At 59.0% G+C, this 56,750-nt stretch carries 52 protein-coding genes and 2 riboswitches (2 of these 54 cut by a window edge); of the genes, 24 read left to right on the top strand and 28 right to left on the bottom strand.

Annotated elements, in window-relative coordinates:
• The 9 genes from KQI82_RS06665 to KQI82_RS06625 form a co-directional block, all read right to left on the bottom strand.
• Positions 1–2,808, bottom strand: partial view of a Cna B-type domain-containing protein gene (locus KQI82_RS06665; RefSeq protein ID WP_216632080.1) — the 5' end (the start) only. It extends 7,470 nt beyond the left edge of the window; the window shows 2,808 of its 10,278 coding nt (coding positions 1–2,808); its start codon is at positions 2,806–2,808; its stop codon lies off the left edge, out of view.
• A 39-nt stretch (positions 2,809–2,847) separates the two neighbouring features.
• A riboswitch (cyclic di-GMP riboswitch) is annotated at positions 2,848–2,939 on the bottom strand.
• A 54-nt stretch (positions 2,940–2,993) separates the two neighbouring features.
• The gene (locus KQI82_RS06660; protein ID WP_216632079.1) at positions 2,994–3,449 is read right to left on the bottom strand and encodes a hypothetical protein; all 456 of its coding nucleotides are present in this window, start codon (positions 3,447–3,449) and stop codon (positions 2,994–2,996) included.
• A gap of 267 nt (positions 3,450–3,716) precedes the next feature.
• Complete coding sequence (locus KQI82_RS06655; RefSeq protein ID WP_216632078.1) at positions 3,717–4,784, bottom strand: type IV pilus twitching motility protein PilT; 1,068 nt, start codon at positions 4,782–4,784, stop codon at positions 3,717–3,719.
• A gap of 16 nt (positions 4,785–4,800) precedes the next feature.
• Complete coding sequence (locus KQI82_RS06650; RefSeq protein ID WP_216632077.1) at positions 4,801–5,214, bottom strand: hypothetical protein; 414 nt, start codon at positions 5,212–5,214, stop codon at positions 4,801–4,803.
• Positions 5,207–5,656, bottom strand: a complete 450-nt coding sequence (locus KQI82_RS06645; protein WP_216632076.1) for a hypothetical protein — start codon at positions 5,654–5,656, stop codon at positions 5,207–5,209. Before KQI82_RS06645 ends, KQI82_RS06650 begins: the two co-directional genes overlap by 8 nt.
• Positions 5,653–6,141 carry a DUF4860 domain-containing protein gene (locus KQI82_RS06640; protein WP_216632075.1) on the bottom strand — a complete coding sequence of 163 codons (489 nt, stop codon included), beginning with the start codon at positions 6,139–6,141 and terminating at the stop codon, positions 5,653–5,655. Before KQI82_RS06640 ends, KQI82_RS06645 begins: the two co-directional genes overlap by 4 nt.
• Before the next feature lie 11 nt (positions 6,142–6,152).
• A complete protein-coding gene (locus KQI82_RS06635; protein WP_216632074.1) occupies positions 6,153–6,461 on the bottom strand; it encodes a hypothetical protein in 309 nt (102 codons plus the stop codon).
• A 4-nt stretch (positions 6,462–6,465) separates the two neighbouring features.
• Positions 6,466–7,506, bottom strand: coding sequence for a type II secretion system F family protein (locus KQI82_RS06630; RefSeq protein ID WP_216632073.1), 1,041 nt, complete (start codon positions 7,504–7,506; stop codon positions 6,466–6,468).
• Between the two features lie 93 nt (positions 7,507–7,599).
• Positions 7,600–8,604, bottom strand: a complete 1,005-nt coding sequence (locus tag KQI82_RS06625) for a transglutaminase-like domain-containing protein (protein WP_241426637.1) — start codon at positions 8,602–8,604, stop codon at positions 7,600–7,602.
• A gap of 217 nt (positions 8,605–8,821) precedes the next feature.
• On the opposite strand from KQI82_RS06625, the gene KQI82_RS06620 reads away from it, so the two are divergent.
• The 3 genes from KQI82_RS06620 to KQI82_RS06610 all read left to right on the top strand — a co-directional run bounded on the left by KQI82_RS06620 (position 8,822) and on the right by KQI82_RS06610 (position 13,821).
• On the top strand, positions 8,822–10,015 hold the full coding sequence (locus KQI82_RS06620; protein WP_216632072.1) for an AfsR/SARP family transcriptional regulator: 1,194 nt from the start codon (positions 8,822–8,824) through the stop codon (positions 10,013–10,015).
• A 281-nt stretch (positions 10,016–10,296) separates the two neighbouring features.
• The gene (locus tag KQI82_RS06615; RefSeq protein ID WP_216632071.1) at positions 10,297–11,637 is read left to right on the top strand and encodes a uracil-xanthine permease family protein; all 1,341 of its coding nucleotides are present in this window, start codon (positions 10,297–10,299) and stop codon (positions 11,635–11,637) included.
• Positions 11,638–11,770: 133 nt separating this feature from the next.
• A riboswitch (Lysine riboswitch) is annotated at positions 11,771–11,952 on the top strand.
• Positions 11,953–12,039: 87 nt separating this feature from the next.
• The gene (locus tag KQI82_RS06610) at positions 12,040–13,821 is read left to right on the top strand and encodes a Na+/H+ antiporter NhaC family protein (protein WP_241426636.1); all 1,782 of its coding nucleotides are present in this window, start codon (positions 12,040–12,042) and stop codon (positions 13,819–13,821) included.
• A 193-nt stretch (positions 13,822–14,014) separates the two neighbouring features.
• On the opposite strand, the gene KQI82_RS06605 is transcribed toward KQI82_RS06610, so the two are convergent.
• The 4 genes from KQI82_RS06605 to KQI82_RS06590 are packed head-to-tail and all read right to left on the bottom strand — an operon-like array spanning position 14,015 to position 17,287.
• A complete protein-coding gene (locus KQI82_RS06605; protein ID WP_216632070.1) occupies positions 14,015–15,343 on the bottom strand; it encodes a sodium-dependent transporter in 1,329 nt (442 codons plus the stop codon).
• A gap of 20 nt (positions 15,344–15,363) precedes the next feature.
• Positions 15,364–15,798, bottom strand: a complete 435-nt coding sequence (locus KQI82_RS06600; protein ID WP_216632069.1) for a 2-thiouracil desulfurase family protein — start codon at positions 15,796–15,798, stop codon at positions 15,364–15,366.
• Positions 15,795–16,274: an NUDIX hydrolase gene (locus KQI82_RS06595; protein ID WP_216632068.1), complete on the bottom strand. Its 480-nt coding sequence runs from the start codon at positions 16,272–16,274 to the stop codon at positions 15,795–15,797. The genes KQI82_RS06600 and KQI82_RS06595 overlap by 4 nt, the downstream gene beginning before the upstream one ends.
• 44 nt (positions 16,275–16,318) lie before the next feature.
• Positions 16,319–17,287: a hypothetical protein gene (locus KQI82_RS06590; RefSeq protein WP_216632067.1), complete on the bottom strand. Its 969-nt coding sequence runs from the start codon at positions 17,285–17,287 to the stop codon at positions 16,319–16,321.
• A gap of 293 nt (positions 17,288–17,580) precedes the next feature.
• On the opposite strand from KQI82_RS06590, the gene KQI82_RS06585 reads away from it, so the two are divergent.
• From KQI82_RS06585 to KQI82_RS06545, 9 genes are all read left to right on the top strand, one after another.
• Entirely contained in the window at positions 17,581–18,228 is a 648-nt protein-coding gene (locus tag KQI82_RS06585) for a class II aldolase/adducin family protein (RefSeq protein WP_216632066.1), read from the top strand.
• 14 nt (positions 18,229–18,242) lie between these two features.
• Entirely contained in the window at positions 18,243–19,058 is an 816-nt protein-coding gene (locus KQI82_RS06580) for a DeoR/GlpR family DNA-binding transcription regulator (RefSeq protein WP_216632065.1), read from the top strand.
• Positions 19,059–19,071: 13 nt separating this feature from the next.
• Positions 19,072–20,139: an S-methyl-5-thioribose-1-phosphate isomerase gene (gene mtnA / locus KQI82_RS06575; RefSeq protein ID WP_216632064.1), complete on the top strand. Its 1,068-nt coding sequence runs from the start codon at positions 19,072–19,074 to the stop codon at positions 20,137–20,139.
• Positions 20,140–20,208: 69 nt separating this feature from the next.
• On the top strand, positions 20,209–21,378 hold the full coding sequence (locus KQI82_RS06570; RefSeq protein ID WP_216632063.1) for a BMP family lipoprotein: 1,170 nt from the start codon (positions 20,209–20,211) through the stop codon (positions 21,376–21,378).
• Positions 21,379–21,391: 13 nt separating this feature from the next.
• Positions 21,392–22,120, top strand: coding sequence for a purine-nucleoside phosphorylase (gene deoD, locus KQI82_RS06565; protein ID WP_216632062.1), 729 nt, complete (start codon positions 21,392–21,394; stop codon positions 22,118–22,120).
• 79 nt (positions 22,121–22,199) lie between these two features.
• The gene (locus tag KQI82_RS06560) at positions 22,200–23,732 is read left to right on the top strand and encodes an ABC transporter ATP-binding protein (RefSeq protein WP_216632061.1); all 1,533 of its coding nucleotides are present in this window, start codon (positions 22,200–22,202) and stop codon (positions 23,730–23,732) included.
• On the top strand, positions 23,729–24,976 hold the full coding sequence (locus KQI82_RS06555; RefSeq protein WP_216632060.1) for an ABC transporter permease: 1,248 nt from the start codon (positions 23,729–23,731) through the stop codon (positions 24,974–24,976). Before KQI82_RS06560 ends, KQI82_RS06555 begins: the two co-directional genes overlap by 4 nt.
• Positions 24,969–25,931, top strand: coding sequence for an ABC transporter permease (locus KQI82_RS06550; protein ID WP_216632059.1), 963 nt, complete (start codon positions 24,969–24,971; stop codon positions 25,929–25,931). Before KQI82_RS06555 ends, KQI82_RS06550 begins: the two co-directional genes overlap by 8 nt.
• Positions 25,932–25,941: 10 nt before the next feature.
• The gene (locus KQI82_RS06545; protein WP_216632058.1) at positions 25,942–26,988 is read left to right on the top strand and encodes a Gfo/Idh/MocA family protein; all 1,047 of its coding nucleotides are present in this window, start codon (positions 25,942–25,944) and stop codon (positions 26,986–26,988) included.
• A 114-nt stretch (positions 26,989–27,102) separates the two neighbouring features.
• Here the strand turns inward: KQI82_RS06545 and KQI82_RS06540 are convergent, their stop codons facing one another.
• From KQI82_RS06540 to KQI82_RS06525, 4 genes are all read right to left on the bottom strand, one after another.
• On the bottom strand, positions 27,103–28,710 hold the full coding sequence (locus KQI82_RS06540) for a putative polysaccharide biosynthesis protein (RefSeq protein ID WP_216632057.1): 1,608 nt from the start codon (positions 28,708–28,710) through the stop codon (positions 27,103–27,105).
• 110 nt (positions 28,711–28,820) lie between these two features.
• Entirely contained in the window at positions 28,821–30,167 is a 1,347-nt protein-coding gene (locus KQI82_RS06535; RefSeq protein WP_216632056.1) for an APC family permease, read from the bottom strand.
• Positions 30,168–30,327: 160 nt separating this feature from the next.
• On the bottom strand, positions 30,328–32,250 hold the full coding sequence (locus tag KQI82_RS06530) for a M56 family metallopeptidase (RefSeq protein WP_216632055.1): 1,923 nt from the start codon (positions 32,248–32,250) through the stop codon (positions 30,328–30,330).
• Positions 32,247–32,609, bottom strand: a complete 363-nt coding sequence (locus KQI82_RS06525) for a BlaI/MecI/CopY family transcriptional regulator (protein ID WP_216632054.1) — start codon at positions 32,607–32,609, stop codon at positions 32,247–32,249. The genes KQI82_RS06530 and KQI82_RS06525 overlap by 4 nt, the downstream gene beginning before the upstream one ends.
• 130 nt (positions 32,610–32,739) lie before the next feature.
• Here KQI82_RS06525 and KQI82_RS06520 point away from each other — a divergent pair, with 130 nt between their 5' ends.
• Positions 32,740–33,558, top strand: a complete 819-nt coding sequence (locus KQI82_RS06520; protein WP_216632053.1) for a carbon-nitrogen hydrolase family protein — start codon at positions 32,740–32,742, stop codon at positions 33,556–33,558.
• A complete protein-coding gene (locus KQI82_RS06515) occupies positions 33,555–33,872 on the top strand; it encodes an MGMT family protein (protein ID WP_216632052.1) in 318 nt (105 codons plus the stop codon). The genes KQI82_RS06520 and KQI82_RS06515 overlap by 4 nt, the downstream gene beginning before the upstream one ends.
• A 61-nt stretch (positions 33,873–33,933) precedes the next feature.
• Here KQI82_RS06515 and KQI82_RS06510 read toward each other — a convergent pair whose 3' ends face one another.
• The 8 genes from KQI82_RS06510 to KQI82_RS15625 all read right to left on the bottom strand — a co-directional run bounded on the left by KQI82_RS06510 (position 33,934) and on the right by KQI82_RS15625 (position 42,516).
• Complete coding sequence (locus tag KQI82_RS06510; protein ID WP_216632051.1) at positions 33,934–34,215, bottom strand: Dabb family protein; 282 nt, start codon at positions 34,213–34,215, stop codon at positions 33,934–33,936.
• A 59-nt stretch (positions 34,216–34,274) separates the two neighbouring features.
• The gene (locus KQI82_RS06505) at positions 34,275–35,468 is read right to left on the bottom strand and encodes a pyridoxal phosphate-dependent aminotransferase (RefSeq protein ID WP_216632050.1); all 1,194 of its coding nucleotides are present in this window, start codon (positions 35,466–35,468) and stop codon (positions 34,275–34,277) included.
• Between the two features lie 174 nt (positions 35,469–35,642).
• On the bottom strand, positions 35,643–38,123 hold the full coding sequence (locus tag KQI82_RS06500; RefSeq protein ID WP_216632049.1) for an FtsK/SpoIIIE family DNA translocase: 2,481 nt from the start codon (positions 38,121–38,123) through the stop codon (positions 35,643–35,645).
• A 49-nt stretch (positions 38,124–38,172) separates the two neighbouring features.
• Complete coding sequence (locus tag KQI82_RS06495; protein WP_216632048.1) at positions 38,173–39,006, bottom strand: undecaprenyl-diphosphate phosphatase; 834 nt, start codon at positions 39,004–39,006, stop codon at positions 38,173–38,175.
• A 156-nt stretch (positions 39,007–39,162) separates the two neighbouring features.
• Entirely contained in the window at positions 39,163–40,053 is an 891-nt protein-coding gene (locus tag KQI82_RS06490; protein ID WP_216632047.1) for a DUF6282 family protein, read from the bottom strand.
• Complete coding sequence (locus KQI82_RS06485) at positions 40,053–41,543, bottom strand: sodium:solute symporter family protein (RefSeq protein WP_216632046.1); 1,491 nt, start codon at positions 41,541–41,543, stop codon at positions 40,053–40,055. Before KQI82_RS06485 ends, KQI82_RS06490 begins: the two co-directional genes overlap by 1 nt.
• A 12-nt stretch (positions 41,544–41,555) precedes the next feature.
• On the bottom strand, positions 41,556–41,765 hold the full coding sequence (locus tag KQI82_RS06480; protein WP_216632045.1) for a hypothetical protein: 210 nt from the start codon (positions 41,763–41,765) through the stop codon (positions 41,556–41,558).
• A 280-nt stretch (positions 41,766–42,045) separates the two neighbouring features.
• Positions 42,046–42,516, bottom strand: coding sequence for a PF20097 family protein (locus KQI82_RS15625; RefSeq protein ID WP_241426635.1), 471 nt, complete (start codon positions 42,514–42,516; stop codon positions 42,046–42,048).
• 137 nt (positions 42,517–42,653) lie between these two features.
• Here KQI82_RS15625 and KQI82_RS06470 point away from each other — a divergent pair, with 137 nt between their 5' ends.
• On the top strand, positions 42,654–44,030 hold the full coding sequence (locus tag KQI82_RS06470) for an MATE family efflux transporter (protein ID WP_216632044.1): 1,377 nt from the start codon (positions 42,654–42,656) through the stop codon (positions 44,028–44,030).
• Positions 44,031–44,079: 49 nt separating this feature from the next.
• Here the strand turns inward: KQI82_RS06470 and KQI82_RS06465 are convergent, their stop codons facing one another.
• Complete coding sequence (locus KQI82_RS06465; RefSeq protein ID WP_216632043.1) at positions 44,080–45,003, bottom strand: alpha/beta hydrolase; 924 nt, start codon at positions 45,001–45,003, stop codon at positions 44,080–44,082.
• A 224-nt stretch (positions 45,004–45,227) separates the two neighbouring features.
• Here KQI82_RS06465 and KQI82_RS06460 point away from each other — a divergent pair, with 224 nt between their 5' ends.
• The 3 genes from KQI82_RS06460 to KQI82_RS06450 are packed head-to-tail and all read left to right on the top strand — an operon-like array spanning position 45,228 to position 47,482.
• Positions 45,228–46,502 carry a condensation domain-containing protein gene (locus KQI82_RS06460; protein WP_216632042.1) on the top strand — a complete coding sequence of 425 codons (1,275 nt, stop codon included), beginning with the start codon at positions 45,228–45,230 and terminating at the stop codon, positions 46,500–46,502.
• A gap of 13 nt (positions 46,503–46,515) precedes the next feature.
• Positions 46,516–47,208, top strand: a complete 693-nt coding sequence (locus KQI82_RS06455; RefSeq protein WP_216632041.1) for a DUF6320 domain-containing protein — start codon at positions 46,516–46,518, stop codon at positions 47,206–47,208.
• A gap of 4 nt (positions 47,209–47,212) precedes the next feature.
• Entirely contained in the window at positions 47,213–47,482 is a 270-nt protein-coding gene (locus KQI82_RS06450; RefSeq protein WP_216632040.1) for a GIY-YIG nuclease family protein, read from the top strand.
• Positions 47,483–47,614: 132 nt separating this feature from the next.
• Here KQI82_RS06450 and KQI82_RS06445 read toward each other — a convergent pair whose 3' ends face one another.
• The gene (locus KQI82_RS06445) at positions 47,615–48,175 is read right to left on the bottom strand and encodes a zinc dependent phospholipase C family protein (RefSeq protein WP_216632039.1); all 561 of its coding nucleotides are present in this window, start codon (positions 48,173–48,175) and stop codon (positions 47,615–47,617) included.
• Positions 48,176–48,369: 194 nt separating this feature from the next.
• Here KQI82_RS06445 and KQI82_RS06440 point away from each other — a divergent pair, with 194 nt between their 5' ends.
• The gene (locus KQI82_RS06440; protein WP_216632038.1) at positions 48,370–49,239 is read left to right on the top strand and encodes a radical SAM protein; all 870 of its coding nucleotides are present in this window, start codon (positions 48,370–48,372) and stop codon (positions 49,237–49,239) included.
• Positions 49,240–49,322: 83 nt separating this feature from the next.
• Here the strand turns inward: KQI82_RS06440 and KQI82_RS06435 are convergent, their stop codons facing one another.
• Positions 49,323–54,215 carry an S-layer homology domain-containing protein gene (locus KQI82_RS06435; RefSeq protein WP_216632037.1) on the bottom strand — a complete coding sequence of 1,631 codons (4,893 nt, stop codon included), beginning with the start codon at positions 54,213–54,215 and terminating at the stop codon, positions 49,323–49,325.
• Positions 54,216–54,335: 120 nt separating this feature from the next.
• Between KQI82_RS06435 and KQI82_RS06430 the strand changes: the two genes are divergently transcribed.
• From KQI82_RS06430 to KQI82_RS06410, 5 genes are all read left to right on the top strand, one after another.
• A complete protein-coding gene (locus KQI82_RS06430) occupies positions 54,336–55,253 on the top strand; it encodes a rolling circle replication-associated protein (RefSeq protein WP_216632036.1) in 918 nt (305 codons plus the stop codon).
• A 106-nt stretch (positions 55,254–55,359) separates the two neighbouring features.
• On the top strand, positions 55,360–55,599 hold the full coding sequence (locus KQI82_RS06425; protein WP_216632035.1) for a hypothetical protein: 240 nt from the start codon (positions 55,360–55,362) through the stop codon (positions 55,597–55,599).
• Positions 55,596–55,841, top strand: coding sequence for a phage ORF5 protein (locus KQI82_RS06420; protein ID WP_216632034.1), 246 nt, complete (start codon positions 55,596–55,598; stop codon positions 55,839–55,841). The genes KQI82_RS06425 and KQI82_RS06420 overlap by 4 nt, the downstream gene beginning before the upstream one ends.
• A gap of 13 nt (positions 55,842–55,854) precedes the next feature.
• Complete coding sequence (locus KQI82_RS06415; RefSeq protein WP_216632033.1) at positions 55,855–56,325, top strand: hypothetical protein; 471 nt, start codon at positions 55,855–55,857, stop codon at positions 56,323–56,325.
• Positions 56,322–56,750 carry the 5' end (the start) of a major capsid protein gene (locus KQI82_RS06410; protein ID WP_216632032.1) on the top strand. Its footprint extends 1,254 nt past the window's final position, so the window shows 429 of its 1,683 coding nt (coding positions 1–429); its start codon is at positions 56,322–56,324; its stop codon lies off the right edge, out of view. Before KQI82_RS06415 ends, KQI82_RS06410 begins: the two co-directional genes overlap by 4 nt.

Here is a 56,750-nt window from a genome sequence, read left to right as displayed (position 1 = left end):
GCTCAGGTCCGTGGTATCATTGCCGTCCTTGTCCAGGAAGCTGTACTTGGGCAGATTGCCGAACTCGTGGCTCCAGCTCTCGCCCTTCAGCTCCACGGCGCTGCCGTAGGCCGCGCCGTCCCGGAGCAGCTGGACGCTGATGGCCGCGGGCCGCTTGGAATCGTCGCCCGCATCCTGCCAGGTCTTGCTGACCGTCACAGGCGCCGTCTCATTGGCCACGGTGTTGGTGATCACGAAAGGATCGGCCGCGCTGCCGCTGCCGGTGATCCCCACCAGCTGATAGGAGGAAGCGGTGATCTCGCTGACGGTATAGGTATAGTATTCGCCGTTGCTATCATAGAGATCCAGCTCAAGGGAGGCAGCCGTGTTGCCTGTGGCCTTGCTGCTGTCCACATCCAGGTAGGTGTGGCCGCCGTCGCCGAAGCTCTCGCCGTTGCGCAGCACTTCCACCTGGACCGTGCGGGGCAGGGTGAGCTCCACGCCCTCGGGCAGGATCCACTCCTTCTCCACATAGATCGAGGTCTTGCCGGTGGCGGTGTTGATCAGGGCCAAACCGCTGCCGCTCTGATCAAAGCCGTTCAGCGTAGGCTCAGAGATGGTGTAGGTATGGCTGCCGCCGTTTTCCGGATTGTTGTCGGGTACGGTGAGGGTGTACTCCCAGTATTTGGTTGTGGTGTTCTGGGTGGCCGCGACGCGGACATTGCTGTCGGCGCAGTTATTTACCGTAGCCGTGGAACCGTTCAGGTACAGCGTGGCAAACGCCTCGCTGCCGCCGTCCTGATACACGTTGACGTAGATGGGCTGGGTAGACTCGCCGCCCTGGGGATTGGCGGGCATATACCAGCTCTTGGTGAGGGTGAGGTCCTTGTAGGTCTGCGCCAGCTTGTTGACCACGCTGCCGCCCTCGCTCAGGTCGTCGCCCTTCACCGAGGTGATGGTGACCTCGCCGTAGTTGACGGTCACGGCCCACTCACTGTCGTTGGCCACATAACCCTCGGGAGCCGGGAACTCTTTCATGGTATAGGTATAGCCGGAGGGGATGGTCTCATCGAACAGCACCTCGCCCTTGTGGCCCTCCTCCGCGGAGGAGGATGCCTCACGGATGATGGAAGGGGCCGCGGTGGTGCTGGTCAGGGTGAACTTCGCGCCGGGCAGCTTCTGCTGTTCGCCGTTCACCGTGTGATGGGAGACCTTGTTGAAGACCAGGCTGCCCAAATAGCCCTTCACGATGGGGGCGGGGGAAGTCTTGGTGTACTCGTTACCGGTACTGGCGTCCTGATAGGTGAAGGAGGCCGCGCCGGTGGAGTAGGCCTGACCTTCCACAAACCCATCCTGGGTGTTGTCCAGGCGCACCTTGTAGGTCATGGTGTAGGAGGTGTAGCCCTCGGGCACGCCGGTGGTATCCTTGGCGGCTCCGGCCAGGTTCCAGACAATCTCACCATCGGCCTGCGTGGCGCCGTTGGCGCTGGTGAACTGGACAAAGCCGATGCACTTATCCTTGGTTTCCACGGCTCCGCCGGAGACGATATCGCCCGCCGCCTCACCGGTGGAACCGCTTTGCTCGATACTGTTGAGAATGGAGGAAAAGGCGCTGTTCAGAGCCGCCGAATTGCCGGCCAGGAACACGTCGCTCCGATTGGGGTTTGTGGGATCGTCGGCCGGACGCTTCCCCACATAACAGTCGTCCTGCAGCCAGCTGGTGATGGTCTTGGTCGTGCCGCTGCCATTGACAATGTTGCCGCTCAAACCATAAGAGATGGCGAACAGGTCCACGCCGGTGGAGTTCACCAGAGTTTTGCAGGTATTCTCTACCGCTCGGCTGTTGGAGCTGCTTGTTTCAGAGCCATTTCCGCCGTCTTTAGAAATTGAACCCACATCATTGCTGCTGGCGTCTCTGCGGTAAGTAGGCTGGCCGTCGGTCAGCAGCACGGCAAACTTGTTGTCAATGCCCGCGACCTGGCTGTTCACGCTTTTCTGGGTGAACAGGTTGTTGGCCAGCATCACGCCGCCGCTGGTGTTGGTGCCGCCACTGGCGCTCAGGCCGTTGATCACGTCCTTGGCCCGCTGCAGTGCGGTGGCGTCGGTAACGTCCACCCAATACTGTTTGCCGCTGGTCTGCGTGTCCAGATCCCGGGAATTTGCACTCTGTGCAAAGGTCACCAGAGACACATAGCGGTGGGTGCCCGCCTGTGCGCCGGAGGCATAGCTGTCCAGGAAGGCGCAGGCCGCCGCCTGGGCCGCCATGATCCGGGACTGGGTGCTGCCGCAGTCGCTGCATTCATAGGTGGTAACTAACTCCGAATTGTGATTGCGTTCTCTTTTGCCGCAGTTGGCACAGGCATAATAACCATTGTATTTGCTGGTAGAAACCCACTCTCCCCGGACATACTCCTTACCGCTGCCGTCGGGGCAGTATTGGTGCCACTTATAGCTCTCTTCCATGCTGTCGTTTCCGCACTCGGCGCAGTAGTCCATCGAGCCGGAGGTATCGATGATCAGCGTGGTCGCTGCGTCGGCGCTCTGGGTGGTGGTGGTTGCGTTCTTATAGGTGACGTTCACCTTCACGTTGAACTCATTTTCCACTCCGGTGGCCGTCAATTCCTTGGTGACGGACACATCGTAGTTGGATGCGCTGCCGTCGGAGCCGTTCGCCATGTAATAGGAGGTTCCTCCCTTGTTGACGATCTGCTCCGTAGTCTGTTTTTTGACATCGCTCTCATTTGCGGCCAGCACACTGATGGGCAGCAGGCTGAACGCCATAACCACTGCCATAACCAGCGACAAAAGCCTCTTCTTTGTTGTTGCCATAATTTCGTTCTCCCTTCGTTTCTTCTTGAGATCGAAATATGTGGCGGCCGGACAGGCATGGCCCCCGGTTGGCGGGCTTTAGCCTCCGAACTTTGCGTCCCGTCCTTTCAGGCGGTTTGCCGTTTCAGATATTTCTGTTTGCTGACTCGTTTGATGTTTGTGGTCTGTTCGTGCTCTGTGCGGGGTCAAATAGGCGGGGATGTCTTTCTCAATTCGTATTCATCGCTTTGTCCCGTATCAGTCAGGGCGCTGTTGAACAGCATTCCAAGCTCCAGTACGCTGCGGAAGCTCTCTTCCCGCCCTTCCTCCAGCCAGGCAACGGTCCCCTGCCAGCTGGCGTTCTGACGGAAAATCACTTTGATGGAGAACGTGGCCGCCTGGCCCTGCTGCTCCATGTTTTCCGTCCGTACCGGGGGAAGCGTTTTGTCCACCGGGCGGAAGGAGCGCTCTGCGGTAAATGGCTGCGGGAAGTTCATCTGGTCCAGGATCGTCTCCATGGCCAGCAGGAATTCGATGAACCCGGTGAAGGGAACCGCTCCATTCAGCATCAGGTTGTACAGCCTTCCCCGCAGGACCCTGTCCTGATAAGAGTCGATGCATACGACAGTGGTATGGTATTCGTTTCCCAGTACCCTGTGCATATGCCGCCTCCTTTCTGCTCTTGTGAACTCAGTTTACACGACACCGGTTACGTATCCGGATACATTTTGAAATTCTTTTTACATTTTTTCTTTCCAGAAGCAAGTTTTCCCGTCACCGGGCCGGGACGCATGTCCTTTTGCCCCACTTGCCGGTTTTCACGGTTCATTTTATTCTCCCGCCGTTACAGGAGTGGATACATTTTCCGCTTTTCCCCGCAAAACGCAACAAAAAGCAGAAAGCCAGGCTTTCTGCTTTTTGTTGACGGATTATTTTCCCTGTGACAGCCGGCGGCGCATCTGCTCCGGGTTCGCGGCGTAGTCCGCCGCGGTTTCCTCGCCGATGGCACCCTCCTGATACAGCTTCCAGATCGCCTGGTCCATGGAAATCATCCCCTCCGCGGAGGAGGTCTGTATCACGTTGTCGATCTGATAGTTCTTGCTGTCCCGGATCATATTGCGGATGGCGCCGTTGACCCGCATGACCTCCACCGCCGGTACCCGGCCGCCCTCTTTCCCCGGCAGAAGCTGCTGGGAGATCACCGAGTGCAGCACCATGGAAAGCTGCGTCCGGACCTGGGCCTGCTGGGCCGGGGGGAAGATATCGATGATCCGGTCGATGGTGCTCACCGCCCCCTGGGTGTGCAGCGTGGTGATGACCAGATGGCCGGTCTCCGCGGCGGTCATGGCCGTGCGGATGGTCTCATAATCCCGCATCTCGCCTAACAGAATTACATCCGGCGCCTGGCGCAGACAGGAGCGCAGCGCGGAGAGATAGTCCTCCGTGTCAATGGCGATCTCCCTCTGGCTGATGATGCTCTTTTCATCCCGATACAGGAACTCGATGGGGTCCTCAAGGGTGATGACATGGGCGCTGCGGGTCCGGTTGATCCGGTCGATAAGGCAGGCCTGCGTGGTGGATTTTCCGCTGCCCGCCGTGCCGGAGATCACCACCATGCCGTGGCTCACATCCGCCACCTCCATCACAGAGTCGGGGATGCCCAGGACCTTGTGGTCCGGAATCTCAAAGGACACCACGCGGATCACCGCCGCCATGGAGCCGCGCTGGCGGTAGGTGTTGACCCGGAAGCGGGCCAGACCGGGCTGGGCAAAGGAAAAGTCGTCGTCCCCTGTCTTCAGGTAGCGGTCCTGCTCCCGCCCCGCCATGCGGTAGATCTCCCCGATCAGCCGCTCCGTCTCCGGCGGAAACACTTTTGTGTCGCTGACAGGCAGAATCCGCCCGTCCCGCTTATAGCTCACCATGCCGCCGGCCACAATGAAGATATCGGACGCTCCGTCCTCCACCGCCCGGCGCAGATATTCGATCAAATCAGCCATTTCTCCGCTCCTCTTTTCAGCCTGTATAAACCGGAAGCTCCTCCTCCGACCGCCAATCGCCGGTGGAGACCGCCTGCCACTGTACTATATTATAATGTATCCGGTCTTTGTCAAAGTCCACCTGGACCCGCAGCTCCTCCGTATCGGATATCGCCACCGCATAGCGGCAGGAGACGGCGCCGTCCTCCGCCGGGGTTTCCTCCACCGACTCCACCGTCTGTCCCTGGCGCAGCAGCGCCAGAACGCGCTCTGCCTCCCGGTCCGCCGCATAGTACTCCGTCACCGCCTGGGCGCTGCGCTCCGACAATGACACGTCCGCCGTCATGGTGGAGAGGCTCAGCAGTGCGAAAATCACCAGACAGAGCACCGCGAACATCACCAGCAGCGAGCTTCCGCCCACAGTGGGCGGACTGGAACGGTTCTCATCCACGGCCGCTCACCTCCTGCCAGGCGATGGGCAGTGAGAAAATCTCCCCACCATTCTCATAAGATACCCGGACCACGGCCTGTGCCAGCCCCTGCTGCGGACTCAGGCCGCCAAGCGCCTCGGGAAACACCTCCAACCGGTAGGAGGCCCCCTCCGAGACCGCGTTCCAGTCATAATCATAGAGCACATACCACATTCCCTGGGAAATCTGGCCTCCCATGGCCTCCCGAGCCGCCTCCATGGCGTGGGCCGGGTCCTCTCCGGCCCGCTTCATCAGCTCCGCGGCGCTCTGGGCCTGGAGGACCGCCCGGTCCAGGGCCGCGCTCTCCCGGGACTTCTGATTGGAGAGCGCGAATGCCTGCACGCACAGGGCGGCGGCGATGGCGAACACAAGGATCATCACCACCTGCTCCATCAGCACAAGGGTCGAACGGTTCTGGTTCATGCCTCCGCCTCCCCGCTTCTGAGGGCCAGCGTCAAGGCGGTGACCTGCCCATTCGTGTCCGTGGCTTCCACCGTCAGCTCCCCGTCCCTCTCCCAAAAGTCAAGACCGCCCGCTTCCATGACCTCATTGCCGTCCTCCGGCTCAAACTCCTCCAGCGCCGAGGCAAACAGCTCCCGCACCGATCCATCATAGTAGTAAATCCGGGTATAATAGGGCTCCCCCTCCACTTCCCGGACAAGGTACAGCGTGGGGATATCCTCCTCATCCAAAGAGAAGCCGTCCACAAAAACGCCGCCCGAAACGTCATTATGCCGCACCTTTGACGCAATATATTGCACACATATCCGTTTTTCATAGCTCTTAGCGCCCCGCTCGCTCAGCTGGCGGTAGCTGTCCGCACCAAGCAGGAGCACCAGCAGAATCGCGGAAGCCAACACGCCGAAGGTCAGCAGGACGAATATGGTTCCAATGGAATGTCGCTTCATCTTCCCCCTCCTCAGCGCGCAAGAACTGTGATCTCCGGCATGATGTTGTCGGCAAAAATCTCATAAAACACCACGTAGCGGGCCTCGTCCACCTGGATGCCGTAGTCCTGCTCCAGCTCCTCTATCGTGGCGGGATAAACCCCCTCCGACGCGTAGCAGCTGACGGCTGCCCGGCGTATACTCTCCTCCAGCTGTCTGCGCCCCTCCTCGCCCTGGGACGCATCCACATGAGCCAGGGCCCCCATCAAAAGGGCCAGAGCCGCGGCGGCGATCACCGGCAGAAAAAGCCAGGCGGTCAATCGCGTTTTCCTCTTTTTCATACGCTCACCCGATGGCAGACATGATCCGCACCAGCGGCAGCATCACGGACAGCAAAATGCCGCCTACCAGAAGGGAAGAGACGATCACAATGCCCGGCTCCACCCGGCTCACCGTCTCCTCCACGCTGCGCTCCGCCTCCGTCTGGAGCCGCCTCGAAATCTCCGCCATCACCGTGTCGCCGCTGCCGCTGCGGATGCCAAGGGCCAGCATCCGGCAAAAGGCAGGCGGCAGCAGGGCGCTTTGGCGCAGCGCCTCCGCAAGCCCCGCCCCCTCATCCAGCCGGGAGCGGCAGTCGCTGTAGCGCCGCTCCACAGCGGCGTTCTCACTGTGGAGCGAGGTGGCCATGGACAGAGCCTCCTCCACCGGCAGGCCGCTGGCCATTCCCATGGACAGAGCCGCGGCAAACTGGGCCGCTCCCACTTTGGCGGCAATGCCCCGGTCTCCCCGGCGGCGCTGCCAAAACCGCCCCGCCCAGTTCCGGAAGGGCAGGCTCACAGAAAACGCCGCGACCAGAGCCAGCACCAGGGCCAGCAGCACACAAAGCACCGGCAGCATACGGTCCAGCACGCCGCCCAGAGCCAGCAGTCCGCCGGCAAAGCCGGTCATCTGGCCGCCCAGCCGGGCAAATACCGACTCAAAGACCGGCAGCACCTTTGCCAGCAGTACCACGATCACCGCCAGCATCAGCAGCAGCAAAATCACAGGATAGGTCAGGGCGCCGCGGATGCGGTTTCCCATCCGCTCCATGGTGTCGTAATAGGCGGCGAGAGCCCGGAAGGACTCCTCCTGACGACCGGTTCTCTCCCCGGCGCCGGCCAGATACACCGCATAATCGGGAAATGCTCCCGTGGCGGCCATGGCTTCGGACAGGGGTTCCCCGCCGTCCACCGCTCCGGCCAGCTCCTTCAGCAGCTCCGACTCCTGATCCCCGTCCTCCGCCAGCAGGTGCAGGCCGTCTCCCACACCAATGCCGGCGTGGAGCATGACGGAGAGCTCCAGACAAAAAGCGGACAGATATCCTGATGACAAATATCTCTTTTTCATATTCCTCTCCACGATTCAACAAAAAATGGACTTGCTTGCGCAAGTCCATTTTACAAAATATTCACTTGCAAGTAAAGACCTTCTGTTCAGTCCTCAGTAAATATATTTGGCGCTGTAGTTCTTGCCGTCGCCAATGTACTTCATGATTTCCTTGCTCTGGTTTCCGGTGGAGGCAAAGGTGGGGTCCATCAGCTTCCAGGTGGTTCCGTCAAAATAGACCACATTCTCCACCCAGCCGGACTCCGGAGAGTAGACGTTGATCCATGCATGGTAGATATCCCCGCTGTAGCCCACCACCAGCTTGGTGGGGACGTCCTGGCTGCGGAGCATGGCCGCCATCAGCGCCGCATAGTCAAAGCAGATTCCCTTTTTCTGCGCCAGCACCGTATCAAGCACCGGCAGGTATCCGCTCTTCACGGACGCAGCTTTATCATAGTCATAGGAGATGTTTTTCACCACAAACTCGTAGACCTTCTGCACCTTTTTCAGCGCATCCGTCACACCGGAGGTCAGCTCCGCCGCCTTTGCAACGGTCTTGCTCTCGGGTTTGTAATCCACATACTGGTTGGGCAGCAGGAACGGCGCGAATTCATCCTTCAGCGATGCGGTAAAGGAGGCGGAAATCACGGTGGAGTAAGATGTGCCGGAGATGTTTTCAAAGACGCTGACCTTATAGCTTCCATTGCCGTCGGAAAGCGGGAAGGTGGCGTAGTCCGCCCCGGCGGTCAGGTTGTAGGTGTATGTGACCCCGCTGGGGCCCTTGACCTGGGCCTTCAGCTTCTTGGAGGTGGAGGCGGTGTACTTCACCATCACATAGCCGTCGGCGGTGTTGGAATAGTCGATCACCGCGCTGGCGTTCTGCTTGACCAGCGTGCCGGAGGCAACAGGCATCAGGCCGTTGATCACGGCAGGCTCTGTAGCCAGCACGGCCAGTTCCGTGGTGGGATCGGCGTCTTTTACCTCCACCGACTGTGAAAACACCTTCGCGTCGGCCGCACCCATGGGTACGTCGCTGCCGTCGGGAACCTTGCTGCCTGCGCAGCCGGTACAAAATAACATCACCGCCGCCAACAGAGCGGCCAAGTGCTTTTTGTTCATTCTGCCTGCTTCCTTTCCATAGCAATCCATATTCTAAGGAACAGTATAGCATATCATTTTGAAAATGGAAGTATATTTTTAAAATTTTTTTCATCTTGCTCATTTACCTGTAACCTTAATCGAGTTTTGATTGCATGGCTGAACTTTTTATGATATAGTGTGGATACTTGAAAAGCTGGGGCTGTCTGCCCCGACTTGAAAGGCAGGTGTGTTTTAAATGGAGGATTTGCGCGTTTGCATGCTTGGGGAGTTTTCCATCAGCAATGGTGCAGATGCGATCAATGACAGCGACAACCGCTCCCGGAAGGTGTGGCTGCTGCTGGCCTATATGATCTATTTCCGAAATCGCAGCATTTCTCAGGATGAACTGATTGACCTTCTCTGGGGTGAGGAGGAGAGCAGCTCCAATCCGGCCAACGCCCTGAAGACCATGTTCCATCGGGTGCGTACCATGCTCAACCAGTTGGGCGGCAGCGTCGGACACGAGCTGATCGTCCGCCGTCAGGGCGACTATGCATGGAACCCCGACCTGACATTTGCCTATGATGTGGACCGGTTTGAGTCCCTCTGCAAGGCGGGCAGGACCCAGGAGGACCCGGAGCAGCGTCTTGCCTCCTATTTGCAGGCGCTGGAGCTCTACGGCGGTGATTTCCTTCCCAAGCTCGCCACCGAACCATGGGTGGTGCCGGTCAATACATACTTCCATAACCTGTATACCCAGACCGTACACGAGGTGATCCCCCTGCTGGAGGAGCAGGGCCGGTTGGACGAAGCCGCCGCAGTCTGCCGCAAGGCCATTGAGATCGAGAACTGCGACGAGTTTCTCTATTACCATCTTATGCGCCAGCTGCTGGACATGGGCAATCAGCAGGCGGCGGCCACCGTATTTGAAACCATGAGCGACATGCTCTTCGACCGGTTCGGCGTCATGCCCTCCGACGAGATCAAAGCGCTGTACCGTGAGGCCATCCGCTCCACCAACGAGCACGAGGTGGACATCAGCGCCGTGCGGGATCAGTTGAAGGAGCCCTCGTCCGCCCCCGGCGCCCTGGTGTGCGACTATGACTTTTTCAAGGCCATCTACCGGGCGGAGGCCCGCAGCGTAGCCCGCAGCGGTGACGCCGCCCACATCGCCCTTTTGAGCGTCACAAATATGAAGGGCGCAAAGCTTGCAAAGCGGAGTCTGGACCGCTGCATGGAAAATTTGAGTGAATTGGTCCGGCTGAGCCTGCGGCGGGGCGACATCGCGTCCCGGTGCAGCGTCTCCCAGTTTATCATCCTGCTGCCCCGGGCCAATTATGAAAACAGCTGCATGGTCATGGATCGCATCGTCAGGCAGTTCGGGCGCCAGTATCCACACTCCCCGGCCCTGCTGCGCTACAGCGTACAGCCTCTGGACCCCACATGCTGAACAAAGAGAGAAGGCGTTTGCCTTCTCTTTTATTTTGTCAGATTCGACAAGCTTTTTGATAAATTTCCGTCACATCTTATCGAAGAAAGTGCTTGCATTTTTCCCGTCCCTTTCGTATAATGATTTTCAATCAAATGAAGGGAGGAACTGAGATGTTGAAGTGTGTGAAACAGCCTGTTCCTTCTTTCTTGTTCCCTTTTTGACCGGCTATTTGCCGGTATTTTTTTTGCCCGGATGTGGGAAAATTTACCCGGGCTCCAAATTGTGAGAGGAGAAACGTCATGAAAGAAACCGAGATGAAACCCGTCCTTGACGCCCGTACCCTGGGCACTCCCAAAATGCTGGTGTTAGGCCTCCAGCACATGTTCGCCATGTTCGGCGCCACCGTGCTGGTGCCGGCCATCACCGGCCTCAGCGTCTCCGCCACGCTGCTGTTCGCGGGACTGGGCACACTGCTGTTCCACCTTCTGACCAAGCGTAAGGTGCCCGCCTTCTTAGGCTCCTCCTTTGCATTCCTGGCGGCCTACACCACTATCGCCCCGGGCGGCGAGGCGGAGCTTTTACCCTACGCCTGTTTCGGCGTGGCCTGTGCGGGCCTTTTGTATCTGGTGATCTCCGCCCTGTTCAAGGCCTTCGGCGCCAACAAGGTCATGCGCTTTTTCCCGCCCATCGTCACCGGTCCCATCATCATCGCCATCGGGCTGTGTCTGTCCGGCTGGGCCCTCTCCTGCTGCGCCCAGAACTGGGGCATCGCGCTGGTGGCCATTGTGGTGGTCATCGTCTGCAACATCTGGGGCAAGGGCATGGTGAAGATCATCCCCATCCTGCTGGGCATCATCGCCTCCTATGGGGTGGCGGCCGTCACCAACAATGTGGACTTCACCGCAGTCCGGGAGGCCGCCTGGTTCGGCCTGCCCTTCCAGTGGAGCAACACGGTGTTCGCCATTTTCCAAAGCCCTGACGTCTCGCTGCTGATTACCGCCGCCATCACCATTGTCCCCATCTCCATCGCCACCATCATGGAGCATATCGGCGACATGTCCGCCATCTCCTCCACCGTGGGCGACAACTTTATTGAGGACCCCGGCCTGCACCGCTCCCTGTTGGGCGACGGCCTGGCCACCATCGCCGCGTCGCTGTTCGGTGCCCCGGCCAACACCACCTACGGGGAGAACACCGGCGTTTTGAATCTGACCCGGGTCTACGATCCCCGTGTCATCCGCCTGGCCGCCGTGTTTGCCATCATCCTCTCCTTCAGTCCCAAGTTCGCCGCCGTCATCGAGGTGATGCCTCAGGCCACCTTAGGCGGCGTATCCCTGATCCTCTACGGTATGATCTCCGCCGTGGGCGTGCGGAACGTGGTGGAAAACCAGGTGGACTTCACCAAGAGCCGCAACGTCATTATCGCCGCTTTGATCCTGGTGCTGGCCGTGGGCATCAAATACGGCACCGGCGGCGACGAGGCCATCGTATTCGCCCTGGGCTCCGTCACCATCAAGCTCTCTGGCATCGCCACCGCCGCCCTGGTGGGGATTGTGCTCAACGCGGCGCTGCCCGGCAACGACTATCAGTTCGGTAAAACCGCCAACTCCGACGCCTCCGCTGACCTGGGCAGGTATTGATTCCTTGTGAATATCACACAAAGGAGCGCCAAAATTTGGCGCTCCTTTGTCGCCTGTGCAAGAAAAACCGCATTTCCCCCTGCAAGGCGGTTGACAAGCCCTTTTCTTCCCGTATAATAAGACACAATTGAAGACCTTTGATAGAGGCGCGGCATCCATGAGTACGTTCCATGCAAACGACAGGCATCGGGAACGGAAAGGGGCTGCCGCCGAGGTTTCCCCCAAAGCTGCCTGGCGGGGGGATTCCGGGCCGTGGGAGAATATTCTGCGGACTGTCATCGTACCGGCAACGGGCGGTGGAGTGCTATCATGATCACATACGACTATAGGCACCATTGCGCCCACCTGTATGAAGTCATGATAGAAATCATGGCTTCAAATTTTTTACAGGAGGGTTTTTTCATGCACAGCACAAACCGAAGAAGAATCGTATCCCGCATCATTCTGGCCGCAGCCCTGGTGCTGCTGGTCACTGTCTCCGCCATGGCGGCGGACGCCTCTCAAAAGATGGTGGACTGCCCCGACTGCCAGGGCTACGGCATCTGCATGAGCTGTTACGGCACCGATTCCGCCTGCGAAAGCTGCGGCGGGGCCAACGTCTGCGCCACCTGCGGCGGCGCGGGCGAGGTGGCCGCGTCCAGCCGCTACTATGAGTCCGCCTGGGCCCTGGTTCCCCCGGTCATCGCAATCGGACTGGCGCTGATCACCAAGGAGGTCTACTCCTCATTGTTCATCGGCATCCTTGTGGGCGGCATGCTCTACTCCAACTTCAACTTTGAGGGCACCGTGCTTCATGTGTTTGAGGACGGCATCGTCTCCGTGCTCTCCGACGGCTACAACGTGGGCATCCTGATCTTCCTTGTGGTTCTGGGCGCCATGGTCTGCCTGATGAACAAGGCCGGAGGCAGCGCCGCCTTCGGGCGCTGGGCGGCCAAGAACATCAAAAGCCGCGTGGGCGCCCAGCTGGCCACCGTCGTTCTGGGCTGCCTCATTTTCATCGATGACTATTTTAACTGTCTGACCGTGGGCTCCGTGATGCGCCCGGTCACCGACAAGCACAACGTCTCCCGGGCAAAGCTGGCCTATCTCATCGACTCCACTGCCGCGCCCATCTGCATCATCGCGCCCATTTCCTCCTGGGCCGCCGCCGTTTCCGGCTTTGTGGACGACGGCTCCGGCCTAGCCCTCTTTATCCGGGCCATTCCCTTTAACTTCTATGCCATTTTGACCATCGTGACCATGGTCTGCCTGGTGGGCTTCAAGATGGATTACGGCCCCATGGCCGCCAATGAGTCCAACGCGCTGGAGGGCGACCTCTTCTCCGGCGCCAACCCCTATGCCGGCATGGACGACGATGCGCCTGCAAGCAAGGGCCGGGTCATCGACCTGGTGCTGCCCATTCTGGTGCTGGTGGTCTGCTGCATCGTGGGCATGATCTACTCCGGCGGCTTTTTCTCCGGCGCAAGCTTTGTGGACGCCTTCTCCGGCTCCGATGCGTCGGTGGGCCTCATGCTTGGCTCCTTCTTTGGTCTGGTCTTCACCATGGTGTTCTACCTGATCCGCCGCTCCATGAGCTTCAAGGAAATCATGGCAAGCATTCCCGAGGGATTCAAGGCCATGGTGCCCGCCATCATGATCCTGACCTTCGCCTGGAGCCTGAAGGCCATGACCGATTCCTTGGGCGCCCGTGAATTCGTGGCCGCTGTGGTCAAGGCCTCTGCGGAGAACTTCATGATGTTCCTGCCCGCCATCGTGTTCGTCATCGGCTGCCTGCTGGCCTTTGCCACCGGCACCTCCTGGGGTACCTTCGGCATCCTGATCCCCATCGTGCTCTTCGTGTTCCCCTTGGACGGCGGCAATCCCCTGTCCATTGTGTGCGTATCCGCCTGCATGGCCGGCGCCGTCTGCGGCGACCACTGCTCCCCCATCTCCGACACCACCATCATGGCCTCCGCCGGCGCCCAGTGCGACCACGTGAGCCACGTGTCCACTCAGCTGCCCTATGCCGTCACCGTGGCGGCGGTCAGCTTTGTCAGCTACCTCATCGCCGGCTTTATCCCCAACGCACTTGTGGTGCTGCCCATCTCCGTGGTGCTGATGGTTCTGACGCTGATGGTCATCCGCTCTGCTCACGGGAGAGGATCCGCCAAAAAGGCTTCCGAACCTGCGGCCGCCAACAACTGACCATTCAGGAAAAGCCTGTGCTTTGAAAGCACAGGCTTTTTTTGATCCGCGGCTTATGCAAAACAGCATTTCCCCTCCATGCGGCCCATGGATTCAACTGGCCGCCAAAATCTTGGGGCCTTTTCCGCCTGCCTGTGGCCCGCCAAAACGTGGAGAACGCAAAGAGCGGCGCAGTATGCGCCGCTCTTTCTTCTCATCCAATTCCGCCAAAGACGCTGCCCAACACCAGAACCAAAAGCGTCAGGCCGCAAAAACCGTACTTGCTCATGGGTTCAAACGCTTTTCCCAAAGGCCGGGCCGCTCCCTGGTCGATCTGTGCGCGGACAAAGTCCTTTCCGCACACCCAGAAAAACAGGATGCCCGCAAGCAGCGCTCCAACGGGGCAGAGGTAGATGGAACACACGTCCATCCAGCCGGATACAATCCCCTCGATGCACACGCCCACCACGGCGCCCACCGCGCCCACCGTGCCCACCGCCCTGCGCCTGGAGAAGCCAAACCGGGTTTGCAGCGCTTCGATAGGGGACTCAAAGAGGTTGATGAGCGAGCTCAGCCCTGCAAACAGCACGGCCACAAAGAAGACGATCATCACGATCCTGCCGCCGGGCATCTGTTTAAAAACGCCCGGCAGGTAGATGAACATCAGTCCCGGTCCACTTTGGGTGGTATCCACGCCGGCGACTGCCATGGCCGGAATGATGGCCAGCGCGGCGATCAGCGCGGCCAGTGTGTCGAACAGCGCCACATTCCTGGCACAGAAGGGAATGTCCGCGTCCTTTTTCAAGTAGGAGCCGTAGACCAGTGTGCCGGAGCCGGCCAGCGACAGAGAGAAGAACGCCTGCCCCAGCGCATAGAGCCAGGTCTTGGGGTTGAGCAGGGCGCTCCAGGACTCCGGCAAAAACAAATAGCGGTATCCGGCGCCGGCGCCATCCAAGGTGGACACGTAGACCGCCACAGCGATGAACATGAGGAAAAAGAGGGGCATCATGACCCGGTTGGCCCGCTCGATCCCGGAGGAGACGCCGAACACCATGATGGCAAACACCACCGCCAGGCCCGCCAGCTGCCATCCCACGCTGCCAAAGGAGGAGGCCGTCGCGCCGAAAGCGGCTTCAAACTCCCCCACGGACACGGGCGTCAGGGCAGAGCCGGTGATGGATCCGGCCGCGTACTTCAAAATCCACCCCACCACAACGGAGTAGCCGATGGCAAGGGCCAGGCTGCCAAGCACAGGGATCAGCGCCAGCATCTCCCCAAGGCGCCTTCCCCTGCCTGAGCGCTCCGTGACCTTTCCAAAGGCCACAAGGGGGCCCGCCTCCATGGCCCGACCAAAGGCCATCTCCCCGATGACCCCGGTGTAACCGATGACCACCACGCAGATAAAATAGGGGATCAGGAAGGCTGCGCCGCCGTATTGGGACACCCGGGCGGGAAACAGCCAGATATTGCCCATTCCCACCGCGGAGCCGATACAGGCCACAATAAAGCCCCACTTCCCCGTAAACTGATCTCTTTTCTTCATCGTCCTCTCTCCCTCTTTGATCACAGCAGCGTGTGAATCTGGGATTCCCCCACCACCGTGATGCCGTTTTTGCGCAGCAGCTCCGCCGTCACGCCGTCTCCTGCCGTCAGAATGTGCCGGAAGGTTCCGTCGTAGATCCGGCCGGCGCCGCAGGATGGGCTGCGCTCCTTGAGCACCGCTGCCGTGCAGCGGTGCTCAAGGGCAATGCGCAGCGCCTGTTCCGCTCCCCGGCGATAGGCCTCCGTCACATCCTCTCCCTCCCGGTTCACCACCCGGTTCCCCTGACGCTCCGCAGGCGGCCGGGGCGTGGGCAGGCCGCCCAAACACTCCGGACAGACCGGCACCAGCCGGCAGCGCTCCCCCAGGCGGAGAAGCTCCGGCAGCTCTTTGCCGGTCCCGTCATACCGGCAGCACCTGCCTATGAGGCAGGCGCTGACCAGAATGGGACCCTTCATCGAATCCGCTCCCCGTTGAGCACCGCCAGCACCAATGAATCCCCCTCATACTGGAGTTTTAAGGAGAAAAAAGGCGCTTCCTGCTCCAAAAGGGAGTGAAAAATCCGGTCTCCCTCCCACTGGGGCAGGGCCATCAGTTGATCCCGGTCAATCCACTCCAGGTTTCCCTCGTCGCACTCGATCAGCTCCCCGGTAAAGTTGTCGGCAGTGAACAGGTGCATGTACTCCGTCTCATAGAGATCGGAGACAAAGGTGACCAGTCCCCGGTATCTCATGCGCCTGAGCGTCAGGCCCGTCTCCTCCCTGGCCTCCCGGAGCATGCACTCCTCCGGGCTCTCCTTGTCTTCGAATTTTCCGCCGATTCCAATCCACTTGTCGTGGTTGAGATCGTTTTTCTTTTTGACACGGTGCAGCATCAGATACTGCCTGCGCCCTTCAAAATCCCGCTCAATATATCCCAGTGTGGTATTCAACATTGGCATCCCTCCCGCCGGGCCATCCGGCCGCCGCTTTCCATATATTATAATAAGGTATCCATTTCATCAAAAAGAAGCATTCGGTCCATGCCGATACCGCTGATGAGGCAGCGTTCCTTCCGGTTTCCCACAAGCTGCTCCATCCAGTCCACAAATCCCCCGTCTCCCACCTCGAAGGTCTCGCCGTGGGCAGTCCAGTAAATCTTGAAGTTCAGTCCCTTGTAGTAGGCGTTCTCCTCCTGCTTCTCTATCCGCAGGGGCACTTCCGGCATCTCATTCCGGAGGAAGGTTTCCATAGCCTCCAAAAAACCGTCCGGATCAGTATAGCCCGCCCGGCGGCGCAGCGTCAGCGACATCTGCGGGCCGTACAGCGCCTGACAGTACCGGATCTGGCGGCGCAGCAGCGCCTTTTCACAGCTGTATCCGCCAGCGGAATCCCTGCCCCGCGAGACCATGCAGAAAATTCCAAAATGGGGCAGCATCCCCTTGCCGGAAAACTTCTGCCCTCTCACCACTCTGGCGGTGGTGCAGAGGTGCAGCTCGCCGGAACCGGCGCCGCCCCTGATCCTTGTTCCAAGCTCCAGGGCCAGGGCATTGGTGGGGTCTGCCAGCACCTCCAGGCCCCTTCCCGCGCCCACCACATTGTTCTGATCCACACACCCGAATACGGAACAGCTTCCAAAGGGCGACACCGGCGAAAGCAGGACGCTTTCAAACCCCTGCTTCTCCGCCAGGGACAAAAGCGCCGTCTCCAGGCGATGAAAGTCCAGGGCGCTGAGGGGGCTGGGCCCGGCAAACCGGCTCTGCTCATAGCGTCTGAGCACATCCGGTGCCGTGAGCCGTCCCGCGCGGAGGCGGTCTATCGCCAGCTGCAGGCTGCTCCACTCAGATTGTGACAGCTGTCCCAGTCCCTCCAAAAGCGGTTTTCCTTCCACTTTTTCGATGATTTTTTTCACGCCGCGATTTTCCTGCATTCCTTCACCCGCTCCCCATTCGTTCAGTTTTTCTATCATAGCCCAGTTCCCGGCCTTTGGCAACCGCTTTTCCCAAATTTCACTGTCAAATCATGCAAAATTCCACCCCTTCTTTTGTTAACTTTTGTTGAATCCATTCGGATATTACAGTCGCTTATCTCAGGTATTTGTTAAAATGTGATAAGAAATGTTGACAGTATGGAGAAGCCGTGGTAAAATGCAGGTGTTAAAAGATCAATAGCGCGCTTGCCGGACAGGTTTGAAGTTTGTAGAGAAGAATTGCTATAAATGGACGCTTGGCGGCGGGCTTTTTTGTTGTCTGGAGGATTGAAATGAACTACAAAGCACATTTGGTGGAGTCCGGCAAGCGGATGCTCCACAAGGGCCTTACGGTGGAGACGTGGGGCAACATCAGCGTCCGTGACCCTGAGACGGGTCTTGTGTACTTAACGCCTTCGGCCATGCCCTATGACACCCTGACGGAGGAGGATATTGTGGTCATGCGGCCGGACGGCACCGTGGCGGAGGGCCGGAGAAAGCCCACTATTGAAGTGGGAATGCACCTTGGGATTCTCAATGCCCGGCCGGAGATCAACGCCGTCATCCACACCCACCCCCTGTACTCCCAGGTCTTCGCCTGCCTGCACCAGCCCATTCCGCCTATCATCGACGAGGCGGCCCAGGCTTTGGGCGGCACGGTCTATCCCACGGAATACGCCCTGCCTGGCAGCGAGGAGCTGGCCCGGAACGTGGTTGCCGCCCTGGGGGAAACGGGGACTGCCTGTCTGATTGCCAACCACGGCGCCGTTTGCGTCGGAAAGGATATGAACCAGGCGTTCAAGGTCTGCACGGTGCTGGAGATGACCGCCCAGATCTATCAGATGTCCCTGGCAGTGGGCACCCCCCACATCATCTCCGATGAGCAGGTCGCGTACATGAAGGACTTTGTGGAGCACCACTACGGACAGGACAAAGCGTGATCGGAGCAAACGTCATGAAGCCTCTGCCTTACACCAGGAAAAAAGAAATATTGGAGATGCTCAAGCGCAACGATTTTCTGGACATCAACCAGCTGTCCCAAAAATTCAACGTCTCCTATATGACCATTCACCGGGATCTAAAGGAGCTGGAGGACGAGGGGATGGTGTCCCGGATATACGGCGGCGCTGTGGTCAGCGATTCCGTCCGGACCGCAGCGGATGTCCCCGTCCCCTCCGCCGATCTGACTCTGGAGGAGCGGTTCCGCGTCTGCCAGGAGGAGAAAAAGGCCATTGCCAGGGCGGCCGCGGCCTATGTGGAGGACGGGGAGATCATCGGCCTGGACGCCAGCACCTCCGCTTTGCAGATGTGCCCCCTGCTCCATGAAAAACGAATCACCGTGGTCACAAACGGTCTGAACGTTGCGCTCCAGTTTTCCGATTCAGAGACGGTCAGCGTCATGGTGGTGGGAGGGCTGCTGCGCAAGTCCTCTCTGTCTCTGAGCGGCCTGCGGGATCAGGAGCTGTTGCAGCACATCAACATCAGCAAATGCTTTTTCTCCGCCACCGCCCTCTCCTTTGAAAAGGGCATGATGGAGCTGAGCTATGAGGAGTCCGAATCCAAGCGGGAGCTTTTAAAGCGCACGGACAAGCTTTTTGTGCTGGCGGACCACACCAAGTTGGGCGCTTCCGCCCCCTATGTGGACTGCACCTATGAGCGGATATACGCCCTGGTCACGGACCGCTGGCCAAACGCCGCCCAGCGGCAGACGGACTGCCTGCGGAACTTTGAGCAAAACGGCGTCCGGGTTATCTACGGCACCCAAGAATAATAGGAGGAATACCATGGAAGAGATCAAGAAGGTCACCCATATCGACAATGTAAAGCTGTCTGAGGACAGCAAGAGCGTCATCATCATCGACCAGACCCAGCTGCCCAACCGCATGGTCTATCTGACCCTGGACAAGTTGGAGGACTGCTATGAGGCCATTTTGAAGCTGAGGGTCCGGGGCGCTCCGGCCATCGGCATTTTTGCCGGCTACGCCATGTATGTGCTGAGCCAGCAGTATGCGGACAAGCCCTACGACGCTTTTGCCGCGGAGTTCCACCGGCAGAAGGAGTATCTCAACTCCTCCCGGCCCACGGCCGTGAACCTGAGCTGGGCGCTGAACCGGATGGAGAAGGTCGTGACCGGCAACGCCTCCTCCGGCGTGGGGGAGATCGTGGAGCTGTTAGGACGCGAGTGCGTCAATATCCACGAAGAAGACATTGCCATGTGCCGCAAAATCTCCGAATACGGCCTTTCCCTGCTCCATGAGGGCGACGGCGTCCTGACCCACTGCAACGCCGGCCCTCTGGCCACCTCCCGCTACGGCACCGCCATCGGCCCCATGCTCTTGGGCAAGGAGCAGGGCATGAACTTCCGCGTCTTCTCCGACGAGACCCGGCCTCTGCTCCAGGGCGCCCGGCTCACCTCCTTTGAGCTCCAGAAGGCCGGCGTGGACGTGACGCTCATCTGCGACAACATGGCCAGCATTGTCATGAAAAACGGCTGGGTCAACGCCTGCTTTGTGGGCTGCGACCGCATTGCCGCCAACGGCGACTTCGCCAATAAGATCGGCACCTCCGGCGTGGCCATTCTGGCCAAGCACTACGGCATCCCCTTCTACACCCTGGGGCCCACCTCCACCATCGACATGAACTGCCCCACCGGCGACGACATCAAGATCGAGCTGCGGGACCCCGAGGAGATCAAGGAGAAGTTCTACGCCGAGCCCATGGCCCTCAAGGAGGTCAAGTGCTACAACCCCGCCTTTGACGTCACCGACCACACTCTGCTCACCGGCATCGTCACGGAAAAGGGCATCTGCTATCCCCCCTTCACTGAGAGCCTGAAGAAGCTCTTTGAGTGATTTCCCCCGGTTTTATAGTCGGAAGACTGTAAAAATAAAGAAGCATTGGACTATGAAAGGAGTATCCCAATGAAAAAGAAGTTAAAGGTATTTCTGGCAATCTTGTCTCTGGTGGCCATCGTCGCGTCTCTGAGCGCCTGCGGCGGCAACGGCGGCAGCGCATCCGGCTCCGGTTCCGCAAGCGGCAGCGGCAGCGCCGGGGCCACGGGCCTGAAGGTCTGCATCATCACCTCCTCCGGCATCGACGACGGTTCCTTCAACCAGAACTGCTACGAGGGCATCCAGGCCTTTGTCGCCGAGCACTCCGACTGCACAGTCACCGACATCAAGGAGGGAGACTACAACGAGCTGGTTCCCACCGTGGACCGCGTGGCCGGCGACTATGACGTCTTTGTCCTGCCCGGCTTTAACTTCACCGCCATCGGCGACATTGCGGCCGCCAACCCCGACAAGTACTTCATCGTGGTGGACTCCACCATCACCGACAGCCAGGGCAATGCCCTGAACGCCGCTGACCTGGGCAATGTGTACACCATGACCTTCTCCGAGCAGGAGGGCGGCTTCTTTGCCGGTCTGGCCGCCGCCCTGACCACCGAGAGCAACAAGGTGGCCGTGGTCAACGCCATGGCATACCCCTCCAACGTCAACTACCAGTTTGGCTTCATGTCCGGCGTGAATTACGCCAATGCCCACTTTGGCACCACCGCTGAATATGTGGAGCTGCCCTCCTACGCCGGCGTGGATGTCACCGGCGCCAACGTTGGCGGCAACTACATCGGCGACTTTGCCGACGAGGCCACCGGCAAGGTGGTTGGCGAGGCCCTGATCAACGAAGGCTGCGACGTTCTGTTCGTGGCTGCCGGCGCTGCGGGCAACGGCACCTTCACCGCCATCAAGGAAGCCTCCGACGTGTATGTCATCGGCTGCGACGTGGACCAGTTTGACGACGGCGTCGCCGGCGACCGCAACATCATCCTGACCTCTACCCTGAAGGTCATGGACGTCAACGTCCAGAAGCAGTTAGAGGCCATCTACAACGGTACCTTCTCCGCCGAAGACGCCTTCCTGGGCGCTGACTCCGACTCCTCCAGCTACGTCTCCGAAGAGGGCCGCCAGCAGCTGAGCGACGATGCTCTTGCCAAGATGGCGGAGTGCTATGAGCTGGTCAAGAACGGCACCATCGTGCCCGCCTCCAATTTCAACGGCTACACTCCCACCGACTTCCCCGGCCTGAAGTAAGAAAGGAAAGACTATGACAAAATCCTCCATTTCCGCCAGCATCTCCGTTACGGATGCGGAGATTGCCAAGGTCGTTCTGATGCCCGGCGATCCGCTGCGCGCCAAGCACGTGGCGGAGCACTATCTGGACAATCCCGTTTGCTTCAATACCGTCCGCAATATGCTGGGCTATACCGGCACCTATCGCGGCAAGAAGATCTCCGTCATGGGCAGCGGCATGGGCATTCCCTCCATGGGCCTCTATGCCACCGAGCTCTATAACCAGTTTGACGTGGACGCCATCATCCGCATCGGCTCCGCCGGCGGCCTGTCCGACCAGGTCAAGCTGCGGGACGTGGTCGTGGCCATGGCGGCTTCCACCAACTCCAACTATGGCGCGGCTTACAATATGCCCGGCTACCTGGCTCCCGCCGCAAGCTATGACATGCTGGCCCACAGCGTGGAAGCGGCCCGGAAGCTGAACGTCAACGCCGTGGTGGGCACGGTCTACACCTCCGACCATTTCTACTATCCCCGCCCGGAGATCAACCAGCAGCTGCGGGACCTGGGCCATCTGGCAGTGGAGATGGAGACCGCCGGCCTCTACTGGACCGCAGTGGGCTGCCACAAGAAGGCGCTGAGCATTCTGACCATTTCCGACCACCTCTTCACCGGGGAAGCCCTGTCTGCAGAGGACCGGCAGGAGTCCTTCCACGAGATGATGGAGGTTGCTCTGGAGACGGCCTGGCAGAGCGTCGAATAAACCTCTTATGCTGCCCCTCCCGCCGAACCTGACGGAAGGGGCAGCGTCAAATCCCATATGAGAAGCAAGGGGAGGTAACATGGAAGATTACATTGTGGAAATGCGCCACATCACAAAGCGCTTTCCGGGCATTGTCGCCAACGACGACGTAACGATCCAGGTCAAGCGCGGCGAGGTCTACGCGCTCTTGGGAGAAAACGGCGCCGGCAAATCCACGCTGATGAGCATGCTGTTCGGCATGTATGAGCCGGACATCGGGGAGATTTACATTCAGGGGGAGAAGGTCAAATTCCGCTCCTCCAACGACGCCACCGCCCACAACATCGGCATGGTGCATCAGCACTTCAAACTGGTGGATAATTATACCGTGGCCGAGAACATCGTCCTGGGTGTGGAACCCATGAAAAAGCTGTTTGGCGTCCTCCCCTGCGTGGACATCAAGACCGCCAACCGTGAGATTGCGGAACTGTCCAAAAAGTTCGGCCTGGAGGTCAACCCCACCGACAAGATCGAGGACATCCCCGTCTCCGTCCGCCAGCGTGTGGAAATCCTGAAGATGCTCTACCGCAAGGCGGAAATCCTGATTTTCGACGAGCCCACCGCCGTCCTGACCCCTCAGGAGATCGAATTTCTTCTGAAAATCATCGACGAACTGCGCAAGGGCGGCAAAACCATCATCCTCATCACCCATAAGATCGAGGAGATCAAAAAGATTGCGGACCGCTGCGCCATCTTGTACCGCGGCAAATTGGTGAACGTGCTGGACGTGAAGAACACCTCTTCCCAGGATATGGCCAACATGATGGTGGGCCGCCAGGTGGACTTCAACCCTGCCAAGAAGCCTGCCGACTACCGGGGCACCGTGCTGGAGGTCAAAAACCTCACCGTCCGCAACGCCAACAAGTTTGACGTGGTGAAGGATGTCTCCTTCCAGATCCGCGCCGGCGAGGTCTTTGCCATTGCAGGCGTCTCCGGCAACGGGCAGGTGGAGGTGGCCGACGCCATCGCCGGGCTGACAAAGGCCCACAGCGGCTCCATCACCCTTGGAGGCAAGGACATCACCGCACTCTCCATCCGCCAGCGGACGGAGGCCGGCATCTCCTACATCCCTGAGGACCGGCAGGGCGTGGGCGTGTTCCTGGACTTCAACCTGGGGGACAACCTGGCCCTTCGGAAGTACTACAAAGCACCCTTTTCCAAAAACGGCATTTTACAGTTCAATGAATTTGAGAAGAACGCCAACGAACTGATCGACCGCTACGACATCCGTTGCGGCCAGGGACGCAAGACCTCCCTGCGCTCCATGAGCGGCGGCAATCAGCAAAAGGCGATTATCGCCCGTGAGATTGAGGAGCACGCCAAGCTCATCATCTTTGTCCAGCCCACCCGCGGACTGGACATCGGCGCCATTGAAAACATCCACCGTCAGATTTTAGAAGAGCGGGACAAGGGCACCGCCATTTTGCTCATCTCCCTGGAGTTGGACGAGATCATGGAGCTTGCCGACACCATCGGCGTCATCTACAACGGCCAGCTTCTGAAAATTGCCGACGCCTCTACATTGACCTCTCACGATGTGGGCAAATACATGATGGGGGTGAAGGAAGCATGAAAAAGAAAAACCGGCTCGCGTCCATCCTGGACAGCGAAAAATGGTCCTCCATCAGCGTCCCCATCCTCAGCATTCTCCTGAGCCTGATCTGCGCCAGCGTCATCCTTCTGGTGATGGGCAAAAATCCCCTGGTGGCCTTTCTCAGCTTTCTCCAGGGCTCCGGCTTCCTGCCCAAGTTAAGCTACGGCGGCGGCAGCGGCATGCTGACCGACCTCTTCACCTTCCTGAACATCCTGGCTCCCATGTTGCTGGCCTCCCTGGGCTTCATCGTGGGCTTCAAGGCGGGGCTGTTCAACATCGGAATCGCCGGACAGATGCTGGCCTCTGGCTTCCTGGCCACCGCTCTCATCGGCTACAGCGGCCTGGACGCCTACCTGGCCAAGCCCCTGGTGATCCTGGTGGGCATTGTGGCCGGCGGCGCGCTGGGCGCGTTCGTGGGCTTTTTGAAGTACAAGTTCAACATCCACGAGGTGGTCTCCACCGTGATGCTGAACTATATCATCAGCTATCTCACCGGCTTTTTTATCAACGGGTACTATGCGGATATGCTGACCCGTTCCATGCGGATCTGCTCCGATGCCTCCCGTCTCACCTGGATGAACGTCCAGATCGGCGGCGTCAAGTGCAACGTGCCCCTGGGCATCGTGCTGGCCATCGCCGCGGCCTTTCTGGTCAAGTTTATTTTTGACAAGACCGTGTTCGGCTTTGAGCTGAAGGCCGTAGGCATCAACGCCAGATGCGCCCGGTACGCCGGTATCAAGGTGGGACGGCGCATCGTCATCTCCCTGATGCTCTCCGGCATGCTGGCGGGCCTTGCTGGCGTGACCTACTACTGCGGCTATTACAACACCATCGTGCCCAAAACCCTGGCCAGCATGGGTTACGATGCCATCGCCGTGGCGTTGTTGGGCAACTCCAGCCCCATCGGCTCCATCTTCGCGGCCATCCTGATCACCATTTTCCAAAACGGAAGCAACTACATGAGCTCCACCTTAGGCGTGGCCAAGGAAGTCGCCTCCATGATCACCGGAATTTTGCTGCTCTTCTCCGCCTGCGGCGGGTACTTCCGCTTTATGGCCCATCGCCGCCTGGAGCGGGCAGTGGACGAGGCCGCCATTGCCGCCAAGGCCGCCCAGCTTCAGGAGGAGCAGGCCCCCGCTTCCGACGGATCCGCAGCGCCCGGGGAGAATCCGCCGGGCGGGGATTCGGAGGATCCCGGAAAGGAGGCAAGCAGGAATGGATAAAGTATTTATTGACGGCCTCTCCTTTGCCGCTCCCCTGTTCGTCATGGCCATGGGCGGCATCTACTCGGAAAAAAGCGGCATCACCAACCTGGCCGTTGAGGGCTTCCAGGGCTTCGGCGCCTTTGTGGGCGCGCTGATCGCCGTTCTCCTCATGCCCATCCTCGGCGACGGCTCCCAGGGTGTGATCTACATCGCCATGCTGGCCGCCTTCATTGGCGGCGGGCTCTATGCCTGCATCCACGCATTGCTGTGCATCAAGTTCCGGGCCAATCAGGTCATCAGCGGCGTGGTGGTCAACATCCTGGCCGTGGCCCTGACCACCTTCCTCACCAGCACAGTGAACAAGGCCCTCACCGGCGGACAGTCCTCCAACAAGTTCATCCTTGGCGTGTCCGACCGCTTCACCATCCCCGTGCTCAGCGACATCCCCGTCCTTGGCGCCCTGTTCCAGAACATGTATCCCTTTGAGTTTGTTATCCTGGGCCTGGCCATCCTGGCCTGGTACCTGATGTACAAGACCCGCTTCGGCATGCATCTCAGGGCCTGCGGTGAGAACCCTCAGGCCGTTGACGCCGCAGGCGGCAACGTGGGCCGCACCCGCTTTCTCGCGGTGATGATCTCCGGCGCCCTCTCCGGCGTGGGCGGCATCTGCTACGCCTACTCCATTTCCGCCAACTTCTCCCCCAACATCTATATGGGCTACGGCTACCTTGCCATCGCGGCCATGATCTTCGGCAACTGGAACATCCTGCCCACAGCCGCAGTCTGTCTGTTCTTCGGCCTGGCCAAGTCCGGCGGATACCAGCTGTGCCTGAGCATGGGCCTCTCCAGCAACTATTCCGACCTGTTCATGATGCTGCCATACATCCTGACACTGATCCTGCTGACCTTCTTCTCCAAGAAGAACCACCCGCCCAAGGCAGCAGGCGAGGTCTACGACAAGGGCAAGCGGTAAGGAGGCATTTATGCGAGCAGCCATCATCGGCACCGGCGGCATCGCCCACACCCACGCGCAGTCCATCCGTTCCCTGGGCCATTCAGTCTCCCTGGTGGTGGGCCACACCCTTCCCTCCGCCCAGCGGTTTGCCGGTGAATACGGCTGCGAATGCTTTACCGACACGCTGACGGAGGAGCAGCTCAAAAAGGTGGACTGCGTCCACGTCTGCGCCCCGCCGGAGCGTCACTACGAACTGGTGAAGCTGTGCCTTGAATCGGGCAAGCACGTGCTGTGCGAAAAGCCCCTGTCCCTGCGCTATGAGGACGCCAAAGAGCTCTCAGCCCTGGCTGAGGCCAAGGGCGTGGTGGCCGCGGTGGACTTCAACAACCGGTTTTATCCCACCTGTACCCAGGTCCGCGGCCTGGTGGCGGAGATGGGCGATCCGGTCCTGATCCACGGCCACTACCAGCAGGAGTTCAACATCCTCCCCTGCCCCTACTCCTGGCGCTACCGGGAGGCCACCCGGGCCACCTCGGAAATCGGCTCCCATTTCATCGACCTGATGCGCTATCTCACCGGCCTGGAGGTGGAGGCTGTCAGCGCCGTGTTCCAGACCCTCCAGCCTGAGGGCCGGGTCCGGGACGGCCTCTTCTACCCCGACGGGGAGGGAGAGGCGGTCACCGTCTCCAACGAGGACACGGCCGTGGTCACCTTCCGCCTGAGCGGTGGGGCCGTGGCCAGCGCGGTGTTCTCCGAAATCTCCCCGGGCCGCAGCAACGATCTGTCCCTGGAAATTCTCTCCGCCTCCCGGTCCGTCTCCTGGTGCAGCGAATCACCTTATCAGGTGGTCACCGGCGAGAAGGCAAAGGGGCTCACCTGCCGGACCAGCGCCTTTGGCGGCGGCTTTACCGACACATTCACCGACTGCTTCCGCGCCTTCTATTGCGCGGTGGAAACCGGCCTGCGGGACCCCAGGCTGGCCACCTTCCGGGACGGCGCCGTCAACACCCTGATCTGCAGCTGTATCGCGCAGAGCGCCCACAACGGCGGCACGTTCGTCCCTGTGCGGGAATAATCAAAAAGCTCCGTGTTCAAAAGAACACGGAGCTTTTTTCTGGAACAGTCGACCGCGAATCTCGGGCCAAGCAGCCGCACCCATAAAACTGTACGCCATCCACGTCATGATCTCTTACCGCTCCAGCCGCCTGGAGAGCTTCAGCAGCTTCCCGCCCATGGGCAGCTCCAGCAGCTGCCGGTCCGCAAAGCAGTGCAGCCGCAGCAGGAGAAAGCCGTATGCGGCCACGGACAATGCAATCGCCGCTATCAGCGTCAGGACCCGCGGGCACCCGATCAGGCGCAGCAGCGTGCTGCTGCCCCAGGTGACCACACCCATGGCCAGCGCCGAAACAAAGGGCACGGCAAAGGTGCGGCCGGGCTTGAAGCGGTAGCGCAGCGCCCGGCTCAGCGCCCGGCAGTTGAGGACCGACACCAGCAGCGGGAAGGTGACGTTGCCCACGATCAGCGCGTATACGCCCCAATTGGTAAAGCGCAGCAGCAGATAGACCAGCGCCGCGTGGATCACAAGGGAGACCGCGCAGTGACGCACCGGCAGTCCCATGTAGTCGCTGGCCTGGAGAATGGCCGTGGTGATGGTGGAGAGGGCATAAAACACCGCCGCCAAGGAGCCGGCCTGAAGCAGGTGGGCCGCCAAGGCCTCCTTCTCCCCCAAACTGGTGAACAGCAATTCCATAATAGGTCTGGCCAGCACTGCCAGCCCTACCGCGGATGGGATGGCAATGGCCATGTTCAGCTTCAGCACCGCCGTGATCTTGCGGTGGGACTCCCTCCTGTCCCGTCGCACCGAGGCGCTGACAATGCCGGGCACGGTGGAGGCCGCCATGGCGCTGGCAATGGACACCGGCAGGTTCACCATCTGGTTGTACTGGGTGTTGAATACCCCCTGCAGCGCCTGGTACTCCTCCTTCAAAAACCCTTTCGACGCCATCACGTTGGCAAAGATGAGGTCGTCCAAAGTATACCCGATCTGATAGATGGTCTGACTCAAGACCACGGGGATCACCGTCAGAATCAGTGCACGGTAGATAAGGGCGTGGTCCTCCGTCGGGGCGCCCTCCAGTCCCTCCGGCTCCCGGCTTCGGAAAAACAGCGTCACCACAAAGGCCAGGCCCACCGCGGCTCCGGCCAAAGTGCCGATGGTGCCGCCGGCGGCGCCGTAGGCGTCCACCGCGCTGTCGTCAGCGAAAATCCGTGTCAGCTGCCACGCCGCCAGCACACTGACCACGGCGTTGACGATCTGCTCCATCACCTGGGAAACGGCGGTGGGCACCATGTTGCCGTGGCCCTGGAACCAGCCCCGGAAGGTGCCTAAGAAGGCCACCACAAAGGTGGTGGGCGAAAGAACCCGCAGCGGCCTGGCCAGTCCCGGTTCCTTGTAGATGCCCTCCAGGGCGTCCGCGCCGAACCACAGCACCAGCGCCGCCACACCGCCCACAGCGGCGGCAAAGAGCAGTGTGTCCCAGAAGGCCCTGCGGGCGTTTTTCGCCTCATTTTTGGCAAGGCGGGAGGAGACCAGCTTGGAGACCGCCAGAGGCATGCTCAGCGAGGAGAGGGTCAGGGCGATGTTGTAGATGCCAAAGGCCACGGAGTAGATGCCGTTTCCCACATTGCCCAACAGGTTTGCCATGGGGATCCGGTAGGCAAAACCGATGAGCTTGGTCAGGATTCCCGCAAAGGCCAGAATACTCCCCTGAAGCAGCATTCTGCGCTCACTTGACATCTCTCCACCTCCTTTTGTGACAACTTATTTTAAGGCCCCCGCCGGGGAAAGTCAAGGCAGATAAAAAGGGCGGCGTCTTTCCAGTCCGCCGCCCCGCCTGTTCAATTCTCTCACTGTCTCCGCCCGCGCAGCAGCAAGCCCACAAGCATAAAGGCGGTGAACATCATCAAATAGTAAAGCACTCTCACCCCGTGGGCGGCAAAGGCCGCGTACACCATGAACAGGCAGCTGAGCACTCCCAGCGCCGGCATGAGGAAGCGCTTGAAGGCATTGAGCTCCGTTTCCTTCCGCATCATCTGGATAAAAATAGGAATATACATGGCGTAGAGCGTGACAATGGGCAGCTCCGCGGAGTCAAAGCCAAAGGCTCCGAACCACCTTGGCTCCGCCAGATTGGCGCCGTAGAAAAACATCAGCCAGAAGGCGGAGTAGAGCAGCGCCATGGTGGCGGAGTTGGAGGGCATGTTGGTGGCCTGGTCCACTTTTTCAAATACATCGGGCCTGGGACCCCAGTTCCGTGCGCCCAGGGCATAGCTTGCCCGGCAGCAGGCCAGCATCAGACCGTTCAGCGTGCCAAGGCAGGAGATGACGATCAGCACAAAGACCAGCGTTCCCGCCACAGGACCAAAGGTGCGCTGGAAGGCCATCTTGGCGGCGGTCTCTCCGCTGGCCATCAGCTCCTCCGTGGTGACGGCCCCGCCCAGGCCGATATAGTAAAAGAGATAGGTGGCCACCACGATGCAGGCGCCGATCACCAGCGCCCGTGGAAGATTGCGTCTGGCATCCTTCAGCTCGGCATTGATGGAGGTGGCCAATATCCAGCCCTCATAGGCAAAGGCCACCGCCACCACAGAGGCCATCAGTCCGGCGCCCGTATCCACGGTGGCGGATGCAGCGGCGGTAAAATTCTCACGCAGCCGTCCGTTGGCAAGTCCCATCACCGTACCCACCACCGCCATCAGCACCAGAGGCACCATCTTGGCCACGGTGGCGGACACCTGGAACTTCCCCGCCAGCCGGGGCGACAGGGCGTTGATCGCATAATCGGCGCAGAGGAAAAAACAGGCGATGACCATGCAGGAGCCGCCCGTGATATCCCATCCTAACAGCACGCACAGATACCGGGCGGAGACCCAGGCCAGAACAGACACCAGTCCCGGCACGTACACGGAGGCCGCGAACCAGCCCATGGCGTAGGCATAGTTCTGTCCCATGGTGACCTCCGCATAATCCACCAGACCGCTGACCCGCTCATAGCGGGTGGCCAGCGTGGCAAACACATAGGAACAGATCATCATAATAGCGCCGACGATCAGCCACGCGGCAATGCCCAGCGGCATGTTCCCTCCCGTGGCGTTGAGCACCGCCTCGGCCTTGAAGAATACGCCGGAGCCAATGACAATTCCCACCACCATACAGATTGCCGTTGGCAGCCCGTATCGCTTTTGTAACTCCATATCTCTTTTCTCCCTTTTTCGATTCTCTGTCTGCGGCAAAAGCTATGATAGTATACCACTGTTCTATTTTCTGCACAAGATTGTTCTCTATCGCTTTTTTCCACCTGGCATTTATACCCAAGCAAGAAAAGACGGCGGATTCATCCGCCGTCTTTTTTCTCTATTCCAGGCCCAGGCCCTGCAAAAGGTCCTGCACCCCCTGTGGGGAATCGCCCATCTCCTTGAGGGAACCGTAGGCTCTTCCGGTGGCCTCCCGCACCTGGTCAAGCACCCCCTCGTCATAGGTGTACTCTGCTTGGCGGAGAGCACCGTTCTCCGCCGGATAGGTCCAGCGCACCTGGTCCAAGTTTCCGATCAGCGCGATCAGCACCGGAGCATAGCGGCCCATCGCCCCGTCCATCGTCTCCGGGTCCTGCGGCGATTGACGGAAGTTTATCTGCATCCCGTAAGGCTGTTTGGAAGTTTCCAGCTCAATGGAAAAGTCCCCCAATTCATCTCCAAGCCTCAGGGCAAACAGCACATCCACACAGCCCGGCGCATCCCCCACATAGGGGGTGGCGGCGTCGAACAGCCGATAGGCCCAGGCGGACGCGCCAAGCTGCTCCAGGGCATCGTCTATCGGCTTGGTGGAGGTAATGAGCCGCAGCGCCGCCACAACACCGTTGTCCTTAAGCTCCTCCGGCCCGCCCGCGTCCAGGTCCCCCGGTCCGATGGGCCGCAGCCCCTTTGCGGCGTCCTCCGCCAGACTGATCAGGTAGATCGTACAGCTGCCGTCCGATGGCAAATCCACCTTCCCGGAACTGCTGCTCAGCGTCTTGGCGATCATGGCGTGATAGTCCCGCTCAGGAATGTGGGAAGGCAGGCAGGCCACCACAGAGCCGTCCTTTTGCAGCCAGTTCAGCTGCGGCCAGTTCTCCATCTCGTATCCGATCTCCAATGTTCCTTGATCGGGTCTTTGTCCGATGGTGAAGTCTGTTGTTGAGAGAATTTGCCCGGAGATCAACTCTCCGTCATCATAGACCTCCTCATAGAGGAACATGGACCACACATCCCGGTTTACGGAATAGGAGAATTTGGTCATGCCGGAACCATCGGTGGTCTCTGTTTCTCCACCCCGGATCCATCCCGCTCCTGCGTTCCCATTGCCAAGGCACACTATGATGGCAAAAACACATATTATAATAGCCAAAAATGCCACTCTTGGCGTCTCTTTCTTCCATCGGAGCACATTTTTGATCCGCTTTTTGGCGTCTCCCTCCCCAAAGGTCAGCAGGCCCGCGGCCGGGATGCGCCGGGTCGTGGCAAAGGAGACCAGAGACATGCTGTACCCCTTTTTGATTTCGTCGCCCATCCTCCCCAGCACCGCTTCGTCGCAGCTCATCTCCATGTCCCGGTTCATCAGATAGTAGCACACCCATACCAGGGGGTTCATCCAATACACAGATGCCACCAGGTAGGCGATCATCCGCACCAGATGGTCGGCGCGCCGGATGTGGCAGCGCTCGTGGCTGAGCACATAGCTCCGCTCCTCCCCGGTCAGGCGGAAGGGAATGTAGATTCTGGGCCGGATCAGACCCATGACAAAAGGCGTGGTCAAAACGTCGCTCTCATACACATTGCCCTCCAGGCGCACCGCCGTGGCCATGCGCCGCCTGAGCCCTGCATAGACGATCAGGCCGCGCACTGCCAGTGCGCAGACGCCAGCGGCCCATGCCAATGCCAGCCACGCGCTCCAGTCCGGAACAGCGGCGGTGGAAACCGCCGCCTCCTTCAGGGTCTGGGCCCCTCCGGTCATCACCGGGACCAGGCCGTAGTCCACCCGGGACACACCGGCGGCCACCCGCTCCGTAGTCGCCGGAAGAGCCTGGGGCAGCAGAGCCGTCACGCCGGCCTCCTGTCCCAACACGCCGGTGAGCGCCACGGGACACACCAGCCGGAATCCCACCGCCAGCCACAGCGCATAGCTGTACTTTTTCGGCGCGCGGCAAAGCCCCAGCCGCAGCGCTGCCACGATCAGGATCACCGGCACCGCCGTCAGGCTCATCTGAATGAGCTCGCCGAACAGGGCAGTTAAAACGCTCACCGCTCTCCCTCCTTATGGGCGTCAATAAGGCGCTTGAGCTCCTCCGCCTCCTGAGCGCTGAGTGTCTTCCCGCTCATAAAGGCGCTGAAAAAGGAGGGCAGGGAGCCGCCGAAGGCCCGCTCCACAAAGGCGTCGGACTCCACAGCCTGCACCTGCTCCCTTGGAACCAGCACGGTGACGGTGGCGGCCTCATTGCGCACCAGCCCTTTTTCACAGAGCTTTTTCAGCGTGGTGTAGGTGGTGGACTTCTTCCACCCCAACTCCTCACGGCAAAGCTCCACCAGGCGGCCCGAGCCAACCGGGGCGCTGTCCCACACCACCTGCATAAACCGGTATTCGCTGTCACATAGCTTCTCCATAGGCACCTCCTTGGTCTATAACCATCGACCTATATTGAGTCTATAACAATAGACCTCCTTTGTCAAGCCCTTATCTTTTCGTTGCATCTTTTCCGCGCCTGCTTTACAATGGGGAAAAGGAGTTGATTGCATGCGCGTTGCTTTGATTCAGTTGGCCGGAGGCAGCGGCGATAAAAAAGCCGACATTGCCCTGGCCCGTGAAAAAATCCGGGAGGCCGCCGCTCAGGGAGCGGACATTGCCGTACTGCCGGAGATGTTCTGCTGCCCCTATGAAACTTCCGCCTTCCGATCCTATGGCGAGGCGGAGGGCGGCGAGGCTCAGGCTGCCCTGTCCGCCCTCTCAAAGGAGCTGGGGCTCTATATTGTGGGCGGCTCTGTGCCTGAGTTGGAGGGAGATCGGGTTTACAACACCTCCTATGTCTACGGCCGGGATGGAGTCCGGCTGGCCAAGCACCGGAAGGTCCACCTCTTCGACATCGACGTGGAGGGCGGCCAGCGGTTTATGGAGTCAGACACCCTGAGCCCCGGAGACCAAATTACCACCTTCGAGACCGAGTTTGGCACCATGGGGCTTTGCATCTGCTTTGATTTCCGGTTCGAGGAGCAGGCCCGGCTGATGGCCCTGCGGGGCGCAAAGGTGCTGTTTGTCCCCGCGGCCTTCAACATGACCACCGGCCCAGCCCACTGGGAGCTGATGTTCCGCCAGCGCTCCGTGGACAACCAGTGCTTTACCGTGGGCGTCTCCCCTGCCCGGAACGAATCCGCCTCCTATGTGGCCTACGGCAATTCCATGGCCGTGGACCCCTGGGGCACGGTCCTCACCCGCTGCGGAGGTGAGCCCTGCATCCAGTACGCGGACCTGGATTTGTCCCGCGCGGATTTCATCCGCCGCCAGCTGCCCATTCTCTCTGCCCGCCGAACGGACCTCTACGAGATCAAAGAGGTATGAGCGGCGTATTTGAACAGGTCTGGGCCCTTGTGCGGCAGATACCGCCTGGCAGGGTCACCACCTACGGCCAGCTGGCTCAACTTATCGGCCGGCCCCGGGGTGCCCGGCTGGTGGGCTACGCCATGAGCGCCTGTCCCTCCGGCTCCAGTGTGCCCTGCCACCGGGTGGTGAACCGCTTTGGCGGCACCACCACTGCCTTTGATACGCTTGCCCCCGGCACCCAGCGTGCCCTGTTGGAGGCGGAAGGAGTGGCCTTTACGCCGGAGGGTTGTGTGGACCTCTCCCGACACCTCTGGCAGCCCCCGGGCCGGTAGATGCGGCCTTTGGGAAAAAAGAGCGGCGTCACCGGATACTACCGGTGACGCCGTTTCGCAGTTATAGTTCGTAGTCCACTGCCACCCGGTCCTCCCGGATGGACTTGCAGAGGCTGGAAACCGCCACGTGGCGGGGGTCCTTCTTATACATCGCCAGGTCCTCCAGGCTCTCAAACTCCGACACCAGCACGGCGTCGTAGTTGCCCTCTCCCACGTTGACGGCCACCTCGCTCTTTTTGAGCTGCGGGATCACGCCCTGTAAGCTTCTCAGCCCCTCCAAAAATTGAGACTGCTCCGCCGCTGTTCCGGGTCGGAATTTCCACATTACAATATGCCGAATCATCTTTCATCCTCCTTATGAAAAAAGGCGCCGCGGGAATGTCCCGCGGCGTCCTGTTTTGATTACTTGCGGGCGTTATATGCCTGAATGCCCAGAGCCAGCAGGTCCATGGCCCGCTCCAGGTCGGCCTGCTTGAGCACATAGGCAATGCGGATCTCGTCCTTGCCCTTGCCCGGTGTGCCGTAGAACCCTTCGCCGGGGGCGAACATCACCGTGTCGCCATGGTCCTCAAACTCCTCCAGCAGCCAGGTCTGGAAGGCATCCGCGTCATCCACCGGCAGCTTGGCCATGATGTAGAAGGCGCCCTCCGGGCATTTGCACACCACGCCGGGGATATCCGCCAGTTTACGCATCACCGTATCCCGGCGCAGCTTGTACTCCTCACGGACCTTGGCGAAGTAGTCCGGTCCCACAGAATAGAGCGCGGCGGCGCCCACCTGATCCAGCGTGGCGGAGCAAAGGCGCCCCTGGCACCACTTCATGGCCTGCGCCATCAAATCCTTGTTGCGGGACACCAGCACGCCGATTCGGGCGCCGCAGGCGGAGAACCGCTTGGACACAGAGTCCACCACCACAACATTTTCCGCCGCGTCGTCGAATTCCGCAAGGCTTGCCAGGCTCTGACCGGCGTAGACGAACTCACGGTACACCTCGTCGCCGATGACAAAGAGGTCGTGGGCCTTGGCCACATCCACGATCATGCGCATCTCGTCGCGGCTGAGCACCACGCCGGTGGGGTTGCCGGGGTTTGTCACCATGATGGCGCGGGTGTGCTCATTGATGAGGGACTCGATCTTCTCCCGGTCGGCGTAGTGGTATCCCTCTTCCGCAGTGGTGGGGATGGGACGGATGGAGGCCCCGGTCACCTTGACAAAGGTGTTGTAATTGGGATAGAAGGGCTCGGGAATCAGAATCTCGTCTCCGTCGTCCAAAATGCAGGCCAGCACCATCTCCAGCGCCTCACTGCCGCCGGTGGTCGCCAAAATATCACCATTTTCCAGGGGAATATTCAGCTTTCCATAGTACTCCCGCACTGCGTCGATATACGCGGGCACGCCGGGGGAGGCGGCATAGGCCAGAACAGGCTGTTCAAAATTTTTCACAGCGTCAAAAAACGCCTTGGGCGTCTCAATATCAGGCTGGCCGATGTTCAGGTGATAGATATTGCGGCCCTTCTTCTCCGCCGCTACCGCATAGGGATGGAACTTACGCATTGGGGAGAGTCCGCATTTTAGGATTTTACTTGAAAATTTCATGGAAAAACCTCCTAATCGATTCTGCTTGCCACCTTTTTTATTGTAACACACTCTTTCCCCTTGTCAACTCATTTGGCCTTGTGCGGGCTGAATTTCGCCGCTTCCGCTCCCCTGGCGGGAAGGGCTGAGCGCATGCAAAAGGGGAGCGCCTTTTCCCAAGGCGCTCCCCTTTTATCACTCTTCCTCCCCGGCTTCCGGCCGCTCCGGCAATTCACCGCTGGAGCGCATCTGCATCTCCTGCCACTGGTCCTTAGTGACCAGCAGCTGGCGGGGCTTGGAGCCCTCGAACGGCCCCACAATCCCCCGCTCCTCCATCTGGTCCACCAGACGGGCGGCCCGGGAATAGCCTAACTTCAGCCGGCGCTGGAGCATGGAAACCGAGGCCTGTCCCGTCTCCAGAACCACGTCCACGGCGGCCGGCAGAAGCTCGTCGCCCTCTTCCTCGCCTCCGGCGGCGGACCCCGGGGCGGAGGCGGACCCCTTGCCGCCCTTTTCCCGCTCCTGCATGGATTCCTCGATCTTGCGAATCACATCCTGGTCATAGTCGGCGTCGCCGCTCTGCTTGACAAACTCCACCACCTGCTCGATCTCCTCCGGGGAGATAAAGCAGCCCTGGATGCGCTGGGGCTTTCCGGCGCCCAAGGGCGCGTAGAGCATGTCGCCCCGGCCAACCAGCTTCTCCGCGCCCTGGGTGTCCAGGATGATCCGGGACTCCAGAGAGGACGCCACGGCAAAGGCGATCCGGGAGGGGATGTTGGCCTTCATCAAGCCGGTGATCACATCGGCGGAGGGCCGCTGGGTGGCGATGACCAGGTGCATTCCGGCGGCACGGCCCATCTGGGCCACCCGGCAGATGGATTCCTCCACCTCCTTGGCCGCCACCAGCATCAAATCGGCCAACTCGTCGATCACCACCACCACCGTGGGCAGGGTTTTCAGGTCCTCACTTTTTCTTGCCAGGGCATTGTAGCCCGCCAGGTCCTTGATGCCGTGCTCTGAGAAGAGCTTATAGCGCTTCATCATCTCGAACACCGCCCACTGCAGCGCACCGGCGGCCTTCTTCGGGTCCGTCACCACCGGGATCAGCAGGTGGGGAATGCCGTTGTAGGGCGCCAGCTCCACCATCTTGGGGTCCACCATGATAAAGCGGACCTCGTCGGGCGTTGACTTGTAGAGCAGGCTCACGATCAGGGAGTTGGTGCACACGGACTTGCCGGAGCCCGTGGTGCCGGCGATCAGGACGTGGGGCAGCTTGGCGATGTTGCCCACGATGTTGTTGCCGCCGATGTCCTTGCCCACGGCAAAGGCCACGTTGGACTTGTGAACCACAAATTCCGACGACTCGATCACATCCCGGATCAGCACGCTGGACACCTGCTTGTTGGGCACCTCGATGCCCACCACGGAGATTTTGTCGGGGATGGGGGCGATGCGGACGCCGCTGGCGCCCAGGGCCAGGGCAATGTCGTCAGCCAGTCCGGTGAGCTTGGAGAGCTTGACGCCCTGATCCAAAACGAACTCATACCGGGTTACCGACGGGCCGTGGACCACATCCCCGGCCTTGGCCACCACGCCGAAGCTGCTGAGCGTCTCCGCCAGGCGGCGGGAATTGTTGCGCAGCTCAGCGCCCACTTCCGTGAAATTCTCCTCGTGATTCTGACGCAGCAGCGTGATGGGCGGGTATTGGTAGTCGCTCTTCTCCTCCGCCATCTGGCTGGCAATCTCCTGGGAGACCTCTTGGGTGGCGGCGGCCACCTCCTCCGAGGTCAGCTTCTTGCTCTCCGCCTTGGGCGGCGGCGCTGCGGCCTCCGGAGCAGGCGCCTCTGTCAGTCCCAATTCAGCCGGTTCCGGCGGCGGTGGGACGCTCTGCTTTTTCAGGGGCTCCGGAGGCAGCTCCTCGTCCTTTTGCAGCACCTGATCCGGGGTCTTGATCTGATCGGACTTATGGCGGAAAAATTCGGAGAAGGACGGGGGCTTCTTCTCCTGCTCTTCATCCAGGGGAATGTCGATGCTGGGCCGTCCCAACCGCTTGGGCCGTTCCCTGTCTGCCGGCCGGGCCGGCGGCTCCTCCTCCATCTCATATTCCAGGCGCTGACGGCTGCGGGCCTTTTCAATGACCGCCCCAACGCTCAGATGGAACGCAGCCAGAAGTAGCAGCACAAGCACCACCAAAAGCAAGACAATGGAGACGATTTTACTGAAAGCGGTGATGGAGAGCACTGCCATCATACCCGAGACGGCTCCGCCGCTTTTGAGCGCGGTGCCAGAGCTCCACAGTCCCTTCAAAAGTCCGGAGGCGGAGAGCTGATAGGCGGTGCGGCAAAAGAACATGTGGCCCAGCGCTCCCGTCACCAGCGGCACCAGCAGCGTGCAGACGGTGCGAAGCCGCACCGGACGGCCCCGGTGGGTCAGCAGCACCACTCCTGCCAGCCCCAGCGCGGGCGCGGCCAGGTAGTAGCCGTATCCAAAGAGGCCCCGGATCAGCTTTGCCATCCAGTCAAGCACAATGGCCTGCACATTGAAGTAGCTGACCAGCACGCACAGGCACAGCAGCAGGCAGACGCCTCCCCCCACCTCCCGGCGGACGGGGCGCCGCTCCGGCTGCTTTTTCTTTTTGGATGTATTGGATTTTGTTTTCCTTGTGGGCGTTGCCAATGGATCGTCCCCCCTGTGAAAAGTTGAAGCGGCGGTATGCGCCTATGTATCAGTGCAGAATGGTCAGCAGCAGGGTAATCGCACCCGCCGCCCAGCAGTAATAGGCAAAAAATCCGAACCGGCCCTTGTCCGCGATCATGCGGATCAGCCGGATGCAGAGATACCCTGAGACCGCGGCGGCCGCAATACCCACCAGATAAACCGGAACCTGGCTCCAGTCGATTCCCGCCTGGACCGCGTCCGCCATATCCAGGATATTGGCGCCCAGCACAGCGGGAATGGAGAGCAGGAAGGAAAAGCGAACGGCAAACCGCCGGTCAAAGCCCAAAAATGTACCGGCGCAGATGGTCATTCCGGAGCGGGAGATTCCGGGGCAGGTGGCAATGGCCTGACCAACGCCCACCAGGACGGCATCTGCCATGGTGGCGGTCTTCTCCGTCTTGCGCCCCCTTTTCACCCGGTCGCTCAAAAAGAGCAGCACGCCGGTGACCAGAAGGGCGCAGCCGATGAACGCCGTATTGTAGTAAAGGCCCTCCACCGCTTTCTTGATGGGCAGAATGACAAACAGCGGCAGCGTGCCCACAACGATCAGCAGGATCATCCGCCGGGCCGGCGGCGTGTGGGGCGTGGTACGGTGATGGATCAGGTCTCCGATGGCGGAGAAAAACTCCCGCACCATGTCCACAATATCGCTCCAGTACGCCACAAACACCGCCGCCAGGGTTCCCAGATGCAGCAGCACGTCAAAAAACACATGCTCCTCGCCCACCGCCTGGATACCAAGCAGATTCTGGGCAATGGAGAGATGTCCTGAACTGGAGACGGGAAGGAACTCTGCGATTCCCTGTATGAGCCCCAGCAATAACGATGAAAACAGCGACAATGCACTCAACTCCTACTTTTTCATGTAGAATTCAGTATACCATGCCCGCTCCGCGAATTCCAGTGGTATTTGAGATTCGCGTTGGGAGGCGGCCCGCTTTTTTTCGCCGGGCGCAAAGAGCGCCGCGGCCAATGGCCGCGGCGCCCCTGATCCTTTTCAGCGCAGTCCAAGCAGCCGGGCCGGATTCTCCGCCGCCATGGTGTGCAGCGCATCCTCCCCGATGCCCTCTTTGCTCATCAGCTCACAGAACAGATTCATCCCCTCCCCGGAGGACATGCGGCTCAGCTGGCCAAGATCGGAGGACATCACCGTATGCTCCGCGCCGACGCCCCGGATATAGCTGGCCACGTCCGCCGGCGTCAGGTGGTCGATGGGCATCAGGGCATAGCTCTGCTCCGCCCAGACGCCGCCTGAGTCCACCAGCTGCCTTATCTCCTCCACAGAAAGCCGGGTGGTTTCATAGGCCGGATGGGTCAGGATGATCTTCCGGACGCCCAGGCTCTTTGCAAGGGGAATTAGATGGAACACCTCCTCCTTTGAGAGATGTCCGGTGGCCAGGATGAGGTCGTTGTCCGCGATGATCCGCAAAATCTCTTTCAGCGCCTCCTGCACCGCACGCTCCGTCACGGAGATCGGCGGGACTTTTTCCACCGGCGTTCCGGACACGATCCCTCCCGTCCACTCCGGCGGCACATCATAGGCCTCGCCGTCGGAGCGCCGGATCGCCAGGTGCGCGGCCGCATGGACAGTGGGCATCCACACAACTTTCAACAGCTCCTGCCCATTGGCCCGCATCCCCAGCGAGCCCCGCAGCGCAAAGGGGTTCAGTCCGCCCACATAGTGGTTCAGCACCACCGAGCCCCACACCGTCTCAAGGCCCCGGCTCCGCGCCATCCGGACAAAGGGCACGGTGGAAAAATAATGGCTCTTCAGCACCGCGCCGGCCATGCCGCTTGCTTTGAGGTCTTCTCCGGCGCCGATGGCGTCAAATTTTCTTGGAATAACCTCCGGGCCTATATGGAAGTGCAGGTCAATGCATCCGTTCATCAGGCAGGTTCCCTTTCATCACATTTCCGGTTGACTTCCTCCAGATAGCCGTGGAATTTCCGGATTGAAGCGTCCGAGGGTTTTTGCGTGCATCTGCTCACCGCAAAGAACACGATCAGGTTGCACGCCAGCCCCCAAAAGCCGCTGGAGAGTCCCAAGGGCGTCTGGATGGCGGGGACATATTGGGTGAGCGCCACCACAATTACGCCCACGACCAATCCGCTGAGAGCGCCCTGCCGCGAGGCGCCCTTCCAGTACAGCGCGCCGATGAGGGAGGGCAGAACCTGAAGGCATCCGCCCAGGGCGATGGTCACGATCGTGGTAATCAGAGCGCTTGTGTACTGGCTGAGCAACAGCGCCGCCGCGCTGATGACCACGATAAAGGCTTTGCCGGCAAACAGCGCCTGCTTATCGCTGACCTCGGGCTTCATCCCCTTGTAGAGGTCGATGGTGAAGATGGAGGAGGCCGAGTGGAGCTGGGAGTCGGTGGAGGACATGGTGGCGGCCAGCGCGCCGGCCATCACCAGACCCACCAGGACAGGGGACGCGTACTGGGTGAGCATCATGGGGACCACCTGATCCGCCCGCTCCAGGTTGGGCATGTAGACCACGCCGGAAAATGCGATCATCATAATGGGGACATAGAAGAAGATAAGGTAGATCGGCGTGGTGACGGAGAGCCACTTCAGCGTCTTCGGATTCTTGACCGCAAAAAACCGCTGGAAAGAAGGCGGATAAATGGAGATGCCAAACAGGGAGATGAATGAGGTCATATAGGTGGGCCAGTATTCCATGGGTACCATGACCTTCTCCGGAAACCGGGCTGCCATGGTCTGCATCAGTCCTCCCCAGCTGAGGGCACCGCTGGTCCGGATCAAAATGACGCCGCCCGCAATCCAGACCATGACGATCATCAAAACGCCCTGGATCGTGTCCGTCCAGGCAACCGCCTTGAATCCGCCCAGCAGGATGTAGCTGATGATCACCGCGTACAGGATTACACAGCCCACCAGATAGGACATGCGGCCCTCTGTGATGGTTTCAAAAATGATGCCGCCCGCCGCGATCTGGGACTGGAGATAGGGAATCAGGAAGATCAGACTCACAACCGCCACCAGATAGCGCAGGGCCTTGCTCTCATAGTAGTCTCCAACCAGCTCACCCTGGGTCATATAGTTGTACTTCTGCCCCAGGTACCAGGTGGGCCGGCCAATGATGTAAATCATCAGCGGACTGACCACGCAGGAGGTGAAGGTGGCAAAGAACCTGATGCCGCCGGAGTACATCTGCCCGGCAGCTCCGATGAAAGCAAAGCTGCTGTGGAAGGTGGCCACATAGGTGAAAAAGGCCACAAAGGCGCCTAAGGAGCGGTTTCCGACAAAATAGTCCTGAAGCGTATTCTGACCCTTTGCCCGGGTAAACACGCCCACGCAGATGACCAGGGCGCAGTACAGCGCCACAATGAGCAAAATAATCTGCCAATTTTCCATAGTAAGCCCTCCTCAGTCCCGCATCACTTTCCAGGCCAGCAGCACGCCCGCCAGAATCAGCAGGGAATACGCCGCCCAAAAGTAGAACACACTGAAGGGGAACCCCAGGATAAACGGGGTCAGCTTGTTGGAGGCCCACGCCCCTATCGGGTAATTCACCATGGCAAAGGTCAGGATCCAAATCAGGATGTAGATCCACCGGCAGGTCCTTTTCGACTTCATCAAAATTCCTCCTCTTCCTCTTTGCGACATCTTCTTTTCTCCGCTATCGCACTAACACATTAAATCATATAAGTTTTTCCGTTCAAATGCAATTGCGGCATCTTACGAAAATAAGCATCCGCATTCTGCATTTCCTATAAAAGTATACAAATGGGCCATCGATCTGGGCGCGGGACGCCATGGCTCAATCCGGATACAGCCATCCCTTTTCCCCTATTCGTGCTGCCTGGTTGACACAAAAAGAGCAGCCCCTTTTCAGGGCTGCTCTTAGCGCCGGAAGCTATAACCGGGAGATCGGATTTTTATAATCAAATACAATAAGACCACACTCTTTACAAACAGAGCCATAAAAATCTGTGCTGGTGAAGGCCTTTCTTGCTATCATAACGTCTTCTTCATGTTTTGGGTTCAGCGACACCCTGTGTCTTGTTTTGTTAAACGCTATTACATTCCCCGCCTGTAAAAATCCAGGCTGCATACTATTTCCGCATTTTGGACAATTCATTGCAGACATCTCCCCTGCTCTCAATTGATTCTCTGCCAAAATTGTATCATCACACCCCATCGATTGCAAGCTGCGGCCAAATCTCCTTGTTCTCCCCTGCGTACGAATGGAGTAATCCGGCCTGAAAACGCCCCTTTTCCGTCGATTTCGCCCGTGACCCTTGTTGCGGACAATTTGATAGATCGCCTCCCGGCGGTAAAAATCCAAAAGGGTCTGAAAAATACAGGGATTGACATTAAAATACATATTCTATATAATAAAAAATTATTGGAGTTCGCCGAACCGGAGAGGATCGGCGGCTCCGATGTTTTTCAACCATGCCGGACCGGGCGGCCTGTCCGCCGGCGGCAAATCGGAACAAGAAAGAAATGCGAGGCGAATTCATGCAGCAAAACTCCGAAAACAAAATGGGCGTTCTGCCGGTGGGCAAACTGCTCTTTTCCATGGCTGTGCCCATGATGATTTCCATGCTGGTACAAGCCCTCTACAATGTGGTGGACAGCATATTCGTGGCCAAGATCAGCCAGGATGCCCTGAACGCCGTATCCCTGGCCTTTCCCCTGCAAAACCTGATGATCGCCGTGGGCGGCGGCACCGCCGTGGGCATCAACGCCCTGCTGTCCCGCTCTTTGGGGGAAAAGCGGCAGGATATGGCGGACAAGGCCGCCAACACCGGCATCTTCCTCTCGTTTTGCAGCTTTGCGGTGTTCGCCCTTATCGGTCTGACCCTCTCCCGGCCATTCTTCCTGGCTCAGATCAAAAATCCGGTGGTTGTGGAGTATGGCACCAGCTATGCCACCATCTGCCTGGGGCTGTCCATAGGCCTGTTCAGCCAGTTCTGCTTTGAGCGGCTGCTTCAGTCCACCGGCCGAACCACCCTGGCCATGACCACCCAGCTGATCGGCGCCCTGATCAACATTGTCCTGGACCCCATTTTGATCTTCGGCCTTTTCGGCGTGCCCCGTATGGAGGTGGCCGGCGCGGCAGTGGCCACAGTGTCGGGCCAAATCGTGGCGGCCATCGCGGCCATCGTTTTGAATCTCAGGTGCAACCCCGACATCCACATCCGCCTCCGGGAAATCCGGTGGGACCGCCGCATCGCGGGAGAAATCTACAGGGTGGGCCTGCCCTCCATCGTCATGCAGTCCATTGGCTCCATCATGACCTTTGGCCTGAACAAAATCCTGGTCTCCTTTACGGAGGCCGCCACCGCCGTGTTCGGCGCCTACTTCAAGCTTCAGAGCTTCATCTTCATGCCGGTCTTTGGTCTGAACAACGGCATGGTGCCCATCATCTCCTACAACTATGGCGCCGCCCGGCTGGACCGGGTGAAAAAGACCATCAAGCTCACTGTCATCACCGCCATCTGCGTGATGACCACCGGCCTGGCCATCTTCCAGCTGATGCCCCGGACGCTTCTCTCCTTTTTCAGCGCCTCCGACGAGATGTACGCCATCGGCACGGTGGCTTTGCGGATCATCAGCATCCACTTCCCCGTGGCCGGCTTCTGCATCATCGCCGGCTCCGTGTTCCAGGCCATTGGCAACCCCTTCCACAGCCTTATCAACTCCGTATGCCGCCAGCTCCTCGTGCTGCTGCCTGTTGCCTATCTGCTGGCCCAGACGGGACGGCTGGAGCTGGTTTGGTTCTCCTTCCTCATCGCCGAGCTGGTCTCCCTGACCCTCAGCTCCCACTTTATGAAGCTCACCATGCGCCGCGTGGCCAAAGCGATCGGGACTGGGGAAGCGCTTTCAGAATAGCAAAAAGCGGAACCATACGGTTCCGCTTTTTTTCATGGCAACGGCTTGCTCAGCGCTCCAGCAGGAAGCGGCTCACGCTCTCCATGGCCGCCCCGGCCCGCTTCATGGGGAACATCTGGAACACATGCCACATATCCTCGTAGACCTCCAGCCGGCACCTCACGCTGGCCTGTTCCATGGCGTCCCGCAGCCGCAGAGAGTCGGAGTACAGAATTTCGTGGCCGCCCACCTGGATCAGCGTGGGCGGAAATCCCTCAAACCGGCCGAACAGCGGAGAGAGATAGGGCGAGTGCAGGTCCTTTCCCCGGGCGTAAGCGGTGCGGACCGCCTCGATGTACTCCACGCTCAGCATCGGATCGATTTCCGCCCGCTCCCGGTAGGAGTCCCCGCCCATGGTCATATCCGTCCAGGGCGACATCAGCACCAGGGCGCCGGGCGTCCGCCGCCCCACGGACCGCAGCCAGTGGCACAGCACCAATCCCAGATTCCCGCCGGCAGAGTCTCCGGCCACCACCACGTCTCTGGCCCCATAGCCCATGAGCATCAGGTGGTCCCACGCCCGCAGGGCGTCCTCCACCGCCGCCGGATAGGGGTGCTCCGGAGCCAGACGGTATTCAAAGCTCAGCACATCGTAGCCCGTGGCGTTGGCCAGCTTGGACGACAGCACCCGTGAATAGCCCAGGTTTCCGCTGGTATAGCCTCCGCCGTGGCAGTAGAGGATCACATGCCGGTCGCCGTGGGGGCACTTGAGCCGGGTCCAGGCGGCGTTCATCCCATCCAGGGAAAACTCCTCCCAGTCCATTCCCACCATGGGCGCGGCCAGCCGGCCCAAAATTTCCTGATTGCGCCGTTGGCGCTCCAGTTCCTCCGGGTCCATGGTCTCCGGCGCTCCGGCGCTGTGCAGTGCCTTGAGGGCCAGCATCAGCGGGTCCAGCCGCTTTCGATCCGCTTGGGAGGATTTCTTTTTCTCCATGGGGCCTCCTTTTGTTGTCGTTGGTTTGTTGGTGTGACTCCGTGGACAGATCCTGCTTTTCAGGCAGACATAGACCTTCTTTTGTCTATTTAAGGTATGATAGCATGGATGGGCGAAAAAAGGAAGCGGCTTTTTCTTGCAGGCCCCGGTGCGTTGTGCTAAAATAACCAAACAGTGAGTATGCGCCGAAAGCGGGCGGCGGACATGAGAATTGGGGGTGTGCCATGGCGGGACAGGCTAAAAAATGGTATCGGCTGGACAGCGCCGGCATTCTCTACTCCGCTTTGCAGCGGGAGGAATACTCCGCCATCTACCGCTTTTCCGCCGTGATGTCCGCGCCGGTGGACCCGGCCGCGCTCCAGCGGGCCATCGACGCCGTGATGCCCCGCTTTCCCACCTTTGCCGTGCGCATCCGCCGGGGGCTGTTCTGGTATTACCTGGAGCCCAACAGCGCTCCGGGGCCCTTTTTGAAAGAGGATGTGTCCGATCCCTGCCAACCCGTCCGCTTCCGGGAGGACAATGGCTGGCTGGTGCGTTTCTACTATTACCGCAGCCGCATCTCCATCGAGGTGTTCCACGCCCTGTCCGACGGGTCCGGCGCCATGGTGTTCTTCCGCACGATCCTGGCCGAATACCTGCGGCAGTCAGGATACGAGGTTCCCTGCGGGGACGGCGTACTGGATCTGAATGCGCCGCCGGACGCCGGGGAGTTGGAGGATGCCTACGCCCGCTACGCCGGGCCCCGGGCCAACGGGCTGCGCCTGCTTCCCAAGGCCTATGGCGCTACCGGCACCGCGGAGCCTTTTTACACCTTCCACGTCACCATGGGTTTTCTCCCCCTGGATGCGCTGAAGGAAAAGGCCAGGCAGTACGGGGCCTCGGTGACGGAGTATCTGGCCGCGGTGCTCATCTCCGTGCTGCTGGAAAAGCAGCGCCGGGAGCGCCCCTATCGGGAAAAGCCGGTGGCTCTGGCCATCCCCATCGACCTGCGCTCCTACTTCCCCACCCGGACGCTGCGGAATTTCATCACCACCATCCGCCCCTTCATCGATCCCGGATATGGGGAGTACACATTCCCCGAGATCGTCTCCCAGGTCCGCCACTATATGAAGCTGCACATCAACCGCCAGGAACTGCGCTCCGCCTTCACGGCCAATGTGCGCTTTACCCAGACTCCGCTGCTCCAGATCATTCCTGTTTTTTTGAAAAATCCCATCATGGCTCTGAACTACCGGCTGATCGGCGTTCGGCCCTATTCCGCCACCTTCACCAATCCCGGGGCGTTCCGGGTGCCTGACTCCATGGCCCCTCACATTCGCTGTATGGAGGTCATCCTGGGTCAGGCCACCGTCCCCCGCTGCCACTGTGCCTCCATCAGCTATGGCAACACCATGGAGATCACCTTCGCCGGCACCCAGGCGGAGTCGGACACGGAACGGGACTTCTTCCGCTTCCTGGTCCGCGAGGGGCTGCATGTGCGGGTGGAGAGCAACCGCTGAAAGGAGTTCATCTATGCCCTATTGTGTCAACTGCGGTGTGGAGCTGAATCCCGGCGCCCAGGCCTGCCCCCTTTGTCAGACCCCGGCCTGGCACCCGGAGCAGAATGAACCGTCCTACTTCCCCACAACCCCCGCCCAGGTCACTCCCGCCTCCAAACGTGCCCTGTCGGTGCTGCTCAGCTCCATGCTGGGCTCCGTCAGCCTGTGCTGCGGCCTTTTGAACCTCATCCTGAAGCCGGAGCGCCCCTGGTCGCTGTACGTCATCGGCGCCGCGCTCATGCTGTGGGTCTGGTTCGTCCTGCCGCTTTTATCCCGGCGCCTGCCCACCTTCTTCCGCCTCAGCGCCGATGTGGCGGCGGTTGGGGTCTATGTCTATCTCATCTCCCTTGGCACCGACGGGCAGGAGTGGTTTTTCCACCTGGCGCTGCCCATCCTTGGGATTCTCTGCGCCGACGTGTTCCTGCTCAGCTTCCTGCTCCGGGGCCACCGCCGCTCCATGCTCTCCAGCATGGCGCTCACCATTGCCGCCATTGGCCTTTTTGTGTTAGGCCTGGAATTCTGCATCGACCGCTATCTCCACAATCTGTGGCATCCCACCTGGTCGCTGGTGGTGGCGGTGGCCTGTATCGCGCTGATCGTGCCGCTGCGCATTGTCCGGCGTGTCCCCTCTTTGCGGGAGGAGGCCCGGCGCCGGTTCCACATGTAGCGCCATGAACTACTGGGTTTACATGCTCCGCTGTGCCGACGGCTCGCTCTACACCGGCTATACCAACGACGTGGACCGGCGCGCCGCTGTACACAACAGCGGCCGGGGCGCCAAATACACCAGAAGCCGCCGCCCGGTAACCGTGGTCTACCGGGAGCGCTGCGCGGACCGCTCCTCCGCCCTGCGGCGGGAGGCCGCCGTCAAACAGCTGACCCATGCCCAAAAGGAGCTGCTCCTTTCCCTGATGGACGCGGAAAATCAATATCAGGCGTGAACCGCCTCTTTTGCGGCATGTGTCTCCGCAGGACCGCCCTGTCCTTTTCAGCCGACCTGTCAATTACAATTTCGGACATTCCTTTAATAAAAAAGACGCGGTATGCATCAGCATACCGCGTCTTCTCTTTTCTCATGCCGCCTCAGGGATCAATGTGGAGAACACCTGATGGGTCATCCCCAGAATGTAGTGCACATCCGTGTGAAGGCTGCGCATTCCCTCCATGTAGCGTTCATGGGCCGCGCGAATGGCCTCCATGGCGCTCTCTTCCTCCTGCTCCGTCCCCCTGCTCTCCGCTTGGCGGGAGAGTGCCAAGGTAATCTTGAAGATGCGCTGGAGCTGCATCTCATAGAGCCGGTGCTCATGGATATTCTTGTCAAAGGTCTCATTGTGTGCATAGGTAAAGGCGTCGGAGGTGTAGTGAATCAGCTTCCCCAGACGGTAGTAGTCCAGCATTCTCCACTTCTCCCGCGCCTCCAGCAGCCGCGCCATGCGGCTCATGCAGTGCTCAGCGTTCCGGTAATTGTGTCCCCGAAGCCTTTGAGCCCTCCGGGAGCCCTTCAGGTATGTAAACGGATTGCTGTCCGGCTGGGTGCAGCCGAACAAAAAAGCCTTTTGATAGCGGTAGGCAGGCAGTCCCTGCAGCTGCTCCATCAGGTAGTTGCCCAGGATACGATGGCTTTCACGCTTCATATCTTTCCTCGCTTTGCTGAAATTTGGCCTCCCCGGCCAGTTCGGGGTCAGTATACTACACCGGTTTTGAAAAGTACAGCCTTTTTCGAAAGATTTAACAAAATCGACTCAAACTTTCTTTTTTCTTGTGTCTTTATAAGGAAATGTGATACAATACCTTCCGTGTAATAAATTATATTCAAAGGAGTTGCGCCATGCATTATTCCGGCAGTGTTTACCGCCCTCCCAGCGAGGCCTACAGCCTGATCGTCCAGGTGACCCTGGGCTGCAGCCACAACAAATGCGCGTTTTGCAACATGTATAAAGACAAGCCCTTCCGCGTCTGCCCCATTGACCAGGTGATGGAGGATCTTTCCTGGGCCAGGAAAGCCTATCCCCGCATTGAGCGCGTCTTTCTGGCCGACGGCGACGCCCTGATCCTGCCCACGGAGCATCTGCTTCGCATCCTTCACTATATTCGGGAACACTACCCGGAGTGCCAGCGGGTGGCGGTATATGCCAGTCCAAAGAGTGTTTTGAAAAAGACGCCGGAGGAGCTGCGCGCCCTGTGCGAGGCGGGCCTGGGCATCGCCTATCTGGGACTGGAAACCGGCAACGAAGCCCTTTTGAAAAAAATCAACAAAGGAGTCACCGTGGCGCAGCAGGTGGAGGCCGGGCGGAAGCTGAAGGACGCCGGCATCACACTGTCCGTGACCGCCATCAACGGACTCTCCGGCACAGTGGGCTGGGAGGACCATGCGGTGGATACGGCAAAGGCGCTCAACGCCATGTGCCCGGACTATATTGCCCTGCTGACCCTGCGCATCTACACGGGAACCCCCATGGCCCAGTGGGTGGAGGAGGGCAGCCTGAGCATCCCCTCCCCCATGGAACTGATCCGGGAGTCCAGGCTGCTGTTGGAACACCTGGACTGCCCCGGCTCCGTCTTCCGCTCCAACCACGCAAGCAACTACCTGGTGCTGGCCGGAACGCTGAACCAGGACCGCCAGCGTCTGATCCGGGAATGCGACGAGGCGCTGCACGGGGAGGCCCCCATCCGCACCTTTGTGGAGTTAGGGCGCTGAGTGCTTTCAAATAACCGCTTACGGCAGAGGGCCGCAGGAGTTTCCTGCGGCCCTCTGCCTATTTAAAGAGAAAGGATGGACAATTACTTTGCCACGTTTTCCGCAAAGCGCATCAGGATCATGGAGACCTGCGCGCGGGTGGCGTTGCCCTTGGGATTGATGGTGGTCGCGGTGGTGCCCTGCACCAATCCGGCGGCGTTGGCCCACTTCACCGCCGGCACCGCGTAGGCGGCAATGGAACCGGCATCGGTAAAGGCGGACAGGTCTGCCGCAGTGCTGACGTCATAGCCCTTCAGCTCAGCATAGCGGTACAAAATGGCCGCCATCTGCTCGCGGGTCACGTTCTGATTGGGGGCAAAGGTGGTGGCAGTAAAGCCATTGACCACACCGTTTGCAACCGCCCAGGTCACGGCATCCTCACAGTAGCTGCCCTTGGCCACATCGGCAAAGGGGCACTGGCCCGTCACAGCGGGGGAGCCCGCCATGCGGTAGAGTATGGTCACCAGCATGCCGCGGGTCAGCGTGGCATTGGGGCTGAAGGTTGTGTCTGTGGTGCCCTTGAGCAGGCCGTTTTCATAGGCATACTCCACACCGTCCAGATACCAGGCGTTCTCCGGCACATCGGTGAAGGGCACGGAGCCGTCCTGTCTGGCAAAGGAGGCGGAAATGGTCTGGTTGGAGGTAATATCCTTGATGGTGTAGGAGCTCACAGCACCCACACTCTTGCCGTTCACCAGCACATCTGCAATGCGGTAGCCCTCGCTGGCGGTAATGGTGAAGGTCTTGGCATTGCCCTTTGTTACGCTGACCTTGCCGCTGGGGCTGATGGTGCCTCCATTACCAGCGGAAGCGGTGACGGTGTATGTGGTGGCAGCAGTAGATCCACCGCCACCGCCTCCGGAGGAAATGTAAGTCCACTTGGCATAAAGCGTGATATTCCCGGTCACGGGCTTGGAGAAGTCATAGGGAGTCTTCAGCGTGGAATCCGTATACCAGCCCTCAAAGCGGTAGCTGGAGCGGGTGGGATTGGCGGGCTTGGCGGCAGCGCCGCCGTCGGCGACGCTCTGGGTCTTCACCACACTGCCGCCGTTGCTCTCGAACTGGACCGCGTAGCCGCCGAAGAGGTCTTTCAGAATCTCAGCGGGAGTCATGTCAGCATACCCATCGGGATCGGTAAGCACATTCTCCAGATCCCAGCTGAACTTACCGGCATTGGCGTTCGACGCAATGGCCGTGTAGCCGCTGTAATCACGCAAAATCGCGTCATAGCGCTCACTCCACTCAGGATAGTATGCCTTCATGTAGAAGCTGGCCAGTTCATAGGCCTCGCAATCCGTCCCTGTGTCGTTGGGGTTCAGGGCGCTGATCTGTACGCCGCCGCCATCCTGGCCGTTCTTGCTGGTGGAGGGGGTGGAGTGCATGAACACGATGGACCCGTCGTCGCACACGCCCAGGCAGATCCACACATGGCCGCTCATGGAGAAGATATCACCCACCTTGAACCCACCGGCCGTGCTTCTTTCCCAAGTACCCCAGTGATAGGTTTCGGCAAAGGTTCTGGCCATCTTGGTGGAACTCATTACATACCCGTCGCTCTCGCCCTTGGTACTGTTTTCGGTATGCATCAGGTTGTATGCTGCCCAGCCCACATAGCCGGAGCAGTCGGGACCGGCAAAGTAGTACTGGTTCCAGGATTTGTGGGGATAGTAGCTGTGGGCATAATCATCACTGTTCTTGTAGCTGTAGTCCGCATCCTGAGACTGGAAGAAGTCCATCCAGGACTGAGGCAGACCGATGGTCATGGCCTGGTTGGAGGACTTGTCGTCCTGCCAATCCCAGGTGCCGCCGTAGACATACAAAGAGGTGCCCACAGGCTCCATGGCCGTGGCCAGGAAGTTCTTCAGCGTCTTTTGGCCGGGAGTTCCGCTCACGGGAGCGGTATACTCCTCCGCAACAAAGGTGATATAGATGCTCTTGGCCGCGTCACCTTCCTTGACGACCTTTACGGAGTCGCCCACCTTGACTTTGGCGGACGCCACCGTGGAACCACCGGCCTGGGAGGTGATCTTCCAGGTTTTGGTGGCGCCGTCAATGCTCAGGGTGGTTTCACCCACCGTGATGGAGTTTCCATTCACGGCGCTCACCTTGCCCATGACCACGGAATCATTACCGCGGTCAAGCATCTCGGCGGCAGTGACTTTGCCGTCTTCCACGGTGATGTCGTAGATGTAGCCCTCCTGGAGGGTATTCTCGATAACATAGGTGCTGGCGTCGTTGGCCACTTTATAGGTCTTGGTTTCGCCGTTTACACTGAAGTTGTGGTCAAAGGTGGCCTTATCAGCGCTTCCAACAGTGCCGTATCCCTCTACTCCAAGGTACACGGCTTCCTCTGTCACCGGCACAGCAGGATCAAAGAGGTCTTTCAGAATCTCAGCGGGAGTCATATCGGCATACCCATCGGGATCAGTGAGTACATTCTCCAGATCCCAGCTGAACTTGCCGGCAGTACTGCCAGTTACGTTGGTGTAGCTGGCAAAGCTCAGACACAGTACCTGATCGCCATAGCGCTCAGCCCACATGGGGAAATAGGTGTTCATGTAGTAATTTGCCAGCTGGTATGCCTCGCACTCCTTATCGGGGCCCAGCGCACTGATCTGCGCGCCCGCTCCATTCGTCGTGTTGGGAGTGGAGTGCATGAACACGATGGAACCGTCATCGCAGACGCCAAGGCAGATCCACACATGGCCGTTCATGGAGTAGATATCGCCCACCTTGAAGTCAGAGGGTGCAACGCCATCTTTACCAGCCTTGAATGTACCCCAGCCCTCATTCGCAAAGTTCTTGGCCTGGGTGGTGGCGGAGGCCACATACCCGTCGCTTTCAGATACGGTAGCGCTCTTGGTATGCATCAGGTTGTATACCACCCAGCCTGCATAGCCAGAGCAGTCGGGTCCGGCATAGTAATATTCATTATAGTGCCGCCAGTAGTAGGAATGTGCCGGGTCACTGTCATCACGATAGGTATAGTTTTCATCCTGAGACTGGAAGAAGTCAATCCAGGACTGGGGCAGGCCGATGGTCATGGCCTGGTTGGAGGATTTATCATCCTGCCAATCCCAGGTGCCGCCGTAGATATACAAAGAGGTGCCCACAGGCTCCATGGCCGTGGCCAGGAAGTTCTTCAGCGTCTTTTGGCCGGGAGTTCCGCTCACGGGAGCGGTATATTCCTCCGCCACAAAGGTAATATATATGTTCTTGGCTGTGTTGCCGCCTTTGACAACCTTCACGGAGTCGCCCACCTGTACTGCGGCGGGTTCAACCGTGGAACCACCGGCCTGGGAGGTGATTTTCCAAGTTTTAGTGGCTCCGTCAATGCTCAGGGTGGTTTCGCCCACCGTGATGGAACTTCCATCCACGGCGCTCACCTCACCCATTACCACGGAACCATTGCCGCGGTCAAGCATCTCGGCGGCAGTGACCGTGCCGTCTTCCACGGTGATGTCGTAGATGTAGCCCTCCTGGAGGGTATTCTGAATGGAATAGTGCCCATCATTGGTAATGCCGTAGGTCTTGCTTTCTCCATTTACGCTGAAATCATACTGGAACGTATCTTTATTATCGCCGTGGGAATTTGCAAAGTCATGTACTCCAAGGTATACGGCTTCCTCTGTCACCGGCATGCCCTGACCGAAGAGGTCTTTCAGAATCTCAGCGGGAGTCATGTCAGCATACCCATCGGGATCGGTAAGCCCCGCACCGGTCAGGTCCCAGCTGAACTTGCCGGCGGTGCTGCCATACACTCTGGTGTACCCATCAAAGCTCTTGAGCACCGCGTCATAGCGCTCGCTCCACTCAGGATAGAATGCCTTCATGTAGAAGCTGGCCAGCTGGTAGGCCTCACAATCCTGATCCGGGCCGATGGCGCTGATCTGTACGCCGCCTCCGCTCTCACCGGCCTTGCTGTCGGAGGGAGTGGAGTGCATGAACACGATGGAACCGTCTTCACAGGTGCCCAGGCAGATCCACACGTGACCATTCATGGAGAAGATATCACCCACCTTGAACTCGCTGTCATCAAAGATGCGCCGGCCGTCTCCGTCTTCATCTTTCCACTCACTTCCATCGGGGTTCAGCAGCACTTTACCCATATCCACAGTGCCCCAGCCCTTATCTTTAAAGGCCCCGGCCATGCCGGTTGCACTCCGGACATAGCCGACGTTGTCGGACACAGTGGCATCCGCTGTATGCATCACGTTGTATATCGCCCAGCCCACATAGCCGGAGCAGTCAATACCGGCATAGTAGTACTGGTTCCAGGCTTCGTGGGGATAGTAGCTGTGGGCATGATCGGAATTGGTCCTGTAGCTGTAGTTCGCATCTTGGGACTGGAAGAAGTCCACCCAGGACTGGGACAGGCCGATGGTCATGGCCTGATTGGAGGAATTCACATCCTGCCAATCCCAGGTGCCGCCGTAGATATACAAAGCGGTGCCCACAGGCTCCATGGCCGTGGCCAGGAAGTTCTTCAGCGTCTTTTCACCGGGAGTTCCGCTCACGGGAGCAGTATATTCCTCCGCCACAAAGGTGATGTAGATGCTCTTGGCCGCGTCACCGTCCTTGACGACCTTTACGGAGTCGCCCACCTGCACTGCGGCGGATTCAACCGTGGAACCGCCGGCGGCAGAGGTGATCTTCCAGGTTTTAGCGGCGCCGTCAATGGTCAGGGTGGTTTCACTCACCGTGATGGAGCTTTCATCCACAGCGCTTACCTCACCCATCACCACGGAATCATTGCCGCGGTCAAGCATCTCGGCGGCAGTGACCGTGCCGTCTTCCACGGTGATGTCGTAGATGTAGCCCTCCTGGAGGGTATTCTCGATAACATAGGTGCTGCCGTCGTTGGCCACTTTATAGGTCTTGGTTTCACCATTTACACTGAAGTTGTGATCAAAGGTGGCCTTACCTACATAAGACAAGGTACACGCATTTAAGTAGGTGATATAGTGGCATGTTATCATCCTTTGAAGGCGATTAAGACATCTTCTAAAACTGTGAATGGTAAACCTGTTTATCAGTTCTTAAGCGAGGAGTATCTTATGGAGTACAAGTTCTCTCACGGTCATCCATACCCAGAGGATAGGATTCAGTATATCCCCTGCGGCCAGTGTGTCGGCTGCCGTTTGGAGTATTCCAGACAGTGGGCGAATCGATGCATGTTAGAGCTACAATATCATGATTCGTCTTATTTTGTGACTCTGACCTATGATGATTACCACGTCCCCAAGAGCTATTACCCTGATCCGGCTACTGGTGAGGCTATGGAATCCTTAACCCTGGTGAAGCGTGATTTCCAGTTGTTCATGAAACGGCTGCGTAAGCGGTTCAGCAACGACCATATTCGGTTCTTTATGGCTGGTGAGTATGGCGGTGAAACTTTCCGCCCCCATTACCACGCGATTATATTTGGACTCCATCTTGATGACCTTCAGATGTATAGGCAATCGCCCCAGGGGTTTGCCTATTATAATTCTCCTTCCCTACAGGCCTGCTGGTCAGATCAGGACGGAAACCCTATTGGTTTTGCTGTCGTCGCCGAGGTAACTTGGGAGACCTGCGCCTATACTGCCCGGTATGTGATGAAGAAAGCCAAAGGCGCTGAGGCTCACTTCTATACAGATTTCAATATCCAGCCTGAGTTTACCCTTATGTCCCGGAAGCCTGGTATTGCCCGTCAGTATTACGATGAGCACCCGGAGATTTACGATTACGATTACATCAACATCTCTACAGAGAAAGGAGGCCGTAAGTTCCGTCCCCCCCGCTATTACGACCAGCTTTATGATCTGGAGCACCCGGAGAAGCTGGCCGAGATCAAGGAGTTGCGCCAGAAGTTCGCCCGTGAGGCCCAGAAGGCCAAGCTCCAGCGGTCAGACCTGGATGTGGATGATCTGCTCAGCGTCCAGGAGCGTGTGAAACAGTCCCAAATCAAGTCATTAAGGAGGAATTTAGTATGAGAAAGAAGATGCGCAGAGGCAAGGATAATCGGGTTTTCCGGAGAACTGCCGCCAAGTCTAAGAAGATCAATATCAACCCGACTATTTTCCGTGGAGGTATTAGGCTATGAGTGAGGAGAAAATACTACGCGGCCAGCCTGTGGAAGTTATAAGTATGCGTGATATGATGAAGCGTTTAGGGTATCTTGGTGTGAATGTCAAGAAATCTTCTTTTGACGGTAATGTCTATCTTGTTTCCGGGATGGACCCCATGGACCGTAACGTTGTGTTTTGTCGCCCTTATACCTTGGAGGAGATGAAGTGTATCACTCGTGCATCAGATATTTTTTGGAGGTATGTTAAATGAAATATCCTATTTATGTGATTCGTGACATTAAGACTACTTATCTAACCCCGACCATTGACTTTAATGATGCAGCTGCCATGCGTAATTTCAGCCATGCGCTAAAGCAGGAAGGCTCCGTGCTGTATTCTTACCCCCAGGACTACTCCCTTTGGAAGATCGGTGTTTTCGATAATGAGACTGGTGATTTGGAGAATATGATTCCGGAGCTGGTTATGGAAGGTAGCCAGGTTCCCCAGGAGTAAAGGAGTGGTGACGATGAAATTTAAAACGCAGTTTGATCCCCATGACCGTGTTCATTGCAATGAAGGTGTCCCGGTGAAGATTTTGTATGGCGCTGTTTATGATGACGTTGGCCGTATGAATCTTGAGGAGAAAGGCCGTGAGAACCTCTATGACTATATCCAATCTTTTGCTGAGTCGGTAGATATCCATGTGCTGTTGAAGCGTTTTGCCAATGGTGAGACGGATGTGCTTTCCAGAGTCCAGGGTGCCTATGGCGACTTTACCCAGTTCCCTACTACCTATGCAGAGATGCTGAATGTTGTCCAGAGAGGAGAAGATTTCTTCAATGAGCTGCCCGTGGAGACCCGTGCAAAGTTTGGTCATGATTTTAGCCAGTTTATTGCTGCTATGGATAGCCCTGACTTTTTGAGCAGGATCGGCGCCGCGCCGGAGCAGGTTCCGGTTGAGTCCCCCGCCGTTGAGAAGGAGGTTGTAAAAGAATGAATCGTAATGTAGAATCCCATTTCGCGTTGAATCCGACCCGTGTAGATATTTCCCGGTCTACCTTTGATCGCAGTTCCAGTCTGAAGACCTCTTTCAATACTGGTGATATTGTCCCCTTCTATGTGGATGAAGTGCTGCCGGGCGATACCTTTAACGTCAAGACCTCCAAGGTCGTTCGGCTTCAGACCATGTTGACTCCCATGATGGATAACATTTACCTTGATACTTACTTCTTTTTTGTTCCGAATCGGATTGTATGGAATCATTGGAAGGAGTTTAACGGTGAAAATACGGAATCGGCCTGGATACCCCAGACAGAGTATGAAGTTCCTCAGATTATGGCTCCTGAAGGCGGTTGGAACGTTGGCACTATTGCTGATTATTTCGGCATTCCTACTGGTGTGCCTAATATTTCAGTGAATGCC

This window comes from Dysosmobacter acutus (assembly GCF_018919205.1).
GTDB lineage: Bacteria > Bacillota > Clostridia > Oscillospirales > Oscillospiraceae > Oscillibacter > Oscillibacter acutus.
The sequence above is the reverse complement of the archived record's forward strand: the minus strand, read 5'-3'. Positions and strand labels throughout refer to the sequence as shown.

What these genes read in the sequence shown, in the direction of transcription:
- KQI82_RS06485 (WP_216632046.1), bottom strand. Translation starts at nt 41,543, where the DNA reads ATGGAAAATTGGCAGATTATTTTGCTCATTGTGGCGCTGTACTGCGCC.
- KQI82_RS06505 (WP_216632050.1), bottom strand. Translation starts at nt 35,468, where the DNA reads ATGAAATTTTCAAGTAAAATCCTAAAATGCGGACTCTCCCCAATGCGT.
- KQI82_RS06480 (WP_216632045.1), bottom strand. Translation starts at nt 41,765, where the DNA reads ATGAAGTCGAAAAGGACCTGCCGGTGGATCTACATCCTGATTTGGATC.
- KQI82_RS06630 (WP_216632073.1), bottom strand. Translation starts at nt 7,506, where the DNA reads ATGAAAAAGAGATATTTGTCATCAGGATATCTGTCCGCTTTTTGTCTG.
- KQI82_RS06535 (WP_216632056.1), bottom strand. Translation starts at nt 30,167, where the DNA reads ATGGAGTTACAAAAGCGATACGGGCTGCCAACGGCAATCTGTATGGTG.
- KQI82_RS06550 (WP_216632059.1), top strand. Translation starts at nt 24,969, where the DNA reads ATGGATAAAGTATTTATTGACGGCCTCTCCTTTGCCGCTCCCCTGTTC.
- KQI82_RS06490 (WP_216632047.1), bottom strand. Translation starts at nt 40,053, where the DNA reads ATGAACGGATGCATTGACCTGCACTTCCATATAGGCCCGGAGGTTATT.
- KQI82_RS06605 (WP_216632070.1), bottom strand. Translation starts at nt 15,343, where the DNA reads ATGAAGAAAAGAGATCAGTTTACGGGGAAGTGGGGCTTTATTGTGGCC.
- KQI82_RS06450 (WP_216632040.1), top strand. Translation starts at nt 47,213, where the DNA reads ATGAACTACTGGGTTTACATGCTCCGCTGTGCCGACGGCTCGCTCTAC.
- mtnA (WP_216632064.1), top strand. Translation starts at nt 19,072, where the DNA reads ATGGAAGAGATCAAGAAGGTCACCCATATCGACAATGTAAAGCTGTCT.
- KQI82_RS06465 (WP_216632043.1), bottom strand. Translation starts at nt 45,003, where the DNA reads ATGGAGAAAAAGAAATCCTCCCAAGCGGATCGAAAGCGGCTGGACCCG.
- KQI82_RS06570 (WP_216632063.1), top strand. Translation starts at nt 20,209, where the DNA reads ATGAAAAAGAAGTTAAAGGTATTTCTGGCAATCTTGTCTCTGGTGGCC.
- KQI82_RS06525 (WP_216632054.1), bottom strand. Translation starts at nt 32,609, where the DNA reads ATGGAGAAGCTATGTGACAGCGAATACCGGTTTATGCAGGTGGTGTGG.
- KQI82_RS06455 (WP_216632041.1), top strand. Translation starts at nt 46,516, where the DNA reads ATGCCCTATTGTGTCAACTGCGGTGTGGAGCTGAATCCCGGCGCCCAG.
- deoD (WP_216632062.1), top strand. Translation starts at nt 21,392, where the DNA reads ATGACAAAATCCTCCATTTCCGCCAGCATCTCCGTTACGGATGCGGAG.
- KQI82_RS06415 (WP_216632033.1), top strand. Translation starts at nt 55,855, where the DNA reads ATGAAATTTAAAACGCAGTTTGATCCCCATGACCGTGTTCATTGCAAT.
- KQI82_RS06430 (WP_216632036.1), top strand. Translation starts at nt 54,336, where the DNA reads ATGGAGTACAAGTTCTCTCACGGTCATCCATACCCAGAGGATAGGATT.
- KQI82_RS06645 (WP_216632076.1), bottom strand. Translation starts at nt 5,656, where the DNA reads ATGAACCAGAACCGTTCGACCCTTGTGCTGATGGAGCAGGTGGTGATG.
- KQI82_RS06610 (WP_241426636.1), top strand. Translation starts at nt 12,040, where the DNA reads ATGCACAGCACAAACCGAAGAAGAATCGTATCCCGCATCATTCTGGCC.
- KQI82_RS06585 (WP_216632066.1), top strand. Translation starts at nt 17,581, where the DNA reads ATGAACTACAAAGCACATTTGGTGGAGTCCGGCAAGCGGATGCTCCAC.
- KQI82_RS06555 (WP_216632060.1), top strand. Translation starts at nt 23,729, where the DNA reads ATGAAAAAGAAAAACCGGCTCGCGTCCATCCTGGACAGCGAAAAATGG.
- KQI82_RS15625 (WP_241426635.1), bottom strand. Translation starts at nt 42,516, where the DNA reads ATGTATTTTAATGTCAATCCCTGTATTTTTCAGACCCTTTTGGATTTT.
- KQI82_RS06620 (WP_216632072.1), top strand. Translation starts at nt 8,822, where the DNA reads ATGGAGGATTTGCGCGTTTGCATGCTTGGGGAGTTTTCCATCAGCAAT.
- KQI82_RS06635 (WP_216632074.1), bottom strand. Translation starts at nt 6,461, where the DNA reads ATGAAAAAGAGGAAAACGCGATTGACCGCCTGGCTTTTTCTGCCGGTG.
- KQI82_RS06545 (WP_216632058.1), top strand. Translation starts at nt 25,942, where the DNA reads ATGCGAGCAGCCATCATCGGCACCGGCGGCATCGCCCACACCCACGCG.
- KQI82_RS06520 (WP_216632053.1), top strand. Translation starts at nt 32,740, where the DNA reads ATGCGCGTTGCTTTGATTCAGTTGGCCGGAGGCAGCGGCGATAAAAAA.
- KQI82_RS06580 (WP_216632065.1), top strand. Translation starts at nt 18,243, where the DNA reads ATGAAGCCTCTGCCTTACACCAGGAAAAAAGAAATATTGGAGATGCTC.
- KQI82_RS06445 (WP_216632039.1), bottom strand. Translation starts at nt 48,175, where the DNA reads ATGAAGCGTGAAAGCCATCGTATCCTGGGCAACTACCTGATGGAGCAG.
- KQI82_RS06515 (WP_216632052.1), top strand. Translation starts at nt 33,555, where the DNA reads ATGAGCGGCGTATTTGAACAGGTCTGGGCCCTTGTGCGGCAGATACCG.
- KQI82_RS06625 (WP_241426637.1), bottom strand. Translation starts at nt 8,604, where the DNA reads ATGAACAAAAAGCACTTGGCCGCTCTGTTGGCGGCGGTGATGTTATTT.
- KQI82_RS06540 (WP_216632057.1), bottom strand. Translation starts at nt 28,710, where the DNA reads ATGTCAAGTGAGCGCAGAATGCTGCTTCAGGGGAGTATTCTGGCCTTT.
- KQI82_RS06590 (WP_216632067.1), bottom strand. Translation starts at nt 17,287, where the DNA reads ATGATAGAAAAACTGAACGAATGGGGAGCGGGTGAAGGAATGCAGGAA.
- KQI82_RS06560 (WP_216632061.1), top strand. Translation starts at nt 22,200, where the DNA reads ATGGAAGATTACATTGTGGAAATGCGCCACATCACAAAGCGCTTTCCG.
- KQI82_RS06510 (WP_216632051.1), bottom strand. Translation starts at nt 34,215, where the DNA reads ATGATTCGGCATATTGTAATGTGGAAATTCCGACCCGGAACAGCGGCG.
- KQI82_RS06440 (WP_216632038.1), top strand. Translation starts at nt 48,370, where the DNA reads ATGCATTATTCCGGCAGTGTTTACCGCCCTCCCAGCGAGGCCTACAGC.
- KQI82_RS06460 (WP_216632042.1), top strand. Translation starts at nt 45,228, where the DNA reads ATGGCGGGACAGGCTAAAAAATGGTATCGGCTGGACAGCGCCGGCATT.
- KQI82_RS06425 (WP_216632035.1), top strand. Translation starts at nt 55,360, where the DNA reads ATGAGTGAGGAGAAAATACTACGCGGCCAGCCTGTGGAAGTTATAAGT.
- KQI82_RS06470 (WP_216632044.1), top strand. Translation starts at nt 42,654, where the DNA reads ATGCAGCAAAACTCCGAAAACAAAATGGGCGTTCTGCCGGTGGGCAAA.
- KQI82_RS06600 (WP_216632069.1), bottom strand. Translation starts at nt 15,798, where the DNA reads ATGAAGGGTCCCATTCTGGTCAGCGCCTGCCTCATAGGCAGGTGCTGC.
- KQI82_RS06615 (WP_216632071.1), top strand. Translation starts at nt 10,297, where the DNA reads ATGAAAGAAACCGAGATGAAACCCGTCCTTGACGCCCGTACCCTGGGC.
- KQI82_RS06640 (WP_216632075.1), bottom strand. Translation starts at nt 6,141, where the DNA reads ATGAAGCGACATTCCATTGGAACCATATTCGTCCTGCTGACCTTCGGC.
- KQI82_RS06420 (WP_216632034.1), top strand. Translation starts at nt 55,596, where the DNA reads ATGAAATATCCTATTTATGTGATTCGTGACATTAAGACTACTTATCTA.
- KQI82_RS06595 (WP_216632068.1), bottom strand. Translation starts at nt 16,274, where the DNA reads ATGTTGAATACCACACTGGGATATATTGAGCGGGATTTTGAAGGGCGC.
- KQI82_RS06655 (WP_216632078.1), bottom strand. Translation starts at nt 4,784, where the DNA reads ATGGCTGATTTGATCGAATATCTGCGCCGGGCGGTGGAGGACGGAGCG.
- KQI82_RS06660 (WP_216632079.1), bottom strand. Translation starts at nt 3,449, where the DNA reads ATGCACAGGGTACTGGGAAACGAATACCATACCACTGTCGTATGCATC.